Raw genomic sequence first — 57671 nt, 5'->3', positions numbered from 1 at the left:
ATCTATTGTTTTACAAAAACCTGAACGAGATGAAATCAACCGTATTCAAAGGAGAGAATTTTTACGTATCCCCGCTTTACTTAATGCAAAAATTCTGGTATCCGACCTAGAAGACACGGGAAAGAAACAACATGATATGTTAATAACTATAATAAACATAAGTGGAGGCGGCTTTCGTTTTTCAGGAGTTAATCCGTACTTTAAAAAAGGAACATATATACAAGATATTTTATATTTTGAGAAGGACAAAACCACGATTATGGAAATAGGGTTTGAAGGCGAAATCGTTAATATTATCCACCCCCCTACAAATCAAGAGCTAGTTGAGTATGGCGTAAAGTTCAAAGAAATTTCGAATGCACATCAAGATATGATTATCCAATATTGTATGAAAAAACAAATAGAAATAAATAATGTAAATGGCTGAATCCACAAACGTTATATAACGAGGGGGCGTAAAAAAATCCCTCATAGTTGTCAGCGAAATGCCATTGTAACAAATGGCTTCTTCACATTATCAACTACAAGGGGATGCTATCAACACCAGCTTTTTATACTTACTTTGAAACTTATGTTAAGCGGTTTTCTGTTAATAATTTATTTATAGCAACAGGCAGCATATCCGCTAATGTTTCAAACGCATAATCAATATCCAAACGCTCCGTCCACTTATGGGCATCCCTGCCCACCGGCCCAAGGTTCAATACAGGCAAATTAAGCGCTTCTAGCCCTTCTAAAGGAAGTGTGTACCCTTTCTCCCAGAGTGGCATATTCGAAACAAGGGGATTGAGGGAAGAAATGGGCTGCGACAACCCAGTATAACTCAAATCAGATATTCCGCCGAAATAATTTTGCTTTTGCAGAACCACTTCATGCTTTGTCTTCGCATACGTAATCATGTCGTCAACCACCGATTGAATATACGGATCCTTTCGGGAGCTCACAGCAGGATAATACGGCGGCGCAAAGAAAAGAACGATCATAGGAGAAAGTTCTTTACACAATGCAGCCATTTGATCTACAAGGCGAATCGTAACCTCACGATCATCTCCTTCCGCCCTGCTCTCCATTGCGGCCGTTTGAATATGGTCCACTTCTTCCTTCCCATATGTTTTTACTGCATAGGCCATCAATTCTTCGAAGGTTAACACGTTAATGTTGATCGTTCCTGGCGTAGAGCGCTGCAGCTGAGCAAACTTATCCGCCTGTTTCGCGTAGTTTTGCTCAATAGAGACAGCTGCGGTTTTCATGAGGCCGCGCAATTGATCCACGATTTCATCCATTGTTTTTTCGAATAAGAACAAATTGAATAATGTCACCGCACGATGGGGAATTTGCACCGAGTATTCTTCTTTTAAGTCCCTTTGCAGCAAGTTCGTAGGTGGCGGCATCACTTCTCCCTCGACCACCTCACAAAACTCCGTATTTAATTCAAACTGATTCGTAATTTGAGAAACCATATAACTCGCATTAAGCCCTGATAAAGGCTCGCCGACATGGGTTTCCTTTCCATAACAAAGAAACCCGGGAAGTACCTTGCCGATAGATCCTGTATAAATATAGTTGTTTTCATCTCCCGGATAGCGGGCAAACATGGGCTCTGAATTCAAGCATGCTTTATACTCCAGCCGGTATTTCTCCGCCATCTCCAACAACACCGGGACCGCCGTTCTCATTCCTACAGAGTTAACTTCCTCATCACAAACAGCCAGCAGCAGAACATTTCCATCAAAGGCTCCGCCAATCGCTTGCTCAATCATGGCCATGTGAGAAACAAGTCCGCACTTCATGTCCATTGTCCCTCTCCCAAACAACCAGTTGCCCTGCTCAATATCCTTCTGTACTTCTAGAGGAATGTTTTGTTTATCGCTATAGAAGGCCGCTGTTAATTTCCCAGCATCGAAAGCGATGGGTTTCCATCTGCCGTAATCCTGAATGTCTACGACATCAAAATGACTCACAAGGATGACCGTGTTTCTTACATCCTCTCTTTTCTTTACAAGAGCGGTGACAATTTTACGTCCATCTTCTGTTGGATGAAGCTGTAAATGGTCTGCGTTTTCCTGAAAATACGAAAAAGCGCGCAGCTCCTCTTCAATATAATCCGCAATCGCAATTTCAGCCCTTGAACCTGTAACGCTTGGAAATCTAACGAGCCTGGAGAGAAGCTCCATCTGTTCTGTTTTTGTCCGCCATTTACTTGTAGTAACGCTTCCCATCATACTACCCCCGTTTTCCATAATACGGAAACCTTTTCCGGTTTCTAGCTAAAAAAATAAGGGAGAGACTCCCTTATATCCGCCCTATTTTTCTTGAGATTTCTTCTGCAGCAGCTTTTGCTTTCGCAATGAGTTCCGGCAAACGCTCCTCCGTAAAGCGAAATCCGGGTACACCAATACTCAAGGCTGCGATTACTTTGTTGTTGTACCCGATAATCGGGGCAGCCACGGAGGCTGTATCTTCCGTCTTCTCGCTCTGGCTCACAGCATAGCCGTTTCTTTTTATTTCAGCCAGCTGCTTTAGCAGCTTTTGTTCCTCTTCAGGAGAAAGCTTCAGGCGGTTTATCGTCTGTCTGATTTCATGTTCTTCCATATTCGCAAGGATGGTTTTATTCGGAGCGCCAACATAGAGTGGGATTCGAATGCCGAGATTTTCGGCAAGCCTGATTTTTAAAGGACTATCGATTTTCTCAATCACGATTGCGTCGGCACCGCTCGCAATGTTTAAATAGATGCTTTCCTCAACTTCACCTGCTAAGCGTTCCATTACAATTCTTGCCTCTAACCGAAAATCAATTTTGTCCAGCTGGCGCAGGCCAATTTCCATCCATTTGTACCCTGCTTTATACTGTTTTGTTTCGGGCACCTGGACGACAAGCCCGTGCTCGATTAAGGAGCGGAGCAGCCTGTGAAGCGTGCCGAGAGGCAGAGATGTTTTCTCCGCCAGTTCGGTTATGGGCCACTCATCTTTGGAGTTTTCTGAAGTAAGAAGGTTAATAATTAGCATTGCTCGATCAATGGATTGGATCATTACGATAACTCCTGCCATTACAATTGTTGTTTTGTATTTTAAATATCAAGAACTTCACTGCGTTTCTTCGCTTTCGTCTGCTTTCTTTTACGGGCATTTACATCAAAACGCGATTCAAGTTTGCTCACACCATATGAAAAAATCAGCACGAGAACAAGATAGTATAAACCTACCACGATGTACGTATCCATTTGTTGAAAGTTGGATGCTGCTTCACTTAGCGCCGAACCCCATAATTCTTGCATTCCTACATAGGCCACAAGGGAGGAGTCTTTTAATCCAATGATAAACTGGTTGCCGAGAGAAGGAATGGCTATTTTGAACGCCTGTGGGAGAACAATTCTTCTCATCGCCAATGGGTAAGGCATCCCTAGAGAACGTGCTGCCTCCATCTGTCCACGGTCAATCGACTGAATCGCCCCGCGGAAAATTTCGGCAATGTATGCCCCGCTATGTACAGCTAACGCCAATGCACCGGCCCAAAACTGTGAGAGCGTAACGACACTGGAAATCCCAAAGTATAGAATAGCAATTTGTACAATAAGCGGTGTTCCTCTAATGACAGTAATATATAAATTGGCAATATAGTTAAGCCACCTGTTGTGAGAAAGCCGAAAAAATGCAAAAACAAGACCGATTCCACTTCCTAATATAAGGGACGTGACGGTCAGCTTCAATGTAAGAAGGACGGCCACCGGAAAAACCTTGTACGTCGATAAAAAAATATCAATCATGTCTACTCACCCTCAACCCGTTTTAGGAAACAAGGGTGTCTGATGACACCCTGACTTGCTGTTACTTCTGTTCACCCAGAATATTGCGGCCGAACCACTTCTCACTGATTTTGTCGTACGTTCCGTCTTTGATAATTTCCTCCAGCGCTTTGTTTATTTTTGCCCCAAGTTCTTTATCCTCTTTTCTAATGGCGAGCGCCTGGTCATCATGAGTCATAGGCTGCCCCACATCTTTGATTTTAGCTTTTCCTTCCTTCATCATGCGAAGGCCAACCATCTGATCCGTGATAACGGCATCAAGCCGGCTTGTCGGCAGATCCATAAGGGCCGTCAGGTCGCTATCGTACTCAACAACGTTAGCTTTGTCAGTGTGCTTGAGGGCCAGATCTTTATAAACACTTGCCTTCACAACGCCAATTTTCTTGCCTTTTAAACTATCGGGGGATTTTATGTCCTGATTGCTTTCCGCTACAAAAATTTCAGACCCGGATCTGTAGTAAGGTTTTGAAAAGTTGACTGCTTTTAATCGCTCTTCTGTAATGGTCATACTCCCCAGGATCGCATCATACTTCTTAGCCAGCAGCCCTTGAACAATGGTCTCCCACGGGTTTGTTACCGGCACCGGCTTCATTCCCATCTTTTCCGCAAGCGCCTGGCCAATTTCCACATCAAAACCGGTGAGCTGGCCATTCTCCTTAAAGTTGAATGGTTTGTACAGACCACTCATCGCATAATGAAACTCTTTCTGTTCCGCTGCTTTAGGATCTGCCTTTGGTTCCGCTTTTCCTCCCGTATCCTGGGTCCCGCATGCGGTTAGAAGGAGCGAGCCTGTCATCATTGTAGATAATAAAACCGTTACCCATTTCTTCTTCATCTTTTAATCCCCCTATATTTTTTGGTTTTATAAAATGCTTCTTAAAAACTGTTTGGCTCTTTCGGTTTGCGGATGATCAAAGAACTGTTCGGGCGATGCTTGCTCGAGAATCTGCCCGTCCCCCATGAATATGACGCGGTCAGCTACTTCACGGGCGAATCCCATCTCATGAGTCACTACAATCATCGTCATTCCCTCGTTTGCTAGCTGTTTCATTACTTGCAGTACTTCTCCTACCAACTCCGGATCTAGGGCTGAAGTAGGCTCGTCAAACAGCATAATACGAGGATTCATGGCCAGAGCCCGGGCAATAGCCACCCTTTGCTTTTGTCCCCCTGACAGCATATCCGGATATTCATCCGCCTTGTCTTTCAACCCTACCTTCTCGAGCAAATCATAAGCAATGTCCGTGGCTTCACTCTTCTTCATTTTCTTGACATAAACAGGAGCCTCAATGATATTCTCTAAAACGGATTTGTGAGGAAACAGGTTAAAATGCTGAAATACCATGCCGACTTCAGAACGAACTTTGTTTAAATCTGTTTTATGCGGATCAACTCGTTTGCCCTGGAGCCAGACTTCTCCTTCATCATTAATTTCCAGAAAGTTCAAGCAACGCAGTAGCGTACTTTTTCCGGATCCGCTTGCTCCTATTAAAACAACAACTTCTTTTTCTTTGACCTCCAGGTTAATTCCATTCAACACCTGCAAAGAATCAAATGACTTGCATACATTTTTGACTTGAATCATGTCAACCGTGACCCCCATCTGATTCGGGATAAAATGAATTTTTCCATATTGCGGAAACCTTTTCTATTTTAAGAATATTATATAGAATTCAATTTATTTTGTCACTATGTTAATTTCTAAGTAAAAAGAAACCAGCCTGGATCCAGACTGGTTTCTTTGATTGCGCTTTGTTGAGTATGTAACTTTTTTATACTTTACCAACCTGCTGGGTTTTAACTCCCTTTGGCAGTTTTAAGGTAAATATATCTTTGGGGAACTTGGAATTGGCAATAAGCTTTGTAACAACGTATTCAAATGCATTTCCTTTGCCTGCTTCTATACATTTAACAGTTACACCGGTAGCTTTATCAATCCAATGCGCCTCTTGATGAAACTGCTCTATCGTTGCTGTTTTCCCGCCCTCTCTATAACTCTGTACTGTTTTTCTATCCTGAACCTGGATGGGGTTCCCATATTTATTATTTTTTCTTTCAATGTGCCTTTTCTCTACCTTTCTTTCACTCCCGCTTAACTGCTCCCAGCATTTCCACTTTTCGATTTCATACACTTTGTTATTTTTAGCTTTTGTTCGCGTTGCTTCTATCATAATATTTGATAAGCTTTTATTTTTCTCAATCGCTTGTTTAATGATGGTTTCCGCCGACATACTTGCTGCTTTACTAGCCATTGGCTGATTTATTGCCATAACGGTTGGCAGAGACGAAACAAGCACCGTAGAAACCCCTATTATTCCTGCTAAAACTAGTTTGCTTTTTTTCATGTCATTTCCTCCTCGTTTTTCTTAAGCTTTTAATAGACGAGGAGGGAACAAAAAACGTTTCACCGAATTCCCCGTTTTAAAAAACCAAAATCAGAACTTTACAGTCTAATATACGAAACAGACAAAGGAGGGGAATTTTATGGACCACATCATTCGTGCCCAACAGGGCGATGATGATGCGTTTAATCACCTGATAGATCAGTATAAGTCTTTGTTATATCGAACGGCTTTGGCTTATGTTAGAAACGAAGATGACGCGATCGAAATTGTGCAAACGACGGTTTATAAAGCTTATTTATCCATAAACCGTTTAAAGGAGCCTGCCTATTTTAAGACATGGTTAACGCGAATTTTAATCAACTGTGCCATAGATTACATAAGAAACAAGAAAAGGGTGATTCCCTTTGCAGACATATCTGATTCCCGTACAACTTCTTTGCAAGACGGATTCGAAAATGAGGAATTACATGATTCGATCCAAAAGCTTGACGAGAAATATAAGACGGTAGTCATTCTTAAATATTTCCAGGATTTAACACATGAACAAATCGCTGAAATATTGAATTGCCCTGTTGGTACGGTGAAAACTCGATTGCATAGAGCACTCCAAACACTTCGAATGGATTTAAAGGAGGAATGCATAAATGGATAATGAGCTCAAAAAATGGGCTGACTCCCTACATGAAGCGGAAGTCCCCAAACGGCTGGATCTAGCTATCGAACAGGCGATTCAAAAAGGTAAAATGGACCGGCATATTGAAGTTTCGCCGAATCAACACCCAGTGGAAACAAAAACAGCCAAAGGAAAAACAAAGCATCAAAAGAAATGGATGTATGGGGTATCTTCCGCTGCAGTCGTATCCCTTTGCATTATAGGATCGGGCTTCTTCTCTCCGACCATGGCGGAAACACTAAAGAAAGTTCCTATTTTAAGCCATATTTTTGAAACATACGGAGATCCCGGATTAAAAGAAGCTAACAAGTTAGGGTTAAGCACTCCAGTTACTCAGAAAGCTACAGATCAGGGGATCACACTAACGATTACAGATATTCTTTTTGACGGCACGAGGTTATCCATAGGATATAAAGAATACTCCCCTGACGGACTTCCTCTATTAGATTTTAGTAAGCCAAGATTTCGTATGGATGTGCCGGGGTGGGATCAACAACAATCCGGGATGGATAAGACAAATGAAAATCAGATTCGGGGGGTATGGAATTTAACATGGTTAGAAGAAAATGCTTTACCTGATCATTTCAATCTTTCAATGAAGGTTACGCAAATTGGAGATAAAAAAGGAGAATGGAAGTTTGAACTTCCGATTCAGAAAATCAAAACTTCAACTAAAGTGCTAAACCCAATGTTAGCCAAGAAGAGTAAAGACGTAACATTAACTGTTCAATCTGTCAGCTTATCTCCTCGGGGGACTGATATCCAATTTCAAACGGTAAGCCCTCCAAATGCTGTGACTAATATGTTTTATCAAGTAACAGATGATCATGGTGCCCCACTACTCATGTTAGAAGGCGGAGGATTTAGCAGTGAAGAATCTGACGATAAAACATCTATATTTCAAAACCGTTACCTGTTTACACCAGCCAAAGGAACGACAAAATTTCTTGTATTGCGGCCTTATACGGACGGGTATAAAAACGGTGATATTATTACACCCCTGCAGAATCAGCTTCCACAAACAATTCAACAGGGAGAGATCGGCTCCTTTACGATTCATCGCATCGACTTCTTAGAAGATCGCACAGTCTTATATTATGATGTAATCGGAGATAACCCTTACGATCAGGCGGGTGTAATCTGGCTTATGAATGAAAAAGGTGAGAAACTTACAGACGATGCAAAAGGCCCGCACTTGGTTGGCGTTCAAAACGGCCGCTACTCTTTTATTCGTGATTATCCCAAAATAGAGAACAAAGAGAAATTAAAAGTTTTCACTTACTCGATGAATCATGTTCACTATTTTAAAGATTTAGAGGTGAAAATCCCATTAAACTAGAATACAAGGAGCTTTCATTACATAAGGTAGTACAGGAAAAAGGGAAGACAGACTGGTACAAAAATTTCACAACGCGAGTATGCAAGGTAGAACGGGACACTTTTTCTGAAAATAGTTAAATACATTATTGATATCCGCCCCCATCTACACAATGTTGAGAGGTGGCGGATATCGGTCGCTTTTTATTCTTAATTATCTCACAAAAAAGCAAGCTCCGAAAAGGAACTTGCTCAGTTATTACTAATCGAGTTACTTTGATGTGCTTCTTTTAAAACATATTTTTGGATTTTCCCGGATGGTGTTCGTGGAATTTCATTTATGAATACGACTTTACGGGGTTTTTTATAACTTGCCAACTGTTCAGCGGCGAAATGTATAATTTCTGCCTCCGTTATTTGGGCACCCTTTTTCGGAACAATGACCGCGCAAACACTTTCTATATATTTCGGATCCGGAATGCCAATGACCGCTACATCCGCTACAGAAGGATGGCGAATTAAAACATCCTCAATCTCCACCGGATAAATATTCTCTCCCCCGCTTCGAATCATATCTTTCTTTCGGCCCGCGATACTTAAATATCCGTCTGAATCGAATTTGCCCAGATCACCCGTATGGCACCATCCGTCAACAAACGTCGCCGCTGTCGCCTCCGGTTTACGCCAGTATTCTTTAGACACAGATGGACTTTTGATACAGATTTCCCCTATCTCTCCAACACCTACCATCTGCCCCTCTTCACCCACTACTTTTATTTCCACCAGCGGCATCGGTTTCCCGACCGTATGGGGTTTTTTCCTGGCATCGCCAGGATCGAGGGAAGCGGCAATCGGAGTTCCTTCTGTTAAGCCATAGATTTGAACGAGTCCTATATGAGGAAAACGTTCGGTTAACTTTTCAATAGCCCAGGGAATAATAGGGTCTCCTCCAGAGATAATACGATGCACTTTTGATAGTTTAGAATCAACTAACTGAGGAGAGTTCAGCATCTCATAGACCATGAAGGGAAAGAGAAGGCAGTCAGAGACATTTTCTTTCTCCATTACGTTTATAATACGGTCAATACTGAAGCCCCCGCTTTTAACCACCACTACGGTGCCTCCCGCAAGAAGAGTCGGCAGTGTTACATCTTCCATTGCCCCAACATGATAGAGAGGACCGGCCGACATCGAAACCGTTTCAGCATTCAAATTCCATTTCATGACCTGCATGGCGCAAAACCAGAGCGTATTTGCATGCGTCCATAACGCCCCTTTAGGCCGGCCTGTCGTACCGGAGGTGTACATGAGCATCACAGGATCGGACGGTTCAATCTTTATCTCCGTGATTTCTGCTGTGCTGCCGTCAGCTAACACTTCCCAGGGCAAGGACCATTCCGGAGATGGGTGATTTTCATACGGCAAGCAAATATAGTCCTCAACCTGGATCGAATTTCGTATCGGATCAATTCGATCAGCTATACTGGAATGGAAACAAAGCACCCTTGTTTCAGAGTCGTTCAGCGCATATTCAAACTCCTGACTGGAAAGGCGGAAATTCAGGCGTACAGCGATCGCCCCGATTTTCGCCGCCGCAAAATAAAGCGCCCAATACTCCAAACAGTTATACAGCAAAATCCCTACCCGATCCCCTTTTTTGACTCCTAATGCAAGCAAGGCATTCCCGTATGCGTTGGAAATGCGATGCAGGTCGCCATACGTCCATGATGCTTCGCTCTCCAGCTTTAATGCACATCTGGAGGGCTCAACAGTTTTCAGATCCTGAGCATTGCGTCTTGTTATATATCCAACATCCATAGTGCTTCCCTCCCATATCCAAGTAAACTTCCGCTTGCTTTATGTCTCCATTGCCGCATAGTATTTTACATACGTTTCCTTAAGAACATGCTTTTGTATTTTTCCGGTCGCCGTCATCGGAAACTGATTTAGAATCACAACGGCTTTAGGTATCTCGAATCCAGCAAGCTCTTTCTTGCAGCCATTGATAATTTCTTCACCGGTGAGTAAGGTCCCCGGTTTTGGAATGACAAACGCGGTAACCGCTTCACCCCAATGCTCATGCGGCAATCCAACAACCGCAGCATTCGCAACCCGGGAGTCGTTTAAAATCACATTTTCCACCTTACCGGCCGGAACATTTTCACCACCGGTTTTAATCATATCTTTTTTACGGCCAATAAAAATGAGCTGCCCATCCGGATCAAATACGCCAAGATCACCTGTATGGTGCCAGCCGAATGTTTGGACTTGTTCTGTTGCCTGTTCATTCTTCCAGTACCCTTTCATCACGTTCGGCCCCTGGTGCACAATTTCACCTATCTGACCCTGGGAAAGTAAATTTCCTTCGTCGTCCATGAGCGCTGTATCTACCGTTAAGGATGAAATTCCCCAATACGGGCCAAACCGGCGCAATTGTTCCTCCGGCTTAAAATACATTGTTGAAGGATACACCTCGGTTTGCCCGGTTCCCAGCGCAAAACGAGCACCGAAACGGTCAATCGCCCTTCGCAGCGTCCCTTCATCCATTGCTGCCATTGCGTATAAACAGTATCGTAAAGAAGAAAGGTCATAGTTGCCCGCTTCTGGATGATCCAGCATGGTCTTATACATAATCGGCAGTCCAACCATCCAAGATATTTTTTCCTTATCAACCGCAGTAAAAAAGGCCGTCGGGTCAAAACCCCGCAAAACAACAGAAGCAGCTCCAACAGCAAGCGCTGACATGGTCACGACATGCTGGGCACAATGAAAGAGCGGCAGCATGCACGTTACCACATCGTCTTTCGTCATTTCACCTTCAATAATATTGCCTAACGCAGCTACATATACGGATACATGGTCATGCATGACACCTTTGGGCCTGCCTGTGGTACCGCTTGTATACATAATTGAGATGAGATCGTCAGAATGAATGTCTGCATCCGGTTCATGGACAGGATGGCCTGTTATCGCATTAGGGAAAGAGAGCGTAGATCCTGGAAGATCCGCTCCCGAAAGCGGAATCGTAACGACTGTCTCTACCTGGCTAAGGGAAGGGAGCAAAGCAGCAACATGAGGATAGAGGACATCATCTACAACTAGGGCCCTTGCATCAGAATGGTCAATAATATACTCAATATCCGCCGGCGCAAGCACCGGAGTAATAGGTACCCACACGAGCCCGGCCTTCGCAATCCCGTACATTACAAAGAGGAATTCAGCAGAGTTCTGGCACACACACGCTACACGATCCCCTTTTTTTAACCCTTGCTCTAAGAGGAAATGGGCAAATTGGTTGCAAATGTTCTCCATCTCGCTAAATGAAATGTGCTTCTCACCGTCTACGATAGCGATTCTATCCGGGTAACGCCGGGCATTCCGCTGAATAATATCGCCAATCGCCAGTCTTCTAATCCCTTCTGCCGACCTAAACATCCACGATCCCTCCCTGTCTATTCATCTCAACCATTAAGGTAAAACTATACCCCGCCTTTGTTTATCATAACTTTCATAACGGCAGCTACCACAGTTTCGCCGCTATGCTTCTTGATTTCTTTTAAAGCAGTAATTACGCCGCGCCCGCCGGCTTTTTGCTCAATGTCCGTAATTTTCATCTCTACATGGATGGTATCTCCGATAAAGGTCGGGTTCACAAACCGCACATTTTCCATTCCATAAAAAGCGACAATCACATTCGGTTCAAAACGCATGAGCCCCGTTCCAACAGAAAGAACGAGCATTCCGTGCGCGATCCGCTGTTTAAACGGGGTGCTTGCAGCATATTCCTTGTCGGTATGAAGGGGATACCAATCACCGCTGAAAGCAGAGAAATTAACCAGATCGGCCTCCGTTATCGTTCGTCCCCTGGAAACCCATGTCTCGCCCACTTCGTAACTCTCTAAAAATTTAGAAAACATTTGACATCCCCCTTTATAAGGTTAGTTACCCGCTAAGCCAAGCTGTTTCACAATCATTTTGTTCATGATTTGAGTTGTTCCCCCGCCAATCGACTGCAGCCGTGCGTCCCGCCAATACCGTTGCACCGGAAACTCCATCATATAGCCATTACCGCCATGAATCTGTACCGCAGCATCCGTTACTTCCCTTACCATCTCTCCGGCCAGTGCCTTCGCCATCGCCGTTTCGGTAAGCGCATCTTCACCGTTCATAAATAAATACAAAGCATGATAGGTGAGCTGACGGGCCTTTTCAATGTTAACCGCCATATCGACGAGCATGTGCTGAATGACTTGAAACTTTTGAATCGGCTGGCCGAACTGGGTGCGTTCCCCCGCATAACGAATGGCCTGTTCCAGCGCAAGTTCTGCCAGGGCGACCGATTGCAGGGCCATGCAAATCCGTTCCCACTGGAAGTTTTGCATAATATAGTAGAACCCTTTATTTTCTTCGCCAATAAGATTGGCAGCAGGTACACGGACTTCATCAAGGATAAGCTCGGCAGTATCTGAACTGCGCCACCCAAGCTTTTTCAGCTTTTTACCGACCAAAAAACCAGGAGATCCCCTCTCTACAATAAACAGGCTGATCCCTTTATGATTTGCCGCAGGATCTGTTTTCGCAGCCACCACGACAAAATCAGCCATGACGCCATTCGTGATAAACATCTTGTTTCCATTCAGTACATATTCATTGCCATCTTTCCGTGTGGTCGTACGAATTCCGGCCACGTCCGAATCGACGTCCGCTTCCGTAATACCGAGCGCGGCAACTTTCTCTCCCGCAATGCCGGGCATTAAATACGTACGCTTCTGGTCCTCGTTTCCAAACTTCCAGATCGGTGTTAAAGCAATTCTAAAGTGTGCTCCAAGCCCTGCGGCGACACCGCCGGACCCGCACCTGGCCAGTTCCTCTATGAGAACGGCTTCCGCAATCAAGTCCGCTTCCATGCCTCCATACGCTTCCGGAAACTTAATCCCGAAGTAGCCCAGCTCCCCCATTCTGCGATACAGTTCACGCGGGAATTCCTCCGCTCTTTCCCATTCCTCTACAAAGGGCAAAATCTCTTTCTTAACGAAACTGCGGACTGCCCTGCGGAACATCTCATGCTCTTCATTGAATAACCAATGCGCCATTCCTATCCCCCCTTTGCAGCTCGATTACTTATAGGCCCATTTCCTTTGCGATAATTTCTTTCATCACCTGGTCTGTACCGCCGCCAATTCGGTACAGGCGTACATCCCGCCAAATTCGCTCAATCCGATTTTTCGCCATATATCCGCTGCCGCCGAAAATCTGCAGCGCCCGGTCTGCTACCCAGCAAGCCACCCGGGCACCTTCCAGCTTCGCCATGGAAATTTCTTTGGAAGGAACCTCTCCTCTGGAGAATCGATAGGCGGTGGCATAGGTAAGCTGGCGGGCCGCTTCAATCCGGGTGGCCATCTCTGCCAGCAGATGGCTTACGGCCTGGTTTTGTCCGATTGGCCTGCCGAACGCTTGCCGGTTTTTTGCATAGTCAAGCGCCATCTCATATGCATGCTGGGCGATGGCAACCGCACCGGCTGCACCGATGAGACGCTCCCCCTGAAGTTCCCACATGATATGATAGAATCCTTTTCCTTCTTCGCCAAGCAGGTTCGCATGTGGAACCCGAACGTCTTCTAAAATTAGCTCAGCCGTGTCAGATGATCGCATCCCTACTTTATCGAGCTTGCGGCTGACCGAAAACCCGGGCCGATCGGTTTCCACAAGGAACAGGCTAATGCCTTTGTATCCTTTACCTGGAGACGTACGTGTTACAAGCACGACAAAATCAGCCCGCGGCCCGTTTGTGATAAACGTCTTGCTTCCGTTTATGACCCATTCGTCTCCATCACGGACGGCCCGCGTCTCAATAGAAGCGACATCGGACCCGTGATTCGGTTCAGTAATACCCAGAGCGGCGAGCTTATCCCCCCGGATGGCCGGACGAAGAAACCGCTCGTGCTGGTCTTTCGTGCCGAACTCCATAATAGGAGGTGTGGCCATCTCCACCTGGACTGCCATCGCCATTGGAAATCCGCCGGCCCCGCAGCGGGCAAGCTCCTCAGCAAGGATGAGTGACATGAAATAGTCTCCGCCCTGTCCGCCTACTTCAACGGGATACCGCAGGCCGAGAAATCCCAATTCTCCCATCCGGCGTACGATTTCGAGCGGGAACTCACCTTTTTCTTCCCATTCGTCAATATGAGGAGTCACTTCCTTTGCGACAAACTTTCGGATGGCTTTCCTCAATTCTTCATGTTCACGTGTAAAAAACGGACTTCTCGTCACTTCTCCTCCCCCGTTTCTACTTCAATTTCCATGCGCAGCAGGTTGGACGCATAGCACTTGCCGAGATTATCCATTCGGATGGATGCAGAACCGCCGCCATTTAGTGCCTCTTTACATACGAAGTTGAGCGCTTTCACATTTGGCACCAGATAACGTATTACTTCTCCTTTCACCAATCCGGTAAAATGCGCCTTCACCCGCTCAGGAGTTACCTCCCGGACAAACACGCTATACAAAGCGTCCGTTGGCGCAAACAAGGCGATATTTACCGTATCTCCCTTGTCTCCCGAACGTGCCTGGGCAATTCGGCGAAGCTGGGTACGGCCCATTTATTCCACCTCCGATACGTTTACCTGAACCTTGCTTTCAACCACTTCGCGCGGAATGAGGCATGACCACATGCCAAGCAATTCCCGCGGAGGCATCATCCCGGTAAATCCGCTCATCGAAGGTGGGCCGTTTAACGCAAGCGGAGGAAACAGCCTGCCGAGCTTAGCCGCTTCTTCCTTTCTCTGGGTGCGTACCACCATGCGCAAATACACTTCATTCAGCTCTTCTTCCGGGACCCTTGCCAGCCGTCCATGCAATGAATTGTAGCCAAGGTAGTCTGTTTGAATTTCGTCGTACTGCAGTTTTATCCGCTCCATTTGTTTTCGTAAAATTCGGTCCGCCGCCTGCGCCTTGCCCAGTGCGTCCGGCCATGAATAGCCGGCCATTGCCTGGCCGAGCCAGCCGTCCGAGTAGCCCATCACCACCTTCAGCCTGTCCGGGCGCTTCGCCCCCTGGGCTCCTGTGACACGCACCCGGTTAGGCCCGGTGTCTTCAAGCCGGACATCGGTCATGTTCAGCACAACATCCGGTGTCATGTAGGCGGAAGGATCATGGATTTCATACAGCAGCTGTTCTTTCACCGTATCAATGGAAACAAGCCCTCCTGTCCCTACTGTTTTCGTAAGAATAAACTCGCCATCCTCCCTGATTTCTGCCACCGGGAAGCCCAGCCGCTCAAAATCCTCGATCGCTTGCCAATTACCGCTGAAATTGCCCCCTGTCGCCTGTCCTGAGCACTCCATTAAATGACCCATAAGAATACCCTGTGCCAGGCGGTTCCAGTCCTCCTGCCCCCAGCCAAATTCATATACCAATGGCGCAAGAAACTGAGCGGAATCGGTTGTTCGCCCCGTAATGACAATGTCAGCTCCCTGCCGCAGTGCTTCCACGATTCCATCCACACCAAGGTATGCATTGGCAAATACAATCCGATCGAGTATTGAATCAATGTCTCTTCCGTCCTCCATATGCTGGAGGGAAATGCCCTGCTGCCTGAATTTAGGCAGCCGCTCCAGAATATCATCTCCAGTAACAACCGCCACCTTTAATCCTTGCATGCCGAGTTCATGAGCAATCCGCATGACTTCTTGCTGGGCACCGGCCGGGTTCATCCCCCCTGCGTTTGTCAGAATCTTAATCCCTTTGTCCTGCACATAAGGAAGCAGCTTCTGCATTGAGAGGGTAATGTCCCGTGTATATCCTTTGGCAGGGTCCTTTTGGCGGTCTTTTTGTAAAATAGCCAGCGTCAGTTCAGCAAGGCAGTCAAAGCATAGATATTGAACATCGCCGTGCCTGGCTGTTTCTACAGCGGGGAGAATGGAATCACCGTAAAATCCCTGCGCTGCTCCAATCCGAAGCTTTTTCATTCATTTCCCCTCCCAAACCGGCGTCCTTTTTTCGAGAAACGCAGTAGCTCCTTCCTGTAAGTCCTGGCTTTTGAACGATACTAATCGCAATGTGTTAAGATGGGCCAGCGATGTTGCTACGTCGTTCTGTTCCGTGGAGCGAAAAGCTTCAATTCCGAGTTTCACGGCAAGCGGACTGTACGAAGCAATCGTCCTGGCCAGCTGCCATGTATCCTCTTCCAGGCGTTCAGCCGTCGTCAGACGATGGATTAGTCCGATTTCCAGCGCTTTTTCTGCGGAAAAGATGTCTGCCGTCAGCATCATTTCCATCGCCTTCCTTTCTCCAACCGCACGGCGGATCCACGGAAGAATGACAAAAGGTACCAAACCAAGGCGCAGTTCGGTCGTCCCGAATTTGGCCTGTTCAGTTGCAATGGCAATGTGGCACATGGCGACAAGCCCGCATCCTCCGCCAAAGGCAGGACCGTTTACCGAGGCAATTAGCGGTGTGCGAATGGTTGCCCCGAGTTCGAACAACCGCGTGCTTTCCCGTCCTTCCCAGTATAGTTCCGGAACGCTTTTGGACATGTTTTCTTTAAATTCATTTAGATTTCCGCCCGCACAGAAAGTACTTCCATTTCCGGTTAAAATAATGGCCTTTATGCTATCATCTTTATCTGCCTCCTGCAGAAAAGAGAGCAGCTCATTGGCCAGCTCCGATGTCAAAGGGTTCCGCATCTCGGGCAAATTCAATGCGATTTTGGCAATGCCTTCCTGAACCGTATAAAGGACCGATGGGTTGCTCATTCAATCAACTTCCTTTCTACACCGGATGAACGGCGTTTCGCCTTGGCTGGATGACGGGCTTTTTATGCTGGTACATAGTGAAACGGGAAATCACTTCCGAACGCAAACTTTCAAATGGAACAATGTTATCAATAATAAGCTCGGACCCAAGCCGGTAAATGTCGATATCCTCTGCGTACTCACGGCGCTTCTCAGCGATATAGGCGGCTCTGTCCTCCTCCGGCAGCTGCATAATTTTATTGAAATACACTGCGTTCACCGCTGCTTCCGGTCCCATAATCGCAATCGAGGCGCTGGGAAGGGCAATGGTTGCGTCCGTCCCGAAAGCTGGGCCGGCCATTGCATAAAGCCCTGCGCCATAGCATTTACGGACAATAACAGACAGCTTCGGCACGGTCGCTTCCGATAACGCCGAAATCATTTTCGCCCCGTGCCGGATAATTCCCTGCCTTTCAACCTGGGTGCCAATCATAAAACCGGGAACATCACTCAAGAAGAGAAGCGGAACATTATAGGCATTGCAAAGCCAGATGAACCTTGCTCCTTTATCGGCAGAATCAGCGAAAAGAGTTCCACCTTTGACTTTGGACTGATTGGCGACAATTCCGACCGCTCTCCCGCCGATACGGGCAAACCCGGTAATAAGTTCCTCCGCCCACAGCTTTTTCATTTCAAACCATGAACCTTTATCAATGACACGTTGAATGAGTTCATGCATATCGAACGGGACATTTTGATTTTCCGGAATAATCTCTGATAGCAGACGGCCTTCTTCCGGCTCCATCGGTTCAGACGCGGCTGGCTTTTCCTGCCAATTTTGCGGCAAATAACTGAGATACTGTTTACATGCATCAATTGCTTCTTCCTCCGACTGTACGAGCACGTCCCCTAATCCGCTGACGCTGCAGTGCATCCGGGCTCCTCCCATTTTTTCCATGGTCGTCTTCTCCCCAATGGCCATCTCAACCATTCGCGGGGAGCCTAAATACGCACTGGCATTGTTTTCAACCATGATGGTTACATCGCAAAAAGCAGGGATATAGGCAGAACCGGCTGGAGAAGGGCCAAATAGTATACAAATCTGCGGCACAATGCCTGAGAGCTGCACCTGATTATAGAAAATCCGGCCCCCATGCCGGCGGCCTGGAAACACTTCGATTTGATCCGTGATGCGCCCGCCTGCCGAATCGATTAAATACAAAATCGGCACTTTCATTTCCATGGCCTTTTCCTGAATGCGAAGCTGTTTCTCAACTGTTTTCGCTCCGGATGATCCCGCTTTTACTGTAGAATCGCTTGCCATGAAGCAGACCGGACGGCCATCGATTGCTGCCATTCCGGTTACGACCGCATCCGCCGGCAGCTCAGGGTCGAGCACATTGGCAAACAACCCGTCCTCCACAACGGAGCCGGGATCAAATAGAAGTTCCAGCCTTTTGCGAACAAATATTTTGCTTTGCGCTTCCAGATTCTCATGATATTTTGCATGCCCCCCGCGTTTTACCCGGGCGATTTCTTCCAGCAGTTTTTGATTCGCTTTGCTCATGGGTACCCTCCTTTTTACTCTCTTGGTTGTTTATTCTGCAAAGAACATACCAATGACAACCCACAGAATAATACCAGATGCGGCCGCTTAATTTGTTGAAAATTCATTAAATTATAAATACAATAGTGTTAAAATGTAGACAACTGTCCGAAAAATTATACATTTGCTTTAAAAAGGGAGGAACTATGTTAAACGTGGCAGATTGCATGACGCATAACTTCGTCGCTCTCCAATCGACAAGCACGATTCGCTGCGCGCTCGAAGGTTTCCTGAGCTATCGACTGGACATAGGCTGCATCCTTGATCGTAACGGAGAGTTAGAAGGAATTATCACAAAATACAATCTCTACCGGATGCTGTTAAACGGACACCCGCTCGATACGTCGATCGCTCCGTACTTGATCCATGATGTAACCACCGTTATGAATCACACCTCCTTAGAAAGCGCGCGGGACACTTTAATTGCAGCAAATGTTGCCCATGCTGTCGTTCTTGATGAAAACAAAAAGGTTGTTGGCGTGATGGCCAAAGGGGACTTAATCCAGGGCTTTTTACTTGGAGACAAACGGCTCTCCAATCACGTAACCTCTCTTATCGAAAACCTCGAAGATGCGGTCATCAGCATCGATAACGACTCTTTTATCCATACTTTCAATTCTGCCGCAGAGCGCATGTTTCAATTGTCCCGCGAAGCCGTTCTCGGACGGCCTGCGGAATGCATTCCCCAGGTTGGAACAGAAACGGTGCACGAATTGCAAACAACAAAAAAATTAGAACGTACATTAGAAAGCGCCCTTGAAATCGCGTACGACGGGATTGTGATTACGGATGAGCTGGACCGGGTGACTATGGTGAACGATGCTTTGCTCGAGTTGTACAGCCTCTCCCGCGAGGATTTATTAGGAACGAAAGCGGCCAGCACGCTGCCGGAGCTTGCTTCGCCTGAAAGACTCGATACGAAGAGTGAGCAAACCGGAGACATTTGTGAAATTAAAGGGAACAAGTGCATCGTTACATGCATGCCGATTATTCAAAAAGGAAAAAGCGTTGGAGCTATCATTAAAGTCATGTTCCGCCAGCTGGACTCCCTTAAAGATTTGTTCCGGCGCCTTGACCATTTAGAGAATGAACTGACATACTATCGTGGGGAATACTTTCGGGCCACCACCAAAGGCACCGTTTTAGATTCAATCATTACGATCAATCCGGAAATGGAAACATTGAAAAAGCAAACGTATTTAGCTGCCCAGGGCTTCTCAACCGTCTTAATTACAGGAGAAAGCGGAACGGGCAAGGAATTGTTCGCGCAGGCGATTCACGAAATTTCCGGCAGGCCGGGAAACTTTGTGAAAGTAAACTGTGCAGCCATTCCGGGTGAACTGTTGGAATCTGAATTTTTCGGGTACGCTGATGGAGCTTTTACCGGGGCAAGAAAAGGAGGAAAACCTGGGAAATTTGAGATGGCAGACGGCGGAACGCTGTTTCTTGATGAAATCGGTGATATGCCGCTTTCACTGCAGGCGAAACTGCTGCGTGTTCTGCAGGAACGCGCATTTGAACGGATTGGAGATACGCGCACGACACAGGTGAATGTAAGAATAGTTGCCGCCACGAACAAGCAACTGGAGAAGTTAATTGCGGAAGGAAAATTCCGTGAGGATTTGTACTACCGCCTCAATGTCATTCCCCTATCGATTCCTCCGCTGCGGAAACGGAAGGAGGATCTGCCCTTGCTGTGCGATTTTTTAATCCAAAAGCTGAACCGGATGCTTGGCAAACAGGTTCAGGGAATTAACGATTCTGCACTGAAAACTCTGCAGAAGCATAGTTGGCCAGGGAATGTTAGGGAACTCGAAAACATCCTGGAGAGAGCAATCAATCTGGGAAGCGGCCATTGGATCGAGCCTCACCATTTGCCATCCGTTTTTCTCTCGGAAGAACAGGGCGCACCTATTCAAGCTAAACCGGATGATTTGCATTCTGTTGATTTGCACTCCATTGTTTCGGATACTGTTGCTCTCAATAAACGCGATGTCATCGCTGCTACGGAGAAAGAGCTTATTTTAAAAGCTTTACGGGAAAGTGAGGGGAATCGGAGCGCTGCAGCAGCGAGGCTTGGTGTCAGCCGTTCGACGCTCTATCAAAAAATGCGGAAATATCAAATTGAAGAGAAAAGTTACTTTGAATCACTTTAAGATTAAACGATGACTAAGAAACGCAGCTTCCCCCTGTTAAGGGGCAGGCTGCGTTTTCACTAGAGTTTTATGATTGTTACGATAATCAATGTTATTGGAATGCTTCTTCTTTCTTGTTAGACGTAACTCGCCCCAGAAGATAATCCGCGGTCATGTACGCCAATGCCATAATAGTCTCTGTCGGGTTGTATGAAGGAAGGGTAGGGAACTGTCCCCCACCAACTGCATATAGTCCTTGGCACTCGTGTACTTCCCCGAATGGATTGACTACTGATGAAGTTGGGTCCCACCCCATGCGGTGAGTACCAACATCATGAACAGTGATATGATAAGCTGGCGCCGGTGAATCCTCCCACCACTCAAGCATACCCATCTCCTGTGCAATTTGTCGTTTAATCTTCATGAAAAATTCTACTGCTTTACGGTCGTATTCCGTCCAATCATGGGTAATTCTTAGTGCCGGTTGTCCAAATTTATCCTTGATCTTTGGATCAAGGTCACAGTAAAATTTATTGGATGGTAAGGTGGAATGTTGTGAGTACATTTTGAAAAGCCGCCTGTAATTCTCACTTATCCACTCTTTAAAATCTTTTCCCCAACGAGGAACGTGGGGAGGAAGGCTGTGCACAGTCTCAATTGGCTGCATGTCGCCGGTCCAAGTATTGATTGGAGATCCCCAAAGAATTCCATCCTCATTATCAGGGATCAATTCAGATGTAAAATCATCCAGGACAGACCCTCCTTGAAGTGATCCCATGAATGGATTCGTCCACTCTGGTAGAATGCCAGTGAACCAACCATAGTTATGAATCATCAAATGCTTGCCAACCTGGCCATTTCTATTAATTCCTGAGGCTAAAAGTAATCTAGAGTTTTCAAGGGCGTAACAGCCCAAAATTACAATATCCGCTTCAAGAACAATAATTTTTCCTTCAGAATCAAAATAGGAAACCCCTTTGACTCGACCGTTTGGATCGCGATTCACTCTAAAAACGCGAACGTGAGGACGTACTTCAAGGTTATCGGTCTCTGCAGCGGCAGATCGAATCAAATCGTTAGTGGATAGCTTGGCACCAACGTGGCAGTGGTAACCGTGACAGTATCCACAATTCGTACAGGCAGGCCTGCCCTTATAATCAACAGTCGCAATTGCTGTTGGAGTAGGATATGGATGATAGCCTAGACGAGTAGACGTCTTTACAAAAAGGTTATCCGTTGACCCACGAGTTAAAGGAGGCATGGGGTAATTTCGACTGCGAGGCGCTTCAAAAGGGTTACCATCATTAAAAATTTCGCCATTAATATTACCCGCTTTACCCGCTACCCCAAGTTCCCATTCAACCCGATCATAATAGGGCTCTAACTCATTGTAGCTTATAGGCCAGTCGACTACTGTTGTATCTTCTGGTAACGCCGCCTCAGAAAAACGTTCTATAATCGTGCTTCGCATATTAAAATCTTTCTCACGAAATCGAAATGCAGCTGCACCCCAAGACTGGGTACCGCCTCCCGTTCCAATTGACGGCGGAACCTGAAAAGGATCACCTAAACCAAGTTTATTAGCAGCCCAAGGAAGAATAGCAGCCTCTTGCTCGTTATTCGGTCTCCACGTAATCGGATCAGTTCCCATATGCGGCACAATCGCACTACGGGTATAATAGCGAATCTCATCAAACTTAGATTGGAAATCCGCATCCGAGTAAAATGCCCCCTTCTCAAGTCCTACCACTTTCAAACCAGCATGAGCAAGTTCTGTTGCTATGATTCCGCCTGCAGCACCAAGTCCTACTACAATAGCATCAATTCGCTGAGTCATTGTTTCACCCCTTTTGCCGTCGAACGATTTCGTTCTATTTGCAGATCTTCAAGAGTTAACACCTCAATTTGTGTAGCATCGAAACCTAATTGCATCTGCTCAGCAGTATAGCCCCATTGTGCACCCGGGAATCCTATTAACTTCCAGCCAACGGCGTTACGGTTTCCACCATAAAGGGGGTCACAAAAGGTTCCTTCAAATGTATGTTCACGTACAACAGCAAAGAATTGTGCCAGTACACTAGAATTCTCGTTTATTTTATCGGATAGACTTTGAGGACCAGAAGCTTCTTTTATTATGAATCCCTCAATTTCACTAAGCACGTTGTCCTGGTGTTCTTCGTCAAGTTCAACAAAGGGACCTCCATATCTTTCTTCACAGTAACGGCGAAGCTCTAACAAACATTTTCGATAGAATGTTTGAAGATGTCTATAATAGCCGCTTAGTGCTCGATCGATATAAATTACTGCTCCTGCCTCTCGTGCACCGGGGCTTAACGGGTCACCAGGTATGATGCGAGAGGCCATAGCTTCGATAGTACGTGCTTCATCTTTATTAAAAAACATGAACGTTGGTAAAACTTCCTTGACTTTCGACATTACTCACCCTCCTCTATACAAGGTTAACTACAACCTATTAAATGCAAACTTGAAAAATTTACTCTCTTATAAAGGGAGTGGGGAGAAAACAACTCCCCCCGGTAGCTTTTTGATTTCTGTATCTTACTTTCTATTTATCATATCCATGGTTTTACTCGTGGATTTTAACCTTCGAACTTGAAATTGGCAGTGCTTTAAACCGTTGTGTATTTTCAGTAATCGCTATTTCAACTGGTAGTCGTTCCATGCTAGAAGCGCCAAAGAATCCATCTATCCCCTTTGTCCGTTCTAGCACATATCGAACGTCCTCTAGCTCTGCAAGAGGGCCACCGTGGCAAATCACAAGCACATCAGGGTTTACCTCTTTGGCAGCATCGTGCATTGCCTGTATGCTAGTGATCGCTTCATCAAGAGTCATTGTGCTTTCTGCTCCGATAAACCCCTTAAGTGTGGTGCCCACATGAGCAACAATCACATCAGCTCCTGCTTCAGCCATGGCACGGGCCTCATTTTCATTGAATACGTATGGTGTAGTTAACAAGTCTAGTTCATGGGCTATTCGTATCATTTCTACTTCACGATCATAACCCATCCCTGTCTCCTCCATATTTTGGCGCAATCGACCCTCATAGAGTCCCACGGTAGGGAAGTTTTGCACGCCTTTAAAACCGATTCTTTTTAGCTCTTCTAGAAAAGTAGGCATCATTCTAAAAGGATCCGTGCCGCAAACGCCTGCAAGCACAGGTATGTTTTTGACTACCGGTATTACCTCACCCGCCATTTCAACAACGATTTGATTTGCGTCTCCATAAGGCATTAACCCAGATATCGAGCCCCGACCCGCCATTCTGAAACGGCCGGAGTTATATATGATGATAAGATCCGCACCGCCAGCTTCTGCACACTTAGCTGAAAGACCTGTGCCCGCACCAGCGCCAATAATCGGTCGTCCTTGTGCTACTTGTTCCCGTAATCGCTTCACTATTTCCTGTCTACTCATTCCTTAGCACCTCGCTATGTTTTAGTATTTTATCTAACTTAATCGCCATTGCTTTAGCAAAACGGGGATCGTTGATGTCTGTATCCATGAATACTACCTCAATGTGTGAATCGAGTGTCTTCTTAAGGTTATCAATTAACGCCCAATCAGCTTCTGGAGCATAGAAGACCCCATGCGATTTGGCGATGGTAGAAATCCCTTTGAGTGGGATGAAAACACTCACTGGTCCCTTTGCCTGGTTTAACTTACGTCCAATGATTCTTCCTAACTCCGCACATTCTTCGACTGTAGTACGCATAAGAGTAACATTCGGATTGTGTTTATAGAGATTCCGTCCATGGAAACGTTCGGGTACTGTATCAATCGGCCCGAAGTTTACCATATCGAGAGCTCCTAGTGATACAACTTGCGGAATACCAAGATTACCCGCCATCTCAAGTCTTCCTGGACCCGCCGATAGCATTCCACCAACCAATTCGTCGGCAAGTTCAGTCGTAGTTATGTCCAGTGATGCACTAATAAAACCATCTTTCATGAGGCTTCCATAGCACGACCACCGGAGCCATTAGCATGGAATGCCACTACCTCGTATCCGAAATCTTCTAACCATTTACTAGCTTCCGAAACACAAGGTGTTGTAACCCCAAACATGGAGATTGCCACCAATGGTTTCCTTTGTTCGAGTGGATGAAAGGATTGGCTGGATTTTACCATCCCCGTAATAGCGGCAGCGGCGTTGGAAAGTATTTTTTCAGATAGACAATTAATCCCTGCAATGTCTACTACTGAATACATCATCGTGATATCTGATTGCCCTACATACGGCCGGGTATCACCAGAAGCAATCGTTGAAACCATTAGCTTTGGCACCCCAATGGGGAGTGCTCGCATGGCTTTGGTAGCTATCGAAGAGCCACCCGATCCTCCCAAGGCAAGAATTCCATCGAGGCGACTTTCCTCATGGAGTTTGCAAACTACTTCTGTTGCACCGATTGCCATCAACTCCATAGCAGTACCACGATCATTTTGTTCTATAAGTTCATCAATTTTGGTACCAGCCGCACGGGCAACTTCGGCTCTAGTTATATCAGCCGGAATTTGAGGATTTCCCAGGACGCCGACGTCTACAAGAAGCACCTTGCAACCTGCAGATTGAATACGGTCAATTATGAATTTGTACTCGTTCCCTTTTGTATCAAGTGTCCCTAAAAGCACCACCGTTGCCATATTGGTTTCCCCCGTTGATATATCCTCTCATACTAACGCTTTGGTATCTGCCCAGGTGATACGATTCTACAGTCAGGTAATTCACGCAAACCTTTCTCTGCTCCGGCTGGTGAATAGACAACAAATGTCTTTAATGGCTCCCAACCTTTATTGATAGTGTAATGGTATCTACCTTCGGGTACGTATACTGTACATCCCGGGGTCACTTTATATGTCTGTGGATTACCATTCTCATCCTCCACCATCTGTTCACCTTCGCCAGAGAGGACATAAATAATCTCCTCAGCTCCAGGGTGGTTATGTCGGTCATGTCCTTTTCCCGGTTCAACAACAACTACACCTGCGCTAAATTTGGTGGCACCTGTAACTTCAGAAGCACAGGTGATTTTAAAACAGCCCCAATCAAACGCCATTGTTTCAACCTCTTCCGGCCAAACTATGAACTTCTCGTTGCTCACGGAACTCATCTCCTTCTTTTTTTGACAAACATAACGTAGAGAGGATAGAAGTATTCATTGGGCTATAGTTCGGCCATGCTCGGATACATCAAATGTTAACTAAATTTTCAGACGAAAATTCCAGTTCAGCAATTATGTTCCAGACATGGCCCCTTTTATTAGGAACGAATTGCTGCGTTATTTTTAATGCTGTTTCTTTCTACTTCTTCAATTAATGGTTTAAGGTACTCAAACGCCTGGCGTGCCACGTAGTCTGGTTCTATATCGCGACGATCGAAACCAAGTTCCATTGCTAAATATCCATCGTATCCTATCTCATGCAGTGCGGAAATAACGGAGACGAAATCTCCTCGACCTTGTCCGGGAGCCAAGCGATCATTGTCTGAGATATGAACATGGCGAAGGTCTTTTCCCATACGGTATACATAATCAGTTGAAACTTCTTTACGATAAAGAGCATGGTGTGTATCAAACATAACTTTTACATTAGGTTCGTTCACCTCTTCCATCAATTCAATGGCATCATCGCAACGATCCACCAGGTTACTATCAAAAGGAGTAGGCTCTACGACTAGAGTTACATCATAATCTGATGCAGTTTTGGAAATTTCCTTTAACGCCTCGGAACTCCACGCCCATGCCTGCTTACGGCTGGTACCGAAAACTTGCCAACCAGGGATATAGAGGACGGTTTTACCACCCCATTCAGCACACAGTTCGATGACATCTTTATAATGCTCGATAGTATGGCGGCGCTCCTCCGGGATAGGAGAAGCCACATTGTGACCGGGTCCACCACTTAGAGCTGGTAGCATACTAGACACTTCAAGACCATAATGATCCAGTACCTTTTTAATCTCCTTACGTCGCTCCCTCGTTAGAGTTGGTGGGTAAGCATGTGGGCTAGCAGCTCCAATCTCGATTCCGTCATAACCAATATTTGCAATTCTTTTAATAACTTCCTCAAGCGGATACGCAGGTAACCATACTGGAAAACTAGCATAAGGCCATGTGTTAAATGATAGTTTCATTGTCATAATAAATTGCCTCCTCAATTTTATTAATTTTAATAAGTTGTTCCCTTGTACTTCGCAACGTTTTCTTTCGTCACAACAGGTGATTCTAATTTAATGAAGTCTGGCATTGGTTCCCCGGCTAAGGCTTTAGCAGCTGCAATAACACTCATTGGCGGAACAACAGGATAGACAACGGTAGAGTCTATATCACCATTCGCAATGGCATCAAAAGCTGTCCCTTGTCCGTCAATGCTAAATACTTTGATCTCGTTCCGCCCTGCCGCTTTGATTGCCTGTATCGCACCAAGAGTCATCATGTCCGCATGAGTAAACACGGCGTCGATTTGACCCTTCGGGAACCGTTGTAATATATCTTCCATTACTTTCAGACCTTGCGCTTGGTCATAGTTAGCATTCTGACTGGCAATCACTTTAATGCCTGGAGCATCTTTAATTGCATTCATGAATCCCTGGTGTCTATCAATGGTAGGAGATGCAGAGGGACTTCCTTGTATTTCAACTACGTTTCCCTTACCATTCAAGACGGAGACAAGGTGTTTACCCGCTGCCTCTCCTATATCTATATCTTTTGCTTTAATGGTAGTTAGGACCGGAGCATTAACGGTACGATCTATCGAAATAACTTTAATTCCCGCTTTCTCGGCCCGTTTTACTGCAGGAGCAAGTGCTTCCTTCTCTACGGCATTAATAATTAAAACCTTAATCCCTTTAGCGATGAAGTCATCTACAAGACCTGTTTGAACACTCGGATCATTTTGGCCATCCCCTACTATTAGTTCCATATTCGGAAAGAATTTCTTAGCAGCTTCTTCCGTTTTGTTCTTCAAAGCTACACCATAAGCAAACGTCGTGGATGCGACAGCAAATCCTACCTTACCCTTAATCGACTCAGGCGATGCTTTTAGCTTCAATGCTGTTTGGCATTCAGGGCCACAATATAGACCGTAGTCATTTGCGGAAATGGCGGTAGGGGTTGCGGCGCCGTTTGAGACTGACTCAGATGCACTACGACCACAGGCAACCGTAAACAGCATGAGAACTGAAATCCCTATCAAAGTTCCTATTCTAATAAACTTCATAGTCCCTGATTCCCCCTCAAAAAATATGAAATCGTTTCCTATTCCAGACACTGTCCCCCTTCCTCGTTAAAATTTATTTGCTATTATAATCCTGTCCACTGTTGTTTGATACGCTGTTTTAGACCCGCCGTCGTGAACAAGACTGCAGCCACAATGATTAATCCTTTCGCTATCTGCTGGTTGAAAGGAGATACTCCCATCAAGTTTAGAAGATTTGCAACCATAGCCAATAACAGGGCCCCCGCGATTGTTCCACCAATACCACCTCGGCCTCCCATTAGACTTGTTCCCCCAATAACAACTGCTGCAATACTATCAAGCATGATAGAACTGCCAGCAGTCGGGTGACCAACGTATAATCTAGCGGTAGTCATTAAACCCCCAGCGGCAGCACACAAACCACTAATAGCGTAAACTGTAAGCAGCACACGCGTTGTTCTGACACCTGAAAGATGTGCGGTCTCCAAGCTGCCACCAACCCCATAAACAAATCTGCCAAAAGGTACATACCGTAATACCATCCAGGCAATTGCAGCGCTTATCAGAAACAGGATGACTGGGCCTGGAATAATCCCTACTCCTCCATTGCCTAATAGCTCTATAATCCCACTATTTATACTAAAATCCTGAGGTGTGCCATTAGATAGCAGTAAAGCAACCCCATTTCCTACAGCCATTGTTGCAAGAGTCATGATAAAAGGCTGAATTCCGAAGAAAGTAGCACCAATACCATTGATTATCCCAATCACAATACCTATTAGCAGTGAAATTATGATAGCCACAGGAACTAAAAAACCTAGCTTTAACATTAAGGCAAAAGCCACTCCAACCACTGCAAGGATAGCCCCTACCGACAGGTCAATACCCCCGGTTAAAATAACAAATGTCATTCCTATAGCTACCATCCCAACTATCGAAGCCTGCCTCATAACATTGATAACGTTTTGTAAGTTAAAGAATTCGGGTGCTAGAATAGCAGTAAGTATTAACATGGCGATAAAAAGCGAAATTGTCACTCGATAAGTACGAAGGGCATGAAGTAATGATCCGTTAGACCGAACTGTTCCCGCACTCTCAGCGGCTATGGCACCCTCGTTACTAATTAACAAAGAATCCTCACTCCTCATGGGATGTCCCTCCTACAGCATATTTCATTATGGCTTCTTCCGTGGCATGCTCTCGTTCCAATTCTCCGGCAATCTGTCCTTTGTGCATAACAAGAATGCGGTTACATATTTCTAAAATCTCAGGTAATTCTGACGATATGACAATAATACTTAATCCACTTTTGCAAAGATTCCGGATTACTTCATATATTTGTGCTTTACTCCCAACATCGATTCCCCTTGTCGGTTCATCAAGAAGAAGAACAAAAACTCCTGCTTCTAACCATTTAGCCAGCACTATTTTTTGCTGATTGCCTCCAGACAGCCCCCCAACAAGCGCCTCTAAATACGGAACTTTTATCTTGAGTTCTCGTACGTAATCTTCTGCAGTATTTCTCTCCCTTCTGGAATAAATCCAATTTATTTTTGAGCACGCCATTTTGACCATTGATATATTTTGTAATGCTGAGAGATTTTTAAATAGCCCCTGTCCCCCTCTATCCTCTGGAACCAAACCAATCCCCATCTTCACAGCGGTTTTTGGGGAATCTATTTTGACTTTCTGACCCTTAATAAAAATTGCACCTGAATCGATTGGATCCGCTCCAAATATTGCCCGGGCTAATTCGGTTCTGCCTGCACCTCTAAGACCGGCAATTCCGAGGATTTCCCCTTTGTAAAGAGTAAAATTTATATTGTTAAGAATCCCCGCTCTCGAAAGCCCTTCAACACGAAGCAATTCTTCGCTCCGCTCTCGACTTAAAGCCTCAGTCGGAGTACTGCGAATTTCTCGTCCTACCATCTTCGATACTAAATCATCAGGATTCGTCTCACTAATGAGGCCTTGGCCGGTCTGTTCTCCATCTTTTAACACTACGTATCGATCTGCCAATCCAAATATCTCATTCAGTCTGTGTGAAATGAAAATTATAGCAACGCCACGATTTCGTAACATACGAACAATTTTTAAGAGCCGCTCTACATCCTCCCCACCAAGAACTGCTGTTGGTTCATCGAGTATCATCACTCGTGCCTTTTGATGGAAAGCCTTTGCAATTTCAAGCATCTGTTTCTCGGCTATACTGAGGGTGGAAACCGGCTTTTCAACTGGTAAATAGAGACCAAGTTCATTTAGAAATTTGTTAGCTTCCTTTCGTAAAGCTCCCCACTCAATCATTCCCCTTGTTTTAATATAACGATTGAAGAAAAGGTTCTCCGCTATCGATAGATGAGGAAATAAATTAAACTCCTGATACACCGTTATGATTTCATGTTGCTCGGCATCCAGTGGGGTATTAAACTTAACCGGTTTTCCATCAATTAGAATTTCTCCTGAGTCGGCCTGGATTACCCCGGCGAGCGTCTTTATTAGCGTCGACTTTCCTGCTCCATTCTCTCCCACAAGGGTTAATACCTCACCGGCATTAATCTTCAAGTTGATATTATTTAGCACTTTAACCCCGGAATAACTTTTTGATATATTGCGCATCTCAAGAAGGGGAGGAACGAAGGCTCTTTCATTGGAAATGGTAAAATCATCTATGTTTATAGTGGAATTTTCCATACAAACCAACCACCTTTATTTTTTCAAATAATCTTATGCATTCGAATGTAATCGCTTACGATTTAATCAACCAGTCGCTTTCACTAAAGTTTTTAAGTAAATTCCATGCACAGAAGAAATTCGCCCCCATCGTTTAATAAAAAGAAAATATTCCACTTGCTGTTTTTTTGAGTGAATCGTTGATTATTTCATCAACAGTTAGAACAGCTGCACCGATAACACCAGCTTTTTCCCCCAATGAAGACTGTTGTATCAATAGGTTACGTGTAGCCAGTGGCAATGAGCGATGATATATAGCCTGCCTTATAGATGCCAAAAGCAAATCACCTATTTGAGAAAACCCACCCCCAATACAAACTAAAGAGGGGTTAAAAAAGTTGATAAGGTTCGCTAATACATTGCCAATTAAAACACCGCATTCACGGACCATTTCGACTACCACCGGATCCGATTCCAGTACTGCACGTTTAACATCCCCTGAGGTTAACTTCCCTTTAACCAGCAATATTTCCGCAAGTATTTTACTTTGACCGTCCCTAGCGATTTGCTCTGCCCTCCTAACCATCGCTCTTCCGCCCGCAATGGCTTCCAGGCACCCTCGATTGCCGCAATAACAGAGAACATCGTGGCCGATATTTATATGTCCAACGTCCCCCGCACACTCTGCGGAACCACGATAAATTTGCCCATTACATATAATTCCTGCTCCAATTCCGTTACCAATTTTCAGGAAGACTAAGTTATCAATCTCAGAAGCTAACTCAACAGTGCGCTCCCCCAGTGCCATTGTGTAGACATTATTGTCTATATAACATGGGCACTGAAAATGTTGAGCGAAAAATTGACGAATGGGATAACGATCCCACCCTGGCATGATAGGAAGGGAGGCAGGTAGACCAGTACTATATTCTACTGGCCCCGGTACGCCCATTCCTATTCCCTTGATTAGGGAAGTCTCAATCTCATTTTCCTTAAGTAAACAAAAGACCATTTCTTTGATATGTTCAAGTACTGCTTTGGGGCCTGATGCAACATCTATATCACTAGCTTTCGATGCGAGAATACTGCAGTTCAAGTCTACAATTCCGACCTGTACATGAGTTGTCTCTAGGTCAACGGCAACAATATATCCTGCTTCAGCGTTGAAGGATAAAAGCCTTGGTCTTCTACCACCAGTTGAAGGTCCCATATCTACTTCAATTACCAAATTACTTCTAACCAGCGTTTCGACATGTTCTGTTACGGTTACTAAACTAAACCCTGTTGACCGCACAATGTCTGCTTTGGAACTTGGCTTTTTACTCCGTCGAATTGCCTGTAACACTTCTGTAGTTACGCGGGGCATATTCACAAGCATTCTCTCCTTTCAGCAACCTACCAAAAAGCAATTCCTTTTCTCTCGCCTTATTTACATATAATTTAGAATATTAACTTTTTATAGTCAATTATAAAAAGTATGACAACCGTAAAGAATAAGTATAGCAAGTATTTTAATAACTCTTTATATATGGCTTATTAAAACTGAAATTTCGCAATGAAACTAGCGTAAAGTAATAATCAAAAAACGCAGCCCTCCTCGTTATGAGGCATGCTGCGTTTTTATGTTCAGTTTGACTACGCTGTCTTTATCTAATAAAGTTACTTTAAATTTTATTTTGAGGATTCTCCTTCCTCTTGCAACAACGAATAGTAATTTTTTATTTTTTTGGATATCGCCTTTTTCAATAAGCTAGGGAAACAAACGCCCAATTCAACGCAGTTCATGGAGTTGATTTCCCCTTAAATTAACTGTTCTGCTGCCTCATAAGAGTCTTACATTTTTTGTCTGAAAATAATAAATCTCAATTCGCAGTATCCCCACTTTCTCTTTGTACCCGTTTGAATGAATACTTACGAATCCCTATCATTTGAATAGGTTAAATGAAAGTATTCCTTAAGCCCTGTTTTCCCCTTATCCGTAACCAGGATGGCCCGGCTTCCCTTCACCCCTTCCGTCCAATGAAGCTCTTCAAACTTGAGAACCAGGCTTGCCCCAGAGCACCTGCCAAATGAAACTTCCTTTCACTCCAATCTAAACACTTTCTTGAAAAAGCCCTTCTTTTTTTCTGCAGACTGTCCAGATCTATACCGAAGTGCTGAAAAAAGGCAGTACCTTTCACCGTTAATTTAAATTCTTCATCCTCATCTATGATGAAATTCTGTTCAAGCATACACTCGGTCAAAGCTACTCCAAATTCACCGGCAAAATGGTCGTAGCAAGTTCTTGCCTGCTTTACTTGTTTAACCTGAATCGATTGCTTCAAAGATTTAATTTGAACGGGGGGTGAAATATTTAGAAGAGTTTCTAGTATTCCAGCAGCGTCAGGATTTAATTGGTAATAGCGATGACGTCCCTGTTTCTGTGCAGTTACCATGTTATTTTCAACCATTTTCGCAAGATGAAAACTCGCTGTTTGAGGTTTAATTCCGGCCATGTAAGCGAGTTCGGATGCCGGATGCATTCTTCCGTCCAGTAGGGATACAAGGATTGATGCTCTAGAAGAATCAGCTATTATAGAGGCTACTTCGGCAAGATTATTGTTGTTTCCCAAAATAAATCGCTCCATTTTCTTTTAAATTGGTAATCGTTTTCTTTCTCTCCTATTATATTGTATTTCCCTTCTATGACATCAATATTTACTGTTGCCATTTAAACTGCTTTGTGCAACTCATGAGATAAGTTCAAGCACAATTTATCGTATAGATAAAAAACCATAATAAATGATAGAAAAGTGATAATAGAAGTAAAGCACAAAATGGAGTAGTATAAACCAAGTAATGTAGCTAAAGTACCTACGCCAATAATCGGCAGCCCGACTCCTAAATAGATGACAATATATAGTTTGGATACGACGGCACCCCGTTGATGAGCCGGGGCAATATGGTTAACTTGCTCCATGCTCCCCTTAAAGGATAATCCTTGGCCAATCCCCACAGCCAAAATCCCGATGATTAACAGGGCTGCAGATTGAAAGGGGACAGCCAGTGAGATGCCAATCAAACCAGCAGCCAATATGAGTAATCCACTTTTTATGGAAACATCGTAGCGGAGTCTTCGCAGCATAAATTGAGCGCCAACCGATGAACCAAGCATCAAAAATACAAATCCACCTAGCAATCCTAAATTGTCTATGTTCAGCAAAGTAGATATGTACGTAGGAATGATAGACATGAACAGTGCGGTGACTGCCCATGAGATAAAAGCCGTGCCGGCACTTGCCAAAAAAGGCCCACTGCTATTTTTCGGCAAGCGGCTTGCTGTCTCAACGGCCTGCTGCTTAGACTGGTGAACCGTTTCTTCCATAAACAAAATTCCAAGGATACTAGGAACGGCTAAAATTAAGTGAAGGACATAAGGAATTGTGAATGGATTTGAAGTATATTGGGCAATGAGTCCGCCGATAAGCGGTCCGAGAGCCGTTCCACCGGCTGTTGTTACAGACGCGACAAGAGCTGCTATCTTTTTATCCTCATATGGATTCAATTCCATTAAAGCAGCCGTCGCAGCTCCGCTCAAAGTCCCTACGGCTAACCCTTGGAATCCTCTGGCTAAAAAGAGCCCTTCGATCGTGTTGGCCCATGCAAAGGCCACGGAACCGATTATCGACATCATGACGCCAAACCAGATGACTTTCTTTCGGCCAAACCGATCCGAAAGTTTGCCAAACAGCGCCAGGGATGGGATAAGTACAATTGCATAGGTAGCAAATATCAGAGTTAAAATCAGGGAAGAAAAACCCATGGTTTCCTTGTAGATACCATAAAGTGGGGAAGGAATATTTGTCCCTATCATTAGCGTTAAAATAGAATATCCAACCAGCCAAAATGAAAACCTCTTATTCTTCATTTTTATTTACCGCTCCTTTTATAAAATATTTCTAGCTCTACAGCCACATTTATATTTTAGACAATAAATGATTCAAGTTTCATCGAAGTATGGATTACATTATTGAAAAAGACAACCCTGCTGGGTGACAGCTGGGTTGTCTTTTTTCAAATTATCCAGGGTTATTATGATTTAGGTGGGACGTTTAATTGAAAACTGCTCGCCAAGCTTAGCGTAGTTATTTCCAGCCAAACGGCTTACAGGCTTTACTTTGTCTGCAAGAATGTACCCTTTATTTTGATCGTATAAATCGTCAGCTATATGGTAACAAAGAATCCGGCCAATTAATAAGTCGGTAACAATCTTACCGTCTTCCCCATCAAGTGTAATGTGTTTTTCAAGCTTACACTCAAAACGAATCGGTGCCTCTTTAATACCAGGCACAGAAATATGTAAGCTATCAATTGTATGCAGTTGCGTCAAATCAAGTTCGCTTTCATCCGGATTTAAGGAAGCAGCTGTTTTGTTAATCTCTTCTACTGTATCTTCATTACTTACATGCACAACAAATTCTCCTCGTTCTACTGCATTCCGAGCGGTATCCTTCATGTTGCCATTTGCTCGCTGTACTGCAATAGATAGGCGAGGGGGAGCACTGCTGATGATATTGAAATAACTAAATGGAGCTGCATTGACGACTCGATTGACAGTAGAAAGCGTGGTAACAAAAGCTATCGGACGGGGGATAATTGTTCCGGTTAATAGTTTGTAATTGTCTTTAGCAGGCAGTTCTTCTGGACGAATGCTTATCATATGACTCACCTTCCTTAGTAAAGTTACTGTTATTGTATCCTGAAATGGCTTTTATTTTGTTTCTCCTTCTAATGTTTTCTTAGCCAGGCTGGTAAGTAAGTTCGCGTTTCCACCGATTTCCTGCATAGTTGCTGATAACTCCTCTGTAATGGCTGATTGGTTTTCTGTTTCCTCGCTTATTGTTGATATAGAAACGTCTAGTGGCTTTGTTTAGAATATCAGCAATACTAATGAGAATATCATCTGAAAATAAATCATTGAGCAATGGGGCCACTGTCAAAAAAGCGTTAATTTTTGGGTGGTATTGATTTTTTTGCTTTAACATAATATAGCACCGTTACAAATGTAAAACTTGCTCTAGAAAAAATAATTACGTTTGATGAATCTGATTACGGAAAATTAACTAAAAACAAAAACCCCAACAGTTTACTCTATTGGGGTCGTATTGTTAAACTCTAAAAATCTGTTTCTATAGGACTACGTCGTTTTGTGTAATCTCACTATTAACCTCTTTAAGATCGTATGGGAATATCTTCCTCAAAATGTAATATAACAATGCTCCAACAACGGCCGATGAGGTAAAACTTAAATCTATACCACCAACGACCTGCACGAGTGGACCCGTGAATACGCTAGTACCTGTGAACAACAATCCTACAACGAGTCCGATGGCCCAGGAAACAACCGCGGAAATGTTAAACCCACTAGAATACCAGTAGCTGCTTGACGGTGAACTGATGTGCAAATCTAAAGGCTCATATCGGCCTTTCACTAAATAGTGCCCGACAAGATTGATTGCTAACCAGGGTGATACACCCACGATGATGATAATGACAAATGCATCTATAAGATGTATCATATCGGACACATCAAATACACCTATAAGCACTAATATAAACCCAATGGCAGCCATTATTATCGTGGTTGTAACCCGTTTAAGCGTCCAGCCTAGCGTCTCTAGAGAAAGCCCGGCACTGTATAAACACAAACCTCCGTTTGGCAGACTCCCAAATATTCCAGCAAGTGCAAGGGGAGCAACCCACCAGGAAGGAGATCCGCCAATAATTCCCGTAACAAAGGGAATCGACAAATCCTTTACCGTTGACATCATGTATGATGCGGGCAGCATAGCTAACCAGCAGCCTACGAACATTCCCAGTGATGTTGCCCAAGCTAATTTTGTCGAACTATTGGCATTAGGAACATATCTGCTATAATCTCCAACGAATGGTGCATAAGAGATGGGAACCGACGCGACTACGAGCATAGCGAGGAACCATGTAGGCCAAAAACCTCCTAACACATACTTACCGCCTTCATAACTCACATTGAACTGTGAAGCAAAGGTAAACAAAGATAAAATGACAATAGCTCCAACAAAATAGGTTCCTATTTTTTCAAATAACACTACGATTTTATGGCCCATGATAGCTACTGTGGCGGTTATCGCACTAATAACTATGCACCCTATCAGTAAAGTTCCGGTTCCTTCTGGCCACCCGAACAACCGGTGAGCCCCCGAAACGAAGGCTTGAGCACCAGTCCAAACCATTAAGGCATAAAATCCCATCGCTATAACGATATTAAGAACCGACCCGACAACACGACCTTTAACTCCAAAGTGTGCGCCACTAGCGAGAGCTCCATTGGTACCTGTTCTTTGTGATAAAATAGCGATTGGCCCAATAACCAACGAACCGATCGCAAGTCCTACCGTTATCGCCCAGAAAGCAGCCCACCATCCAAGCCCGAATACAATAGGCAGTGAACCAATAGCCATAATTCCGAAAGCAAACTGCGAACCGCACAACACATAAAACACATTGGATGCCTTAGAGTTCCGCTCATTCTCCGGAATGATATCGACACCACGTGTTTCAATCGAGGAACCCCCTTTGATTTGAACCATTGGCTCGCTCATTATACATACCTCCATTTAATGGTAACTTCTTTATATCTTCAATCCCTGAAATTCCTCGCATAGAAGTTGTATGATGTTCGCAGTATATTTAGTTTGTTTAGGCCAGCTGTGGTTTAATCGGTTTCATTTCGTCAATGACAATATCTCCGTCTTTAACAATCAGCTTGTTGTCAAGGTATAATGTGCAGTTTTTCATTGGCAAATCAAGGTGACAAGGAGTATCATTCGTTCCCCCTAATTCGGAATTAGGACCTAATGAGAATAAAACATTCCCATAGAACGCCCGGCCATCCATGCCGAACACCTGATTATCAAATGCTAAACTGTGCCATTGTGCCCGCTCGTTAAGACCCCAGCCAATGTGGGATATTGCATAAGCTTGAGGATCGTTAAAGCTGTCTATATATTCCTTCATAAGCATGGCGTCAAACCCGCCTTCTATGTTCGTTACATATCCCCCTTTTATCATTAAATGTATCGGTTCTTGGATGTACCGATTAAAGGGGAACAAAATATCTCCTTTATCCATAACAACAATTCCCTCGACTCCGCCATCATTGGAAGAGGTTGCGGAAAAGCAGCTTGGTAGGTGATCCCATTTTCCCGGTTCATCAGCAAAACCATATTCGATAAGGATCGGGTACTGCCCCAACTGATATCTAACATCTGTACCCGCCTGATTTGTGAATCTTAATTCTTTCGCATTTCTTAGCAACTCTGTTGCATAAAGCACCCTTTGCTTGTCACTTTCTTTTGGAAACATTCTTTTGATTACATCGAAAGGTTCAACTACCATCAATATTCTTACGCCTTCGTTTTGAAGTTCCAACTGTTCTTTTGAAAATAAAAGGAGAACTAAGTCAATGACCAAATCAGCCTTTTTCAAGCATTCTACCGCTACACGATTGTCTGTTAAGGGGGTGATACCGAATGATCCTGTATTGCCCCTGTTAGCTGGCGGCAGTTTCAATTCAAAAGCATTAGCGCCAATTTGAGAAGCAGCCGTTAGAAACGCTTTTGCATAATCTGCCCTAATCTCTCCGGAAGTTAGTACAGCCATCGTTTCTGTCGGCTTCAATTTACATAACTCCAGTTCTGCCTTAAACAAAGCAACCATTTCATTAAATTCAGGATTCAATACAAACACCTCTTTCAATTTTATTGATTTATCGTTTTTTCAATAAAAGAGATAATAGAATCAGCCGTGTATTCAGGATTATCCTTATATATCATGTGTCCCACACCTTTGACTCTTTCCACTTCCATTTGGGGATTTAGCCTCTTTAAGACCTCCAGTTCATTCTCACGAATCGTATCACCAAACTCAGCAGCCAAAAGCAGTGCAGGCGCAGTAAGCATTTTTATAAACACCTGGAAAGGCTCCCTTAAGAGCGATTCATACGATTCAATGATGGCTTGCAAACTATTGTTTCGGTATTCTTCGGCTCTCTCGGCCACTTGTTCTTCCGTAAAGGAAGGGAAAAACCCCCGGAACACTTCCATTTCCCCCTGGTCAACTGCCTCCTTTTGTTTTAAAAACATCGACAGTGGATTTGGATATACCTCTCTTTGCCCTGGACCATTGACTGGAGGATCAATCAATACCATGCCGGAAATTAATGAAGAATAACGGCTTCCAAAAGCAGCAGCCATTCTGGCTCCCATGGAATGCCCCACTAAAATCGGCGGAATGGGGTTATCCGTTAATGCGTTGACTACATTCAGCAAATCTTCTGTGTAATCTTCTAACATGTAACCTTTTTTAGGCGAATCCGACTGTCCTCTGCCTCGTATATCCATGGATAACGTATAATATTTTTCCGGCATAAGATTTAAGATTTTTATAAATGAATAGCTGTAACTGGTAATGCCATGCAAAAAGATAACCGGAATGCCGCTCTTATCCCCTTTAGTAATAAGGTGGATTTTAGCATTTACACCTTTTACAAATAAGTGTTCAAAAGATTCATCTTGGTTCATTTTTTATTCCTCATTTCGACAGTAATCTAAGTAAAAGAATTTTCACTATGCCAAAGGAAGGCCAATCGATTTACGAATATGGTTCATGAAAGGTGTTCTATCATATTCATGGTAGAGGCGTTCACGAAGCAGCGGTGCCGGCAGCGCGTTTACGTTTTCGAATAAACCAATACGGCCTGCATGGGAATCGGTTGTAATATCCCAGATAAAGTTCATTAAGAGGTTCTTCTGCTTGGAAGTTAATCCGCGGCCAAAGAGAAGCTCTTCTAGCTTTCCACCAATGTACGGATGCTCATAGTCTTTCTCCGAGAACCTCATCACGAGTCCCTGTCCACATAGCTCCTGGAGGTTATGAATAATTTTTGGATAGTGTATAATTCCATGCAGGCGTCCTGCTGTAAGCATATTGACATCCGGCCACATCACGCCATCGTCGGTCAACTGCGCTAATTCCTCCGAGGCCAACACGTAGGCCCTCAGTGTTTGCGCGTACTGGATTACGTCCGATACGATGGAACGCACACCTGGGATTTGTCCGGTTCCCAGCGCCTCAACAATGAGCTGGGCCGCCCCGGCATACAATTCAGCCTTCGCCGCTAAACGGGATAAAATATGCCAGTGCGCTCCTAATACGACACTGCCGTACAACTCATTAAGTTCCGGAACTCCGTAGTTGAAGATTCTCCACTTTTCTACGAAAACGTTATCAAAGATGAGGAAGGAGTCCATTTCTTCCCCGCGTGATTTTATCGGGTGGTCATAGGCGTTCGCAGAATCCACAGAGACCGTTTCACGACACACAATATGGATGCCCGGCGAATTGATTGGAACCGTTAACCAGAGGGACTCTTCCGGTAACAAGCCCGGGCGCATCAGGTTGGAGAGGACCATTTCATTTCCCTGGGAAGAAATCGAGCCTACTGCCTTCGCTCCGCTAATATAGATCCCTTCTTCTGTCTCTTTCACCACTCGGAGCAAGGCGGGTGTGGACTCTCCGCCTTTGAGTTTGCTTCCTAATTCCACATCGAACAGGCGGGCACCCGCTGCAGCGGCTTTAGAACGATCGTTCTGCGGGTCAACCAGTACTTCAGGCCCCAAAATATTGTTTTTCTGTGCATAATCGATGTAATGAAGCACATTTTGTGCATACTCCGGTCTTTTTTCGCGGAATTTGGAGAGGTATGCTGCCATCCCTACAGGCACTAAGGGCATAAGATCGAATGGGCGGCCAAATACACCAAACGTTTCCCTGGCGATATAGTCAGTCAGCGCCCGACGGGTTTTCAGGTCCTCTTTGGTTCTTGGAATCATCCAGGCTGTGCTTACTCGTTCTCCCTCTGAGTTGAGGTAAGTGAGTGTGTCCTGCGTTTCCGGATTGTGCTGGGCGTCATAGATTTTAGCCATGATGTCGATACCACCACCAGTGGCTGGGTGGGCTGTCACATCTGGAATGAGTTCACCCTGATAAAATACATTGCGGCCGTCACGAAGACTTTCCTTAAACATCTCACCTGTCTTCAAGTATTTAGCTGCTACCTGAGTCTTTTCCATTCTTTCTCCCCCTCTTTAGCAAAGTAGAAATTGTTTCCATAAATAGCAAATAAAATTTTCAAAGTTATTTTTTTATTAAAACTTAATTCAAATTAACTAAACTTACCAAAGCTTTCATGTTTTATTTTATCTTCTGTTTGTCTTAGTGTCAATATTCAAACTTATTAAAATAAATTAAATAGCAAAATAAGTTTTTGGGATTACTAAACGTTATTTCCTATAAAAGAGTGTGCGTTATTGCTCGCTTCTTGTAAATACAATTGTAAGGTTTTCTACCTATTAATTAGCAATGTCGCTATCTGTTAATTTCTTGTTATCCTCTTTATTAGAATGCATAATCTTGTGTTCCTGACCCGTTCTAGCGCTAAATGAAAAGACAAGCAGCACGCTACATAGTATAGTCATTCCGATATAGGAAGACTGATAGCTGCCGGAGATATCATGAACCCAACCGATTATGGTAGGAATGCATCCAGCAAAGATGTATCCAACGGACAAGACAAGTGCTGTCCACGCACTTGCATCATGAACTGTTGACGTTTCATAAAGTGGTAACATCATTGACAATGGAAGCAGCCCACCGAGCCCAATACCAAGCAGGATAATAGAAATCCACACACTTATCATATAGGAGAAGAAAAAAAACGCCAAACCAATCAGCGTAATCAAACTACAGCCAATTAACCAGATACGTCGATGATGATAATAATTTACAGCAATAGGAATCACTAGACTGCATATCATCTGTACAAAGGTAAATACGGTAATTGCTACCCCGGCATACACTTTACTTAGTCCCAATGCTTCGGTCATCGGAGCCAACCACGTAACGATTGAGTAGTACAAACTGGCCTGCAATCCAAATATAATTGTAAAAAGCCAAGCTCGTTTATTTTTCCATGGTAGTTTTCCCTCACCCTGTGTAGATGGGACAGCATTTGGATTTTGTGCTCCTTTTGCCATTACAGGCCACCAAAATAGCAATGCTATAATGGCAAGTACAGACCATACAGCCAGGGCCAATGTCCATGAACCTTGCAATACACCTTGTAACGGAATCGTAAATCCTGCACTTAAAGATGTTCCAACCCCTAATCCTACAGAATATACCCCCATCATAGAAGCCGCATGAGCTGGAAACATACGTTTTATAAAGCCAGATAATAAAGCTCCGGCAATTGCAATGGCAATACCAATGAATAATGTAGTGACAAGCAGGAAAAGCGAGGATGAACTCAGCGCACGCATAAAAGTCATCGTTCCAATCACTACTAAGCAAATCATTATCATTCGTTCAATTCCCCAACGAATTCCCAAACGGGCTGAAAATGGAGCAAAGATACCCATGCATAATACCGGGATTGTAGTTAGGAAACTCACTGCAAAACTACTCATGCCAAGCTCATTGCGGATGGTTTCTAATAAAGGGGACACAGAAGCGATGGCTGGCCGCAGATTAGCGGCCACTAAAAAGAAGGCTAAAACGAAAAAAATATTTTGCGTATAGTTTTTCATCCATTATCATCTCCCTTTGCCATAACAAAAAACCACCAAACCGGTGGCGACATCTAATTTAATATAGAACGGAGTCCTTTATGCTCTTTTAGCCTCGTTTTCTCCTTTTTTATCGCTGTTACAGGCTCTAAAAATTGCAAAATCACGTTTTCTTTGAAAAAATGATGATTCATTCCCTCTTCCAAGGTAACTTCTATAAATTTATTGGTATCCAGAATCCTTGCTTTAGTGAAATACTTATTGTTATGGCTTCCGATACTTACCTTGTATTCTCCTGCAGGGGGTAAAATAATATCGCGATCTGGCATCAAAAATACTTTAATACCATTCATCATTCGTATAATTCTGCCGCTAACCTCATGCTGTTTACCCATAAGTTTAGTGACAAGTTCAATATCACCATGCCTTACAGCATTACGTACCCTTGTGCTAGAGATACGTTCACTATCTAAATTAATAAATTCTAACCGCTCTGTTTCAAACCCGAATTTCGTACCCGCCTGTTTTAAAAATGCAAAATCCCCTAAACCTTTGTAACCAAACTTAAAATCTTTCCCAATAAAAATTTTTTGGGGGTTTAGATTCATAAGAATTTTACTAATGAAATCGTCAGCACTAATCTTCGAAAAACTTTGATCGAACGTGTATTCAATGAGTATGTCCGCTCCCAGTAAAGCAACTCTCTCGGCCCTAGTGCAAGAACTCGTTAAACGAACAAACTGCGGCTCCGCGTTATCGAAGAACACTTTCGGCAAAGGATCAAATGTAATGACTATAGCAGGGAAATTCTCCTTTTTACCTTCCTTTATAACAGTTGATATTAACTGTTGATGACCTTTATGAACACCATCAAAAGTGCCAATCGTTATATATGAACCGTGTTCTACCTCACTCATTATTGGATGAAATAAATCCTTATAGAACTTCAGTGTAATCCCTCCCTACTATTCAGCTCAATACAATAAAAGGAAAATCCCCTTTCTCGTTAAGTTGTCTAAGCAACTATCCAGTAGAGGATTGGGGGAAGTATCTTTTTTTATCAATTAAAGTTTTTTAATAAATCGAGGCATACTTAGATGAAACTGTTGCAATTACTTCATCCGTTTTTAGTACATCAGCATATTTTTGGCGTAAATCAAATAGGCTTTGTTTATGTGATGCTAATGAACGATCACCTACAGCATCCTCAATTACAATCGGCCTGTATCCATATTGCAGCGCATCGACAGCTGTAGCACGAACACAGCCGCATGTAGTACACCCAACAATTATGATGGTATCAATCCCATTTGCATTAAGGCGTGCGATTAAATCTGTCCCGAAAAAAGCGGAGGCATATTTCTTAGTGATTAGACTATCACCGGAGCGAAAATCTAATCGGGAATCAACATTTACAGCTTCAGTGCCAGCTTTTAACGTCTTTAACCCTTCCATCTTCTGGTACCATATTCCAGAATCAGCAAGTTTATCATCATCATAAGAAATGGTAGTAAAAAATACTGGAAGATCCATTACATGCATCATATCTAAAAGTTTGTTAACTTCCGCAATCTGTGAAGATAAATCGGAACCCATTGGCATAGTAGGATTTGTAAATCCTTTAATCATATCTACTACGATCAAGCATGGTTTCTTACCGAAACCTAATAACTTTCCGAATCCTCTTTCTTCAAACAAGGCCTCATCTCTTTTAGTTCCCACCATTATGATTTTCCCTCCTTAAATCTCCAGGATTAGTATACCAATCCTGGAGATTTATTTATTTAATTAGCTCTTTACACTTGTATTAAATACACCGAATTGTCTATTATAGTGAAGTAACGGAGACTTTGACTGACCCAATATTACGTCCTCAACTAGCCCAATAAAGATAGTATGGTCACCTGCCTCAATGGTCTGCTCCACTTTACAATGAATACTTGCGAGGGCGTTTTTAACATTATGATTAAAACCGTCTTCCGTTTCTACAAAATCCTCAAAGAATTTTGGCACACCTGGTTTCGCCCCTGTTTTCGCTACTTCAACCTGATCTTCTGCTAATACGCTTACACTAAAACGGTCGTTATTGATAATAGCCTGCGTGCTGGCCGCCTTCGTTGCTAAACTTATTAAAATAAGGGGCGGCTCCATCGATATTGAGCAGCATGCACTTACAGTTAATCCCCAGGCCGGCCATCAATTTCAGTCATTACAACGGTTACTCCAGTAGCCAATCGACTCATTGATTCACGGAATCTATCTTTTACTTCGTGCATTATATTGCCCCTTCTCTCATTTTAGATAAATCGGAAGTAAATTGGGTAGCCTTCGCTTCTAACGCTTGGATTTTTCTCATCCATATCTCTTTTTGATTTTTAAATCTCCCCAACGCCTCAGCGATATCTTTTAGAGCTTTCTCCTGGTTATCATTTATTTCCTGCAAATTTTCCTTCATTATTTGTTCCTTCTTGGATAATAATAGCAGTTCAGATCGATTACATTTTTGCATGCTACGGTAATAGAAGTTTAAATCATCAGACATCTTCGCGTGAAATTGAAGGAGTTCCTCGATATCCAGGTATGCCACCCCCAAATGGAAACATTAGATAGCTATATCCCCTGACAGCAATTTTCCAGCATTAGGTACGTAAGGTTTTAAGTCAAGGGTTTTAAGAATGTTGTACACTGTTGCAACAGCTGCCGAAAGTACCGGCTTGCCAATCTTATCTTCAACGATTTGAATGGCTTGTAACGAAGGCATTTGAACACAAGCGGATAACACAACAGCATCTGCCTGGCTAACATCCAAATTATCAACAATATCTACCAGACGCATCGGATCTTGGCGTCCAACTTCCAGGTTGTCCGGAATTTCCAGGCTAATAGAATCTGTCACCTGGATTTCGCTTGATTCGATATAATCAATGACCTGGTTCGTTAGCGGCTTCATATAAGGAGTAATAATGGCTACTTTTTTTGCTCCTAATGTTTTAATTCCGTCCACAAGGGCACCTGCGCTACTAATGATTGGAGTAGCCGCACCGTTTTGCTTTGTTGCTTGAAACAACCGCTGTTCCGATTCCATATGATACCCCGGTCCCTGGCACATGATAGCAACAAGGCATGCGTAGGCAAGAACATCACATCGGGCATCGGAGAGTTCAACAGCACAGCGGTCACTTTCTACATCCATTGCTTTTAATTCTTCTGGTGTGACATGCTTCATTCTCATGCGACTAGAATGGAATGTAAACGATAATTCCTGATCAATTTGCTCTCTCCAACGAAGCATAGCTGGAATTTCCGTTTCCATTGTTGTATTTGAGCTAGGAACAATAAGTCCTACCCGGTAATTTTTTTTCAAGATGAATTCCTCCTGGATAGATTCAACTTTATGCTAAAGGAAGACCAATTGATTTACGAATATGGTTCATGAAAGGCGTTCTATCATATTCATGGTAGAGGCGTTCACGAAGCAGCGGTGCCGGCAGCGCGTTTACGTTTTCGAATAAACCAATACGGCCTGCATGGGAATCGGTTGTAATATCCCAGATAAAGTTCATTAAGAGGTTCTTCTGCTTGGAGGTTAGTCCGCGGCCGAAGAGAAGTTCTTCTAGCTTTCCGCCAATGTACGGATGCTCATAGTCTTTTTCCGAGAACCTCATAACCAGTCCCTGTCCACATAGCTCCTGGAGGTTATGAATAATTTGCGGGTAATTTAGAATTCCATGCAGGCGTCCTGCTGTAAGCATATTGACATCCGGCCACATCACGCCATCGTCGGTCAACTGCGCTAATTCCTCCGAGGCTAATACATAGGCTCTTAATGTTTGAGCGTACTGGATAACGTCTGACACAATGGAACGCACGCCTGGGATTTGTCCGGTTCCCAGCGCCTCGACAATGAGTTGGGCTGCCCCGGCATACAGTTCAGCCTTCGCCGCTAAACGGGAGAGGATGTGCCAGTGTACTCCTAATACGACACCGCCATACAACTCATTAAGTTCTGGAACTCCGTAGTTAAAGATTCTCCATTTTTCTACGAAAACATTATCAAAAATCAGGAAGGAGTCCATTTCTTCCCCGCGTGATTTTACCGGGTGGTCATAGGAATTCGCAGAATCTACAGAGACCGTTTCACGGCAGACAATATGAATCCCCGGCGAATTGATTGGCACTGCTAACCAGAGAGATTCTTCCGGTAACAAACCTGGGCGCATCAGGTTGGAGAGGATCATTTCATTTCCCTGGGAAGAAATCGAGCCTACCGCCTTCGCCCCGCTAATGTAAATCCCTTCTTCTGTCTCTTTCACCACTCGGAGCAAAGCAGGTGTGGACTCTCCACCTTTGATTTTGCTTCCCAGTTCCACATCGAATAGGCGGGCACCCGCTGCAGCGGCTTTAGAGCGGTCATTTTGAGGGTCCACTAGCACTTCAGGTCCCATTAGATTATTTTTCTGTGCATAGTCGATATAGTGAAGTACATTTTCTGCATACTCCGGTCTTTTTTCGCGGAATTTGGAAAGGTGTGCCGCCATCCCTACAGGTACGAGAGGGGCAAGATCAAACGGACGGCCAAATACACCAAACGTTTCCCTGGCGATATAGTCGGTCAGCGCCCGACGGGTTTTCAAGTCCTCTTTCGTTCTTGGAATCATCCAGGCTGTGCTTACTCGTTCCCCATCCGAATTGAGATAAGTGAGCGTGTCCTGCGTTTCCGGATTGTGCTGGGCGTCATAGATTTTAGCCATGATGCCGATACCACCACCAGTGGCTGGGTGGGCTGTCACATCTGGAATGAGTTCACCCTGGTAATATACATTGCGGCCATCGCGAAGGCTGTCTTTGAACATCTCACCTGTTTTCAAATATTTAGCTGCTACCTGAGTCTTTTCCATTCTTTTTCCTCCTTCAATAAAATAAAGATTTTCATAATTACTGAGTAAACTTTCTGAAGGTTCATATTCAATTAAAAACTTTCTAAATCAACCAAACTTACCAAAGCTTCCATGGTTTAATTCTATATTACACTTAATATTGTGTCAATATATAATTTTTAGAATTTAATAAACAAATTCAAAAGAAAAAAACCGCGTTTATCCTAAGATAAATCACGGTTTTTCCTAAGCCTAATCCAGTCTCTCTATTATTGGTTTCATTCCTTTTAGTACCTTATCTAGACTCATTACATCTGCATATCTTGCGTTTAAATCTATCAATGTCGAGTTCTGTAAGGTTTGATTACGATCTCCTACAGCTTCTTTAGGAATAATGACTCTAAATCCTCTTTGGAGGGCATCTACAGCCGTTGCCCTTATACTTCCACTTGTTGTAGCACCAGCCAATATTACAGTATCAATCTGACGTTCCCTCAGAAAATCGTCCACTTCGCAATTATGTAAGTCAGTAATATGTACTGTAGGATTAATAATATCATAAGAATAATCAGTAAGAGCTGGATGGATATTGACCCATGTACTCTGGCGATCTAAAATTTGAAGAGATGGGAACTTCTGGCACCACAACTTAGATACCTCATTCGTCGAGTCATAAATAGTTATACTAAAGACAATCGGTATATTATGTGAAAGAGCTTCTTCTATAAGCTGTTTTGTTGCAGAAATTTGCTCTTCAATCTTAATAGCTAATTGAGAATGCGGTTCAGTAAAAGCTACGGTTAAATCGCGAATAAGAAGAGCCGGTTTTTTACCAAATCCGATCTGTCCTGAAAATCCCTGATTGGAATAAAGGAGTTGTAACTCATCTGGAATATATCTTCTTTGTCCTCCAGGAGTATACAGAACCTTTAAACCATAACCTTCGATAACTCCATTCTTCTCTAATCGTCGTAGTGTACTTGGTGAAACTCCCAGCAGCTTTGCAGCTTCAGATATATTTAAAAGATTTTCATACATACTAATTCCTCTTTTCACAGAAGTTAGTGTAAACACTCAAAGAACTTATTAAAATTGCAAAAGCTACTCAAAACTCCTTAAAGTTATCATTTATTATACCACACTATTTCCCATCATCCCACTTTCTTTGCTTTTATTTACCAATCCCGTTTCTAGCTTAAATTCTTGTCGGATTATAACAAATTGTTAAAAGCCAGGCCAAAATTCTTTTGCATTTTATGGCATTTTTTTGATTTTGTGTAAACATACTCTTTCGGACTACATATCTCTTTACTTTTTATCTTGCATTTATGCAAGTCTTCTTGCAATTTTGGGACTTTTTCTTTTTGCCGAACATGTAAACTAGCAAGACAATAAAACAAATTTGGCGGAAACCCGTTTCCATTTTGTCGGTGATGAATATATTTATGCAGAGATTTCTCGTGAAATGAGTACCATTAGCGCGTTTAAAGCCCTATCCATTACCCGCGAATTACGAAGACAGAAGATTCTTGGGATTATTGACATTTGTCCGGCCAATACCTCCTATCTTATTCGCTATAACCCAGAAATCATTCCGCCATATAACTTGTTAGATTACCTTAGGGAAATTGACAGTATAAAAAACAATCCGGCTGCGCTTAATCTAAAGGTGCATATCGTTGAAATTCCTATTTGGTATAATGACCCGATTACGAATGAGTATGCCCAACAATTTAAAGAGAGAACGCAACACAATTGCGCCTCTGATTTTGAGTTTGTAATGAAGCGGATGGGATTTAAGGAAGAGAAGGGGATATTCTTTCCTTTCGTTTTGCTAAACAAGGAATGTGTACGTACATATGTATAGCTGGAGGAGTCCAATTACCGGAAATAATGGGAAGTAAGTCTACATACGTAATTAATCAGAAGGTAAGTGTTGGTGGAATGAAAATACAGGCTGGCAGTGAGCTTACTATAGGGGAGCCATCTTCCGATATATTTGAAAAAGCAGGGCGTACTCTGCCTGATTCCTTTTTTCCTTCTTTTTCAAAAAATCTTGAACTCCATGTTGTTTTAGGAATGTCCGTTCAGCGTATCAGTGATGAAGGCTTACATACATTTTTAAATAGTGAGTGGACAGTCAGTCCAGAATCCAATCGAATCGCTTATCGTCTGCAGGGCAGCCCTCTTACTTTTGAGAACAGTCTGCCTCCGTTCGGTGCAGGCAGTCACTCTTCCAATATTGTAGATACCGCTTATCCATTAGGGGGTATTATGGTTACAAATCCAGAGGAGATTATTATTCCATTAAACGATGCACCAACCGGAGGAGGCTTTCTAACTATCGGTGCTTTAGTCAGCACGGAACTTGATTTCTTAAACCAATGCAGAGCGCAGGCGAAAATCCATTTTTGTGCGGTCACAGTAGAACAGGCTATTCAATTTCGCCTTTCTAAACAAAAACTGCTATCTGACATCGTTGACTGGTTAGCAAAATAATAGTTTTGGTAGTACTGGCTATCGAAGATAATCCTTCTACGAATCCAATTATTTATGGAATGATAGCCAGTATAACCACCTTTATCTTAATGTTTCAACTAAATCATAAATTTTCTTCTGACGCTCCATCCGGGCTTCAATAGCTTGATCCATGGTGACAGCCAAAAATCGAGAGGCGGCCAAAGGCCTGGATTGAGCAATGCGGTCCAGATCCGAGCTAATAACGGTCCCGATCGTAACAAATCCCCCGCCAGTTGTCCCATCATGTAATAAAACAATCACTTCTTCTTCATTAGGTACCAAAATCCCGCCAATAGGATAGATAATATCGACAACATTAGAGGAACTGTCTCCTGCTCCAAACGGCGCTTTAATGTTCTGGAAACGAATGGACCCACCTTTAAACCGGTAAGCTACCCGATTTGATTCTGTGGATACCTTCCATTCAGAATTAAGGAAGGATTTTACTCCTTCATCACTGATTAATGCCCCTGAAAGCCCCATAACCACACGAAATTCATTCGACTTTGTAAAGTCAGGTAAAAAAGGGGAGTCGATTGATTTGCCAACTTGTTTAAACACACCCGGCAGGGGTTCGCCAATGGGAACACGGTCTTCCTCTATAAGCTTGCGCCCGTTGAAACCACCGAATTGGCTGTACAGGTATGTAGAACGGCTTCCCAATACTTCAGGCACCTGGATTCCACCTGAAATACATAAGTACGCTTTTACCCCTTGTCTTGCGGGAGAGAAATGTAAAATATCTCCCTCGGTTACTCTGACATTCTCCCACATTGGGATAAGCTGATTATTAATTCGCGGTTCCATGGGCGCCCCGGTTATAGAAATTACAGTATCCTTTTCAAATTGTATTTTAGGCCCAAGCAATGTCATTTCTAATCCGGCGAATTCGATTGGATTACCAAGTAATACATTCCCTGCTATAAAAGAATATTTGTCTGCTACCCCACTTGGGGGAACACCGTAATGATAATCCCCATATCGGCCAAGATCCTGAACTGTTGTTTCTATGCCAGGTTCAATGATTCGTAACATATTAAAAGCCCTCCATTAATTCAAGGATATACGGTCTTCCTCTCCGGAAGTATTCCTCCGGTGAAAATTCAACTTCCTTCATCCGAAACCGATACGTTCCTTGTTCAACCTCACGGCAAATGGAATAGTATTCTGATTCAGTAATAGAGCGATGCTTCCACAAATCACCAGGCCGGGCGAGAAAAAGGGAATGTTTAAAGTCCTCCAGCTGTTCATCCTTATGAAAGACAGGGACAGCTGATATTCCGATTAACTGATAACTTCCAGGTCCGGGTACTGGATAAATCACTGTAAAAGCCCCTCCCAATCCAACAGCTTGTCTTGGTGTATCCGTTCTTGGACTAATATATTTAGGAGTTTGAATTACCTGTTCAAGCGGCACACCTAAAGGGAATTCCCAGGCAGTCCCAGGATTAAACCCTATCATACTAATAAGGTAGGGCATTGAGGTATGAGCTTCAATAAATGTTTCTTTATGTTGAAATCCGTTAATTTTCATTACAAATTCAAAATTAGTTAGGTGCGGTTCCGTATGACGATCTTTAAAGCGCCTGGAATACTCCTGGGTAATGGGATCGTCATACCAAATTGGAATTTCCACAATACGTATTGACAAATTTAACTCTGACGGATTGCTCTTCAGAATGTCTATCTCTTTTAAATAATCCAACAGATCATAAGCAGAAATAATATCCGGATTAAATCGAACCAGGTATGAGGCATTTGCCGGGCAAATATCCAGCACACCTGGGATTTGCCGACTCCTTAATTCTTTGGTAATTGCTAAAGCTTTGAAATTGCTTTCTGCGCTCATATCTTTAGATATCTCCGCAAAAATATATTCGTCACCACCAAAGTGGAAATGAGTCTCTGGGACCGTAAACATCATTGCACCCCCTTTATTTCAGTAATTTTTTTATCCGGCGGCTGAGGGTCGCTGGACTTACGCCTAGAATTTCTGACACCTTAGCTGCAGTACCATACTTTTGCAATCCTAAAGTGATTAACTGCGTTTCTACCTCTGCTATAGCTTGTTTTAAAGGCATTAGCTCCAATGTCACAACAGATTCTTTATCTTTATTTCCTTTTTGATTAGCATAGAGTACGGAAAGAACATCATCACGATTAATAAAATCCTCCCGGGAAGTAACTATCAGCCGTTCAATTACATTTTGCAGTTCTCGAACATTCCCTTGCCATGGATGGTTATCCAATACTTCTAATGCTTCCTGGGATAAGTACTTTTCTTTATGATAAATATGATTAAAATGCTGCAGGAAATATAAAGATAACGGCATAATATCTTCTTTCCGCTTTCGCAAAGGGGGAACTAGAATGGGAATAACATGCAAACGGTAATATAAGTCTTCTCTAAATCTCCCTGCTTGTACTAATTCCCATAAGTTCCGGTTGGTCGCTGCAATAATGCGTACATCTAAAGAAATCGTCTTCGTGCCTCCAACCCTTGTTAGTTCCCGTTCCTGAAGAATCCTCAATAATTTCACCTGCATATTTAATGGCAGTTCTGATACTTCATCTAAAAAGATAGACCCCTGATTAGCCAGTTCAAAATAACCAGGCTTCCCCTTAGAATCTGCCCCTGTAAAAGCGCCTTTTTCATAACCAAACAATTCGCTTTCAATCAGTTGCTCAGGAATTGCTCCGCAATTTACTCGAACAAATCGATGTGAATACCGTTTGCTCCACTCATGTATAGCGAGAGCGACAACTTCCTTCCCTACCCCGGATTCCCCATGAATAAGTACAGTTGAATCAACATCAGCAACCATTCGAATCTCATCTACTACACGTTCCATCACTTGAGATTGATATACCAGATTACTTTTTCTAATCGTATAGCTTTTCAATTCCTCTAGTTCTTGTTTATACACCTCTGATTCTTTCTGAACCTTCATTAATTTTTCCTTTAATTGGTTTACCTCGGTAATATCCCTTGAAATGATAATAATCTTAACGATTTGTCCTTCATAAAAGACAGGAGTAGCAACAGACCATATACGTTTACCGTTTTTACTTTCTTGTATGCTTGTCAGCTTGGTTCCTTTTTTTAAGCAAAGTTCTACAATATTCGGTTGAAAGAAACCTTGCTTTTCCAAATCATAAACATTCTGCCCAATGACTTCACCGGAATTTTCTGCCCGCCAATAATCTTTCAAGAACGTACCAGTGAGGCGTATAATGATTCCTTGCGGGTTAACGACCATGATTTGTTCTTGAGAAGACGAGTGTATCGCTTGCAAATCCTCATTGAGGTGACGCACAAATTCTAACTCCCTAACAGCCTCTTCCCACTGTTCCCGCAGGAAAAAAATATGAACCAATCCTGTAACCTGCCCATCGACAATGGAAGGAGTGAAGTTTCCAATCATATGTTTAAAATTAAGGTAACTATTTATACTAACCAAGGACTTTCCTGCTAAAGCATCATTTAGATTACCTTGAATCTCTATGAGGGAACTATAATTACGATTTAACAAAAAAGAAGATGATAAACCTAAAATTTTCTCCGCCATTTCATTAACAAAGGTAATCCCCAGCGATGAGTTTGTGGTAATAATCCCGATTCCTGCTCCTGCAGAAAGTTGATTTAAATGTGTAAGACGGAGTTCATGGATTCGCTGCCGTGCGTTTTGGATAGTACAATATCCAGCAAGCTCATCATGCTCGTTAACTCCTATATAAACAGAAATATTATGATAGAATTCTATCTCGTGTTCCAAGGGTACCTTTAATATATCTTGTTGATATTGAACAGGCTGTTCTAAATTACAGGACATTTGAATCTGCTTCAGAAGTAAGGGCTGATCTACATATCCTACTACCCTGTCATCTTCTACGATGAGTGCCAGTTCCATTTTGTTTTTCGTTATTGTATGTAAAACCTCCTGGACAGTAGCCTGAATTGGCACTGTAACAGGAACTGGTTGTAGAATCTGTCTCCAGATAAACACAATATCACCCCCTTCTCCCATTTGTTATTAGACTATTCTATATTTTAACAAACTTTTTTAAGAATCAACGATCTAATTTTAGCCAGGACCGTTTTCACACAAAGTTAAACAGCCTGAGTCTCTTAGAATTCCAGACTCAGGCTGCGTAAACAGGTTTAATTCCTTGTTTTATACACGTGTATTTAAAACATCATGGATTGGAGCAATTTCAATATTTTCTGCTGTTAGGGCTTTCACTATGGCTTTTGCTAAAAGAGGAGCTCCAGGTGTATCCCCATGAATACATACCGTTTCTGCTTTAAGTGATACATCCTCACCCGTATTTGCCATTACTTTACCTTCCTTTACCATACGAACGACCCGTTCTGCCACCTTATGGTAATCTTGAATCGTTGAACCTTTTCTTGTAAGGACAATGGAGCCGGTAGCCGTATGTTCGCGGTCAGAATATACTTCTTTGGCTACTCGGATCCCCATTTTTTCGCCCGCTTCTACAACAGCTGAATGATTCATTGCATATACAATCGTATCTGACCCTGTTTCGGCAATCGCCTCCAAGATTACCCTGGCCACTTTTTCATCTTCCATTGCCAGCATATAAAGAGCACCATGGGGTTTGCAATGCTGAAGCTTCATACCAAAAGCGGAAGCGAACTCTCGCAGGGCTCCCATTTGATATGTGACATAATCTTTTATCTCGGAAGTAGTAGAACTCATATGTCTACGTCCAAAACCTAATAAATCAGGAAAACCTGGATGAGCTCCAATAGCTACCCCGTATTCCTTAGCCAATTCTATTGTTTTCCGCATAACATGGGGATCACCGCCGTGGTAACCGCAGGCGATATTGGCCGATGTAATATATTGCATCATTTCTTCATCATTACCTAATTTGTATAAACCAAAGCTTTCTCCCATATCACAATTCAAATCTACCTTTGGCATCTTACCCTCTTCCTTTCAGTTTAGATTTGGCATAGAAGCGTCTACAAAATTCATTTCCATGGCCAGAGCACTCCGCCCTTTGCCCACTCTTTCTTCTTCACTTCTGTAATGAGGATGTCTACTTCCTCTTTATCAATGTTAAGGGAATGGGTCACCGCATCCGTTACCTCTCGGATTAATGAAAGCTTCATTTCATCGCTTCTGCCCTCAATCATCTCAATTCTTACTACAGGCATGTCTATTCCTCCTATAAATTATACTTGTATCTCTTTTGAATTAAGTATTGACTAAGAGAAGTTTATCAAGGAATTTTGTCGTATATTCACCATATTGGAAATCGCTATTTTGCACGATCATCTGAAGCAGCGTTTTGTTCGTTGTTATTCCTTCTACCTGAATCTTTTCCAGTGCCTTATCCATCTTTTCAATCGCTTCTTCACGTGTATCCGCGTGAACAATAATTTTTCCGATCATAGGGTCATAGAAAGGGGTAACATTATTGCCTTCTTTAATCCCAAAATCCAGCCTCGCTTCTTCCGGAAGAACTAGGCGTGTTACCGTTCCCGGGGAAGGAAAAAAGGTTTTCGGATCTTCCGCATAAAGACGGCATTCTATAGAATGTCCTGTTCTCTTCACATCTTCTTGTTTCAACGGGAGTGGTTGTTTTGCAGCCAGCCGCAGTTGTAGTTCCACTAGATCAATACCCGTAATTTCTTCTGTTACAGGGTGTTCAACCTGGAGGCGGGTATTCATTTCGAGGAAATAAAAATTCTTCTGATCATCGAAAATAAACTCCATGGTTCCTACTGTAGTATAGCCAATCTGTTTTACCCCGCGAACAGCCGTCTCCAACAGCTCTTGACTGGTTTCTTCATCCAGGAAAGGAGAGGGGCTCTCTTCTACTACCTTTTGGTTGCGACGTTGGACGGAGCACTCACGTTCAAACAAATGAATGACATTTCCCTCATGGTCACCCGCTACCTGGACTTCAATGTGTCTTGGATTGTTAATAAATTTTTCCAGGAACAACGTTCCGTCACCGAACGCAGACTCGGCACGCTGCCTGGTTGTTGCGTATGCCTTTCTAAGCTCCTCAGGATTTTGAATGAATGCCATCCCGATTCCACCACCGCCTGCACTTGCTTTGAGCATAAGCGGGTAGCCAATTTGTTCAGCAAGCTCCAGCGCTTCTTCCACAGACTCTAAAGAACCATCCCATCCAGGTACAACAGGAACACCCGCTCTTTTCATTTGCTGGCGGGATTGAATTTTACTGCCCATTAATTCGATTATTTTCGCATCAGGTCCAATGAACGTAATTCCTTCTTGTTCTAAACGGAGAGCAAAATCGGCATTCTCGGACAGGAATCCGTAACCTGGATGGACGCCGTCAACTCCGGTTTGTTTAGCTGCCTCGATTACTTTTTCGATATCAAGATAGCTTTTCTTAGCCTGCGCCGGGCCAAGGCATACTGCTTCGTCTGCTTCTTCCACGAATAGTGCCATAGCATCCGCTTCAGAGTAAACCGCTACGGTTTGAATGCCTAAAACGTTTGCAGGTACGAATGACACGGCGGGCGATTTCCCCACGGTTAGCAATAAGGATCTTTTTAAAATAGCTCATAGAAGCACCTCCACAGGTTGTTTATTTTACAGTAAGCACAGCAATCTCTTGGCCCGCATCAACAATGTCTTCATTGTCTACAACAATACGTTCTACGACCCCGTCTTGCTCCGCCTTAATTTCATAAAAGTTTTTCATAACCTCGATTAAACCAATAACATCATTAGCCTTTACTTCCTGGCCTATGTTCACGAATTCAGGCTGATCTGGGGCTGGTTTATTGTAAAAAACTCCAGGAATAGGGGACACGATCGTGATTTGATTTGCCATCTATGCTCTCTCCTTTAAGCTTTCTTGATGATATTTTCGATTTCTAGTAATTTTCCTTTTAATTCTCGGCGTTCTTGGATTGCTTCATCTACAGTAACTGATACGAAATGAACTTTATCATTTGTTTTAACCTGAGCCATACGGCTTAAATCCGTGCTAATAATCGTAGCAATAGTCGCATATCCGCCACCGGTCACAGCATCATTTAATAAAGCGATCGGTTCGATTCCGTCAGGAACCTGGATAGAACCAATAGGATATCCGAGATCGACAACGTTAGAAGGATTACTTCCTGCACCGAAAGGCTGCTCACGCGGAACAAACTGAAGGCGCTCCCCTTTAAAACGATAACCTACACGGTTGGCCTCCGGAGTTACAGTCCACTCTATACTATGGAAACGCTCCTTACTCTCTTCCATTAGACGATAGCTGCAAAGCCCCATAACCACACGAATTTCATGATTTTTACTGTACTTTGGAATATATGAATCAGGAACGGTAGTATTTGTTGAAACGCTTGCTTCTGAATCGCTGCCACTTTGGAGCACATCGCCCTCTTTAAGCGGTCTGCCCTCATAACCGCCAACTCCGCAAAGCGTGTAGGTCGAGCGAGAATTCTGAATTAATGGGACATCGATTCCGCCCTTAACAGCAAGGTAAACCCGGGCACCGGATTTCACAAAATCAAACGAAAGTACATCGCCAGCGTTGACTTCCAATGTACTCCATAATGGAACCGGCACTCCGTTGACTTTGGGAGGAATTTCCCCTCCGGTTATAGAAATTACCGTATCCTGTTGGAATTCTAACTCAGGGCCCATGTATGTGATTTCTAGAACGGCGGCATTTCTTTTATTGCCAACCAGCATATTGGCAACAGTAAAGGAATATTGATCCATTGCTCCGGATGGAGGCATTCCGATTTCATAATAACCAATCCGGCCGTTGTCTTGAACTGTCGTCTGAAGCCCAGGCTTTAGCACTTTAATCACGGTACAACCTCCCTAATACTTGCTCAGAGAACTTCTTTGGATTTTCCATAACCTCTTGCGGGGTATAAGTGATATCCGTAATTTTATATCGAAAGGTGCCTTCTTCTACTTCCCTTCGAATTTGTTCATACTCATCCCTGTTAATTGAACGATAACGAAAAATATCGCCCTGGCGCGGGAAAACCATAGAGTCTTTGAAATCAGCTAATTTTTGATCACGGTCAAAAACAGGTGCAGCGGCAATACCAAATAATTGATACCCGCCAGCTCCCTGAACCGGATAAATACAAGCAA

53 protein-coding genes and 3 pseudogenes (2 of these 56 cut by a window edge) are annotated in these 57671 nt (G+C 43.5%); 6 read left to right on the top strand and 50 right to left on the bottom strand.

Annotated features, from left to right (window positions below; genetic code table 11):
- On the top strand, nucleotides 1-427 hold the 3' portion of the coding sequence (locus MBEAL2_RS05445) for a flagellar brake protein (RefSeq protein WP_047151317.1). It extends 62 nt beyond the left edge of the window; 427 of the gene's 489 nt are visible here — the last part of the coding sequence; its start codon lies beyond the left edge, outside the window; it ends in the stop codon at nucleotides 425-427.
- A 142-nt stretch (nucleotides 428-569) separates the two neighbouring features.
- Here the strand turns inward: MBEAL2_RS05445 and MBEAL2_RS05440 are convergent, their stop codons facing one another.
- The 6 genes from MBEAL2_RS05440 to MBEAL2_RS05415 form a co-directional block, all read right to left on the bottom strand.
- A complete protein-coding gene (locus MBEAL2_RS05440) occupies nucleotides 570-2240 on the bottom strand; it encodes a M20/M25/M40 family metallo-hydrolase (protein ID WP_236692693.1) in 1671 nt (556 codons plus the stop codon).
- A gap of 52 nt (nucleotides 2241-2292) precedes the next feature.
- Nucleotides 2293-3030, bottom strand: coding sequence for an IclR family transcriptional regulator (locus MBEAL2_RS05435; RefSeq protein WP_047151315.1), 738 nt, complete (start codon nucleotides 3028-3030; stop codon nucleotides 2293-2295).
- Nucleotides 3031-3068: 38 nt separating this feature from the next.
- Nucleotides 3069-3764, bottom strand: a complete 696-nt coding sequence (locus MBEAL2_RS05430; RefSeq protein ID WP_047151314.1) for an amino acid ABC transporter permease — start codon at nucleotides 3762-3764, stop codon at nucleotides 3069-3071.
- Between the two features lie 61 nt (nucleotides 3765-3825).
- Nucleotides 3826-4638: an ABC transporter substrate-binding protein gene (locus MBEAL2_RS05425; RefSeq protein ID WP_047151313.1), complete on the bottom strand. Its 813-nt coding sequence runs from the start codon at nucleotides 4636-4638 to the stop codon at nucleotides 3826-3828.
- Between the two features lie 27 nt (nucleotides 4639-4665).
- Nucleotides 4666-5388 (bottom strand): amino acid ABC transporter ATP-binding protein, encoded by a 723-nt coding sequence (locus MBEAL2_RS05420; protein WP_047151312.1) that lies wholly within the window; start codon nucleotides 5386-5388, stop codon nucleotides 4666-4668.
- Nucleotides 5389-5575: 187 nt separating this feature from the next.
- Nucleotides 5576-6148, bottom strand: a complete 573-nt coding sequence (locus tag MBEAL2_RS05415) for a hypothetical protein (protein ID WP_047151311.1) — start codon at nucleotides 6146-6148, stop codon at nucleotides 5576-5578.
- A gap of 139 nt (nucleotides 6149-6287) precedes the next feature.
- On the opposite strand from MBEAL2_RS05415, the gene MBEAL2_RS05410 reads away from it, so the two are divergent.
- Both MBEAL2_RS05410 and MBEAL2_RS28910 read left to right on the top strand, forming a co-directional pair.
- Entirely contained in the window at nucleotides 6288-6800 is a 513-nt protein-coding gene (locus MBEAL2_RS05410; protein WP_047151310.1) for a sigma-70 family RNA polymerase sigma factor, read from the top strand.
- A complete protein-coding gene (locus tag MBEAL2_RS28910; protein ID WP_052947500.1) occupies nucleotides 6793-8160 on the top strand; it encodes a DUF4179 domain-containing protein in 1368 nt (455 codons plus the stop codon). The genes MBEAL2_RS05410 and MBEAL2_RS28910 overlap by 8 nt, the downstream gene beginning before the upstream one ends.
- Before the next feature lie 230 nt (nucleotides 8161-8390).
- On the opposite strand, the gene MBEAL2_RS05400 is transcribed toward MBEAL2_RS28910, so the two are convergent.
- The 9 genes from MBEAL2_RS05400 to MBEAL2_RS05360 are packed head-to-tail and all read right to left on the bottom strand — an operon-like array spanning nucleotide 8391 to nucleotide 18437.
- Nucleotides 8391-9956: a class I adenylate-forming enzyme family protein gene (locus MBEAL2_RS05400; protein ID WP_047151309.1), complete on the bottom strand. Its 1566-nt coding sequence runs from the start codon at nucleotides 9954-9956 to the stop codon at nucleotides 8391-8393.
- Nucleotides 9957-9995: 39 nt separating this feature from the next.
- Nucleotides 9996-11573: an AMP-binding protein gene (locus MBEAL2_RS05395; RefSeq protein WP_047151308.1), complete on the bottom strand. Its 1578-nt coding sequence runs from the start codon at nucleotides 11571-11573 to the stop codon at nucleotides 9996-9998.
- A 44-nt stretch (nucleotides 11574-11617) separates the two neighbouring features.
- Complete coding sequence (locus MBEAL2_RS05390) at nucleotides 11618-12055, bottom strand: MaoC/PaaZ C-terminal domain-containing protein (protein ID WP_047151307.1); 438 nt, start codon at nucleotides 12053-12055, stop codon at nucleotides 11618-11620.
- A 21-nt stretch (nucleotides 12056-12076) separates the two neighbouring features.
- A complete protein-coding gene (locus MBEAL2_RS05385; protein WP_047151306.1) occupies nucleotides 12077-13231 on the bottom strand; it encodes an acyl-CoA dehydrogenase family protein in 1155 nt (384 codons plus the stop codon).
- Nucleotides 13232-13259: 28 nt separating this feature from the next.
- Nucleotides 13260-14408 carry an acyl-CoA dehydrogenase family protein gene (locus MBEAL2_RS05380; protein WP_047151305.1) on the bottom strand — a complete coding sequence of 383 codons (1149 nt, stop codon included), beginning with the start codon at nucleotides 14406-14408 and terminating at the stop codon, nucleotides 13260-13262.
- Nucleotides 14405-14737 carry an AtuA-related protein gene (locus MBEAL2_RS05375; RefSeq protein ID WP_047151304.1) on the bottom strand — a complete coding sequence of 111 codons (333 nt, stop codon included), beginning with the start codon at nucleotides 14735-14737 and terminating at the stop codon, nucleotides 14405-14407. Before MBEAL2_RS05375 ends, MBEAL2_RS05380 begins: the two co-directional genes overlap by 4 nt.
- Entirely contained in the window at nucleotides 14738-16105 is a 1368-nt protein-coding gene (locus MBEAL2_RS05370; RefSeq protein ID WP_047151303.1) for an acyclic terpene utilization AtuA family protein, read from the bottom strand.
- A complete protein-coding gene (locus tag MBEAL2_RS05365; RefSeq protein WP_047151302.1) occupies nucleotides 16106-16891 on the bottom strand; it encodes an enoyl-CoA hydratase/isomerase family protein in 786 nt (261 codons plus the stop codon).
- Between the two features lie 16 nt (nucleotides 16892-16907).
- Nucleotides 16908-18437 carry an acyl-CoA carboxylase subunit beta gene (locus MBEAL2_RS05360; protein ID WP_047151301.1) on the bottom strand — a complete coding sequence of 510 codons (1530 nt, stop codon included), beginning with the start codon at nucleotides 18435-18437 and terminating at the stop codon, nucleotides 16908-16910.
- A gap of 185 nt (nucleotides 18438-18622) precedes the next feature.
- On the opposite strand from MBEAL2_RS05360, the gene MBEAL2_RS05355 reads away from it, so the two are divergent.
- The gene (locus tag MBEAL2_RS05355; RefSeq protein WP_052947499.1) at nucleotides 18623-20632 is read left to right on the top strand and encodes a sigma-54-dependent Fis family transcriptional regulator; all 2010 of its coding nucleotides are present in this window, start codon (nucleotides 18623-18625) and stop codon (nucleotides 20630-20632) included.
- Nucleotides 20633-20723: 91 nt separating this feature from the next.
- Here the strand turns inward: MBEAL2_RS05355 and MBEAL2_RS05350 are convergent, their stop codons facing one another.
- The 26 genes and pseudogenes from MBEAL2_RS05350 to MBEAL2_RS05230 form a co-directional block, all read right to left on the bottom strand.
- Nucleotides 20724-22448, bottom strand: coding sequence for a GMC family oxidoreductase (locus tag MBEAL2_RS05350; RefSeq protein ID WP_047151300.1), 1725 nt, complete (start codon nucleotides 22446-22448; stop codon nucleotides 20724-20726).
- On the bottom strand, nucleotides 22445-23047 hold the full coding sequence (locus MBEAL2_RS05345; RefSeq protein WP_047151299.1) for a gluconate 2-dehydrogenase subunit 3 family protein: 603 nt from the start codon (nucleotides 23045-23047) through the stop codon (nucleotides 22445-22447). Before MBEAL2_RS05345 ends, MBEAL2_RS05350 begins: the two co-directional genes overlap by 4 nt.
- A gap of 151 nt (nucleotides 23048-23198) precedes the next feature.
- Nucleotides 23199-24047 (bottom strand): phosphoenolpyruvate hydrolase family protein, encoded by an 849-nt coding sequence (locus MBEAL2_RS05340; protein ID WP_047151298.1) that lies wholly within the window; start codon nucleotides 24045-24047, stop codon nucleotides 23199-23201.
- A pseudogene (locus tag MBEAL2_RS05335) lies at nucleotides 24040-25274 on the bottom strand (Tm-1-like ATP-binding domain-containing protein). Before MBEAL2_RS05335 ends, MBEAL2_RS05340 begins: the two are co-directional and overlap by 8 nt.
- A gap of 32 nt (nucleotides 25275-25306) precedes the next feature.
- Nucleotides 25307-25732: a cupin domain-containing protein gene (locus MBEAL2_RS05330; protein ID WP_047151297.1), complete on the bottom strand. Its 426-nt coding sequence runs from the start codon at nucleotides 25730-25732 to the stop codon at nucleotides 25307-25309.
- A gap of 158 nt (nucleotides 25733-25890) precedes the next feature.
- Complete coding sequence (locus MBEAL2_RS05325; protein ID WP_047151296.1) at nucleotides 25891-26769, bottom strand: sugar phosphate isomerase/epimerase family protein; 879 nt, start codon at nucleotides 26767-26769, stop codon at nucleotides 25891-25893.
- 29 nt (nucleotides 26770-26798) lie between these two features.
- Nucleotides 26799-27680 carry a substrate-binding domain-containing protein gene (locus MBEAL2_RS05320; protein WP_047151429.1) on the bottom strand — a complete coding sequence of 294 codons (882 nt, stop codon included), beginning with the start codon at nucleotides 27678-27680 and terminating at the stop codon, nucleotides 26799-26801.
- Nucleotides 27681-27931: 251 nt separating this feature from the next.
- Entirely contained in the window at nucleotides 27932-28975 is a 1044-nt protein-coding gene (locus MBEAL2_RS05315) for an ABC transporter permease (RefSeq protein WP_052947497.1), read from the bottom strand.
- Complete coding sequence (locus MBEAL2_RS05310; protein WP_052947495.1) at nucleotides 28965-30518, bottom strand: sugar ABC transporter ATP-binding protein; 1554 nt, start codon at nucleotides 30516-30518, stop codon at nucleotides 28965-28967. Before MBEAL2_RS05310 ends, MBEAL2_RS05315 begins: the two co-directional genes overlap by 11 nt.
- 133 nt (nucleotides 30519-30651) lie before the next feature.
- A complete protein-coding gene (locus tag MBEAL2_RS05305) occupies nucleotides 30652-31863 on the bottom strand; it encodes an ROK family protein (protein WP_047151426.1) in 1212 nt (403 codons plus the stop codon).
- Nucleotides 31864-32500: 637 nt separating this feature from the next.
- Entirely contained in the window at nucleotides 32501-33109 is a 609-nt protein-coding gene (locus tag MBEAL2_RS05300; RefSeq protein WP_369405470.1) for an ArsR/SmtB family transcription factor, read from the bottom strand.
- A 98-nt stretch (nucleotides 33110-33207) separates the two neighbouring features.
- On the bottom strand, nucleotides 33208-34404 hold the full coding sequence (locus MBEAL2_RS05295; protein WP_047151294.1) for an MFS transporter: 1197 nt from the start codon (nucleotides 34402-34404) through the stop codon (nucleotides 33208-33210).
- Nucleotides 34405-34575: 171 nt separating this feature from the next.
- Nucleotides 34576-35196 carry a flavin reductase family protein gene (locus MBEAL2_RS05290; RefSeq protein WP_047151293.1) on the bottom strand — a complete coding sequence of 207 codons (621 nt, stop codon included), beginning with the start codon at nucleotides 35194-35196 and terminating at the stop codon, nucleotides 34576-34578.
- Nucleotides 35197-35275: 79 nt separating this feature from the next.
- Nucleotides 35276-35521, bottom strand: a complete 246-nt coding sequence (locus MBEAL2_RS31000) for a hypothetical protein (protein ID WP_152667711.1) — start codon at nucleotides 35519-35521, stop codon at nucleotides 35276-35278.
- A 144-nt stretch (nucleotides 35522-35665) separates the two neighbouring features.
- Nucleotides 35666-37117, bottom strand: a complete 1452-nt coding sequence (locus MBEAL2_RS05285; protein WP_052947491.1) for a purine-cytosine permease family protein — start codon at nucleotides 37115-37117, stop codon at nucleotides 35666-35668.
- Between the two features lie 97 nt (nucleotides 37118-37214).
- Nucleotides 37215-38255 (bottom strand): 2,5-dihydroxypyridine 5,6-dioxygenase NicX family protein, encoded by a 1041-nt coding sequence (locus MBEAL2_RS05280; RefSeq protein WP_173427695.1) that lies wholly within the window; start codon nucleotides 38253-38255, stop codon nucleotides 37215-37217.
- A 20-nt stretch (nucleotides 38256-38275) separates the two neighbouring features.
- Nucleotides 38276-39097 (bottom strand): alpha/beta fold hydrolase, encoded by an 822-nt coding sequence (locus tag MBEAL2_RS05275; protein WP_047151292.1) that lies wholly within the window; start codon nucleotides 39095-39097, stop codon nucleotides 38276-38278.
- A 45-nt stretch (nucleotides 39098-39142) separates the two neighbouring features.
- On the bottom strand, nucleotides 39143-40648 hold the full coding sequence (locus MBEAL2_RS05270; RefSeq protein ID WP_047151291.1) for a 4-hydroxyphenylacetate 3-hydroxylase N-terminal domain-containing protein: 1506 nt from the start codon (nucleotides 40646-40648) through the stop codon (nucleotides 39143-39145).
- Nucleotides 40649-40927: 279 nt separating this feature from the next.
- Nucleotides 40928-42163 carry an MFS transporter gene (locus MBEAL2_RS05265; RefSeq protein ID WP_047151290.1) on the bottom strand — a complete coding sequence of 412 codons (1236 nt, stop codon included), beginning with the start codon at nucleotides 42161-42163 and terminating at the stop codon, nucleotides 40928-40930.
- A 53-nt stretch (nucleotides 42164-42216) separates the two neighbouring features.
- Nucleotides 42217-43059, bottom strand: coding sequence for an FAD synthetase family protein (locus MBEAL2_RS05260; protein ID WP_047151289.1), 843 nt, complete (start codon nucleotides 43057-43059; stop codon nucleotides 42217-42219).
- A 157-nt stretch (nucleotides 43060-43216) separates the two neighbouring features.
- Nucleotides 43217-43867: an isochorismatase family protein gene (locus MBEAL2_RS05255; RefSeq protein ID WP_047151288.1), complete on the bottom strand. Its 651-nt coding sequence runs from the start codon at nucleotides 43865-43867 to the stop codon at nucleotides 43217-43219.
- Nucleotides 43868-43930: 63 nt separating this feature from the next.
- A pseudogene (locus MBEAL2_RS05250) lies at nucleotides 43931-44314 on the bottom strand (flavin reductase family protein); the annotation flags it as partial.
- Nucleotides 44315-44417: 103 nt separating this feature from the next.
- The gene (locus MBEAL2_RS30995) at nucleotides 44418-44597 is read right to left on the bottom strand and encodes a hypothetical protein (RefSeq protein WP_152667710.1); all 180 of its coding nucleotides are present in this window, start codon (nucleotides 44595-44597) and stop codon (nucleotides 44418-44420) included.
- A 147-nt stretch (nucleotides 44598-44744) separates the two neighbouring features.
- Nucleotides 44745-45506 carry a maleate cis-trans isomerase family protein gene (locus tag MBEAL2_RS05240; protein WP_201780806.1) on the bottom strand — a complete coding sequence of 254 codons (762 nt, stop codon included), beginning with the start codon at nucleotides 45504-45506 and terminating at the stop codon, nucleotides 44745-44747.
- A gap of 28 nt (nucleotides 45507-45534) precedes the next feature.
- On the bottom strand, nucleotides 45535-47040 hold the full coding sequence (locus MBEAL2_RS05235; protein ID WP_047151285.1) for a 4-hydroxyphenylacetate 3-hydroxylase N-terminal domain-containing protein: 1506 nt from the start codon (nucleotides 47038-47040) through the stop codon (nucleotides 45535-45537).
- Between the two features lie 231 nt (nucleotides 47041-47271).
- Nucleotides 47272-48057, bottom strand: a complete 786-nt coding sequence (locus MBEAL2_RS05230; RefSeq protein WP_047151284.1) for an isochorismatase family protein — start codon at nucleotides 48055-48057, stop codon at nucleotides 47272-47274.
- 364 nt (nucleotides 48058-48421) lie between these two features.
- Between MBEAL2_RS05230 and MBEAL2_RS05225 the strand changes: the two genes are divergently transcribed.
- Nucleotides 48422-48886: a carboxyltransferase domain-containing protein gene (locus MBEAL2_RS05225; protein ID WP_052947489.1), complete on the top strand. Its 465-nt coding sequence runs from the start codon at nucleotides 48422-48424 to the stop codon at nucleotides 48884-48886.
- On the top strand, nucleotides 48865-49518 hold the full coding sequence (locus tag MBEAL2_RS05220; RefSeq protein ID WP_082129769.1) for a 5-oxoprolinase subunit C family protein: 654 nt from the start codon (nucleotides 48865-48867) through the stop codon (nucleotides 49516-49518). The genes MBEAL2_RS05225 and MBEAL2_RS05220 overlap by 22 nt, the downstream gene beginning before the upstream one ends.
- Before the next feature lie 81 nt (nucleotides 49519-49599).
- Here the strand turns inward: MBEAL2_RS05220 and MBEAL2_RS05215 are convergent, their stop codons facing one another.
- The 9 genes and pseudogenes from MBEAL2_RS05215 to MBEAL2_RS05175 form a co-directional block, all read right to left on the bottom strand.
- Complete coding sequence (locus tag MBEAL2_RS05215) at nucleotides 49600-50574, bottom strand: 5-oxoprolinase subunit C family protein (protein WP_047151283.1); 975 nt, start codon at nucleotides 50572-50574, stop codon at nucleotides 49600-49602.
- Nucleotide 50575: 1 nt separating this feature from the next.
- Nucleotides 50576-51463: a 5-oxoprolinase subunit B family protein gene (locus MBEAL2_RS05210; protein WP_236692692.1), complete on the bottom strand. Its 888-nt coding sequence runs from the start codon at nucleotides 51461-51463 to the stop codon at nucleotides 50576-50578.
- A gap of 10 nt (nucleotides 51464-51473) precedes the next feature.
- Complete coding sequence (locus MBEAL2_RS05205) at nucleotides 51474-53546, bottom strand: sigma 54-interacting transcriptional regulator (protein ID WP_047151281.1); 2073 nt, start codon at nucleotides 53544-53546, stop codon at nucleotides 51474-51476.
- Nucleotides 53547-53714: 168 nt separating this feature from the next.
- Nucleotides 53715-54491, bottom strand: a complete 777-nt coding sequence (locus tag MBEAL2_RS05200) for a LamB/YcsF family protein (RefSeq protein ID WP_047151280.1) — start codon at nucleotides 54489-54491, stop codon at nucleotides 53715-53717.
- Nucleotides 54492-54541: 50 nt separating this feature from the next.
- Complete coding sequence (thmT, locus tag MBEAL2_RS05195) at nucleotides 54542-54727, bottom strand: 2-hydroxymuconate tautomerase (RefSeq protein ID WP_047151279.1); 186 nt, start codon at nucleotides 54725-54727, stop codon at nucleotides 54542-54544.
- A 40-nt stretch (nucleotides 54728-54767) separates the two neighbouring features.
- Nucleotides 54768-56115 (bottom strand): annotated as a pseudogene (locus MBEAL2_RS05190) (acetyl-CoA carboxylase biotin carboxylase subunit).
- Nucleotides 56116-56136: 21 nt separating this feature from the next.
- Nucleotides 56137-56385, bottom strand: a complete 249-nt coding sequence (locus MBEAL2_RS05185; RefSeq protein ID WP_047151278.1) for an acetyl-CoA carboxylase — start codon at nucleotides 56383-56385, stop codon at nucleotides 56137-56139.
- 14 nt (nucleotides 56386-56399) lie between these two features.
- Nucleotides 56400-57377 (bottom strand): 5-oxoprolinase subunit C family protein, encoded by a 978-nt coding sequence (locus MBEAL2_RS05180; protein ID WP_047151277.1) that lies wholly within the window; start codon nucleotides 57375-57377, stop codon nucleotides 56400-56402.
- A protein-coding gene (locus MBEAL2_RS05175) for a 5-oxoprolinase subunit B family protein (RefSeq protein ID WP_236692690.1) crosses the window boundary here: on the bottom strand, nucleotides 57370-57671 show its end. 571 nt of this gene lie beyond the right edge of the window; 302 of the gene's 873 nt are visible here — the last part of the coding sequence; its start codon lies beyond the right edge, outside the window — the gene reads right to left on this strand; it ends in the stop codon at nucleotides 57370-57372. The genes MBEAL2_RS05180 and MBEAL2_RS05175 overlap by 8 nt, the downstream gene beginning before the upstream one ends.

Origin of the sequence: Aneurinibacillus tyrosinisolvens, assembly GCF_001015055.1 — a bacterium.
In the GTDB taxonomy this organism is placed as follows: Bacteria; Bacillota; Bacilli; order Aneurinibacillales; family Aneurinibacillaceae; genus Aneurinibacillus_A; species Aneurinibacillus_A tyrosinisolvens.
Note: the sequence above shows the minus strand (reverse complement) of the source record. Positions and strands in the feature narration are given on the sequence as shown.

What these genes read in the sequence shown, in the direction of transcription:
- MBEAL2_RS05440 (WP_236692693.1), bottom strand. Translation starts at nt 2,240, where the DNA reads ATGGAAAACGGGGGTAGTATGATGGGAAGCGTTACTACAAGTAAATGG.
- MBEAL2_RS05435 (WP_047151315.1), bottom strand. Translation starts at nt 3,030, where the DNA reads ATGATCCAATCCATTGATCGAGCAATGCTAATTATTAACCTTCTTACT.
- MBEAL2_RS05430 (WP_047151314.1), bottom strand. Translation starts at nt 3,764, where the DNA reads ATGATTGATATTTTTTTATCGACGTACAAGGTTTTTCCGGTGGCCGTC.
- MBEAL2_RS05425 (WP_047151313.1), bottom strand. Translation starts at nt 4,638, where the DNA reads ATGAAGAAGAAATGGGTAACGGTTTTATTATCTACAATGATGACAGGC.
- MBEAL2_RS05420 (WP_047151312.1), bottom strand. Translation starts at nt 5,388, where the DNA reads ATGATTCAAGTCAAAAATGTATGCAAGTCATTTGATTCTTTGCAGGTG.
- MBEAL2_RS05415 (WP_047151311.1), bottom strand. Translation starts at nt 6,148, where the DNA reads ATGAAAAAAAGCAAACTAGTTTTAGCAGGAATAATAGGGGTTTCTACG.
- MBEAL2_RS05410 (WP_047151310.1), top strand. Translation starts at nt 6,288, where the DNA reads ATGGACCACATCATTCGTGCCCAACAGGGCGATGATGATGCGTTTAAT.
- MBEAL2_RS28910 (WP_052947500.1), top strand. Translation starts at nt 6,793, where the DNA reads ATGGATAATGAGCTCAAAAAATGGGCTGACTCCCTACATGAAGCGGAA.
- MBEAL2_RS05400 (WP_047151309.1), bottom strand. Translation starts at nt 9,956, where the DNA reads ATGGATGTTGGATATATAACAAGACGCAATGCTCAGGATCTGAAAACT.
- MBEAL2_RS05395 (WP_047151308.1), bottom strand. Translation starts at nt 11,573, where the DNA reads ATGTTTAGGTCGGCAGAAGGGATTAGAAGACTGGCGATTGGCGATATT.
- MBEAL2_RS05390 (WP_047151307.1), bottom strand. Translation starts at nt 12,055, where the DNA reads ATGTTTTCTAAATTTTTAGAGAGTTACGAAGTGGGCGAGACATGGGTT.
- MBEAL2_RS05385 (WP_047151306.1), bottom strand. Translation starts at nt 13,231, where the DNA reads ATGGCGCATTGGTTATTCAATGAAGAGCATGAGATGTTCCGCAGGGCA.
- MBEAL2_RS05375 (WP_047151304.1), bottom strand. Translation starts at nt 14,737, where the DNA reads ATGGGCCGTACCCAGCTTCGCCGAATTGCCCAGGCACGTTCGGGAGAC.
- MBEAL2_RS05370 (WP_047151303.1), bottom strand. Translation starts at nt 16,105, where the DNA reads ATGAAAAAGCTTCGGATTGGAGCAGCGCAGGGATTTTACGGTGATTCC.
- MBEAL2_RS05365 (WP_047151302.1), bottom strand. Translation starts at nt 16,891, where the DNA reads ATGAGCAACCCATCGGTCCTTTATACGGTTCAGGAAGGCATTGCCAAA.
- MBEAL2_RS05360 (WP_047151301.1), bottom strand. Translation starts at nt 18,437, where the DNA reads ATGAGCAAAGCGAATCAAAAACTGCTGGAAGAAATCGCCCGGGTAAAA.
- MBEAL2_RS05355 (WP_052947499.1), top strand. Translation starts at nt 18,623, where the DNA reads ATGTTAAACGTGGCAGATTGCATGACGCATAACTTCGTCGCTCTCCAA.
- MBEAL2_RS05350 (WP_047151300.1), bottom strand. Translation starts at nt 22,448, where the DNA reads ATGACTCAGCGAATTGATGCTATTGTAGTAGGACTTGGTGCTGCAGGC.
- MBEAL2_RS05345 (WP_047151299.1), bottom strand. Translation starts at nt 23,047, where the DNA reads ATGTCGAAAGTCAAGGAAGTTTTACCAACGTTCATGTTTTTTAATAAA.
- MBEAL2_RS05340 (WP_047151298.1), bottom strand. Translation starts at nt 24,047, where the DNA reads ATGAGTAGACAGGAAATAGTGAAGCGATTACGGGAACAAGTAGCACAA.
- MBEAL2_RS05325 (WP_047151296.1), bottom strand. Translation starts at nt 26,769, where the DNA reads ATGACAATGAAACTATCATTTAACACATGGCCTTATGCTAGTTTTCCA.
- MBEAL2_RS05315 (WP_052947497.1), bottom strand. Translation starts at nt 28,975, where the DNA reads ATGAGGAGTGAGGATTCTTTGTTAATTAGTAACGAGGGTGCCATAGCC.
- MBEAL2_RS05310 (WP_052947495.1), bottom strand. Translation starts at nt 30,518, where the DNA reads ATGGAAAATTCCACTATAAACATAGATGATTTTACCATTTCCAATGAA.
- MBEAL2_RS05305 (WP_047151426.1), bottom strand. Translation starts at nt 31,863, where the DNA reads ATGCCCCGCGTAACTACAGAAGTGTTACAGGCAATTCGACGGAGTAAA.
- MBEAL2_RS05295 (WP_047151294.1), bottom strand. Translation starts at nt 34,404, where the DNA reads ATGAAGAATAAGAGGTTTTCATTTTGGCTGGTTGGATATTCTATTTTA.
- MBEAL2_RS05290 (WP_047151293.1), bottom strand. Translation starts at nt 35,196, where the DNA reads ATGATAAGCATTCGTCCAGAAGAACTGCCTGCTAAAGACAATTACAAA.
- MBEAL2_RS31000 (WP_152667711.1), bottom strand. Translation starts at nt 35,521, where the DNA reads ATGTTAAAGCAAAAAAATCAATACCACCCAAAAATTAACGCTTTTTTG.
- MBEAL2_RS05285 (WP_052947491.1), bottom strand. Translation starts at nt 37,117, where the DNA reads ATGAGCGAGCCAATGGTTCAAATCAAAGGGGGTTCCTCGATTGAAACA.
- MBEAL2_RS05275 (WP_047151292.1), bottom strand. Translation starts at nt 39,097, where the DNA reads ATGAACCAAGATGAATCTTTTGAACACTTATTTGTAAAAGGTGTAAAT.
- MBEAL2_RS05270 (WP_047151291.1), bottom strand. Translation starts at nt 40,648, where the DNA reads ATGGAAAAGACTCAGGTAGCAGCTAAATACTTGAAGACAGGTGAGATG.
- MBEAL2_RS05265 (WP_047151290.1), bottom strand. Translation starts at nt 42,163, where the DNA reads ATGAAAAACTATACGCAAAATATTTTTTTCGTTTTAGCCTTCTTTTTA.
- MBEAL2_RS05260 (WP_047151289.1), bottom strand. Translation starts at nt 43,059, where the DNA reads ATGAGTGAGGTAGAACACGGTTCATATATAACGATTGGCACTTTTGAT.
- MBEAL2_RS05255 (WP_047151288.1), bottom strand. Translation starts at nt 43,867, where the DNA reads ATGGTGGGAACTAAAAGAGATGAGGCCTTGTTTGAAGAAAGAGGATTC.
- MBEAL2_RS30995 (WP_152667710.1), bottom strand. Translation starts at nt 44,597, where the DNA reads ATGAAGGAAAATTTGCAGGAAATAAATGATAACCAGGAGAAAGCTCTA.
- MBEAL2_RS05235 (WP_047151285.1), bottom strand. Translation starts at nt 47,040, where the DNA reads ATGGAAAAGACTCAGGTAGCAGCTAAATATTTGAAAACAGGTGAGATG.
- MBEAL2_RS05230 (WP_047151284.1), bottom strand. Translation starts at nt 48,057, where the DNA reads ATGTATGAAAATCTTTTAAATATATCTGAAGCTGCAAAGCTGCTGGGA.
- MBEAL2_RS05220 (WP_082129769.1), top strand. Translation starts at nt 48,865, where the DNA reads ATGTGTACGTACATATGTATAGCTGGAGGAGTCCAATTACCGGAAATA.
- MBEAL2_RS05215 (WP_047151283.1), bottom strand. Translation starts at nt 50,574, where the DNA reads ATGTTACGAATCATTGAACCTGGCATAGAAACAACAGTTCAGGATCTT.
- MBEAL2_RS05210 (WP_236692692.1), bottom strand. Translation starts at nt 51,463, where the DNA reads ATGATGTTTACGGTCCCAGAGACTCATTTCCACTTTGGTGGTGACGAA.
- MBEAL2_RS05200 (WP_047151280.1), bottom strand. Translation starts at nt 54,491, where the DNA reads ATGCCAAAGGTAGATTTGAATTGTGATATGGGAGAAAGCTTTGGTTTA.
- thmT (WP_047151279.1), bottom strand. Translation starts at nt 54,727, where the DNA reads ATGCCTGTAGTAAGAATTGAGATGATTGAGGGCAGAAGCGATGAAATG.
- MBEAL2_RS05185 (WP_047151278.1), bottom strand. Translation starts at nt 56,385, where the DNA reads ATGGCAAATCAAATCACGATCGTGTCCCCTATTCCTGGAGTTTTTTAC.